52 protein-coding genes and 1 tRNA gene (1 of these 53 only partly in view) are annotated in these 57,671 nt (G+C 46.2%); 12 read left to right on the top strand and 41 right to left on the bottom strand.

What is annotated here, in order from left to right; all coding sequences use genetic code 11:
- From H3H32_RS32170 to H3H32_RS32110, 13 genes are all read right to left on the bottom strand, one after another.
- Window positions 1-840, bottom strand: the 5' portion of a protein-coding gene (locus H3H32_RS32170) for a COX15/CtaA family protein (protein WP_182459820.1). It extends 174 nt beyond the left edge of the window; only the first 840 of its 1,014 coding nucleotides appear in the window; its start codon is at window positions 838-840; its stop codon lies beyond the left edge, outside the window.
- Window positions 815-2,698 (bottom strand): cytochrome c oxidase subunit I, encoded by a 1,884-nt coding sequence (locus H3H32_RS32165; RefSeq protein WP_182459819.1) that lies wholly within the window; start codon window positions 2,696-2,698, stop codon window positions 815-817. The genes H3H32_RS32170 and H3H32_RS32165 overlap by 26 nt, the downstream gene beginning before the upstream one ends.
- 28 nt (window positions 2,699-2,726) lie before the next feature.
- Complete coding sequence (locus H3H32_RS32160) at window positions 2,727-3,842, bottom strand: cytochrome c oxidase subunit II (RefSeq protein WP_182459818.1); 1,116 nt, start codon at window positions 3,840-3,842, stop codon at window positions 2,727-2,729.
- 19 nt (window positions 3,843-3,861) lie between these two features.
- Entirely contained in the window at window positions 3,862-5,172 is a 1,311-nt protein-coding gene (locus tag H3H32_RS32155; protein ID WP_182459817.1) for a quinol:cytochrome C oxidoreductase, read from the bottom strand.
- Window positions 5,173-5,265: 93 nt separating this feature from the next.
- A complete protein-coding gene (locus H3H32_RS32150; protein ID WP_182459816.1) occupies window positions 5,266-5,871 on the bottom strand; it encodes a c-type cytochrome in 606 nt (201 codons plus the stop codon).
- 14 nt (window positions 5,872-5,885) lie between these two features.
- On the bottom strand, window positions 5,886-6,419 hold the full coding sequence (locus tag H3H32_RS32145; protein ID WP_182459815.1) for a DUF3341 domain-containing protein: 534 nt from the start codon (window positions 6,417-6,419) through the stop codon (window positions 5,886-5,888).
- A 68-nt stretch (window positions 6,420-6,487) separates the two neighbouring features.
- A complete protein-coding gene (gene nrfD / locus H3H32_RS32140) occupies window positions 6,488-7,918 on the bottom strand; it encodes an NrfD/PsrC family molybdoenzyme membrane anchor subunit (protein WP_182459814.1) in 1,431 nt (476 codons plus the stop codon).
- An 84-nt stretch (window positions 7,919-8,002) separates the two neighbouring features.
- A complete protein-coding gene (locus tag H3H32_RS32135; protein ID WP_182459813.1) occupies window positions 8,003-11,110 on the bottom strand; it encodes a TAT-variant-translocated molybdopterin oxidoreductase in 3,108 nt (1,035 codons plus the stop codon).
- A gap of 60 nt (window positions 11,111-11,170) precedes the next feature.
- Window positions 11,171-12,451: a c-type cytochrome gene (locus H3H32_RS32130; RefSeq protein WP_182459812.1), complete on the bottom strand. Its 1,281-nt coding sequence runs from the start codon at window positions 12,449-12,451 to the stop codon at window positions 11,171-11,173.
- 717 nt (window positions 12,452-13,168) lie between these two features.
- Window positions 13,169-13,465 (bottom strand): hypothetical protein, encoded by a 297-nt coding sequence (locus H3H32_RS32125; protein WP_182459811.1) that lies wholly within the window; start codon window positions 13,463-13,465, stop codon window positions 13,169-13,171.
- A 13-nt stretch (window positions 13,466-13,478) separates the two neighbouring features.
- Complete coding sequence (locus tag H3H32_RS32120) at window positions 13,479-13,661, bottom strand: hypothetical protein (RefSeq protein WP_182459810.1); 183 nt, start codon at window positions 13,659-13,661, stop codon at window positions 13,479-13,481.
- 451 nt (window positions 13,662-14,112) lie between these two features.
- Entirely contained in the window at window positions 14,113-14,538 is a 426-nt protein-coding gene (locus tag H3H32_RS32115; RefSeq protein ID WP_182459809.1) for a hypothetical protein, read from the bottom strand.
- Window positions 14,539-14,599: 61 nt separating this feature from the next.
- Window positions 14,600-15,025 carry an NUMOD4 domain-containing protein gene (locus tag H3H32_RS32110; RefSeq protein WP_182459808.1) on the bottom strand — a complete coding sequence of 142 codons (426 nt, stop codon included), beginning with the start codon at window positions 15,023-15,025 and terminating at the stop codon, window positions 14,600-14,602.
- Between the two features lie 286 nt (window positions 15,026-15,311).
- Here H3H32_RS32110 and H3H32_RS37210 point away from each other — a divergent pair, with 286 nt between their 5' ends.
- Both H3H32_RS37210 and yidD read left to right on the top strand, forming a co-directional pair.
- Complete coding sequence (locus tag H3H32_RS37210; protein ID WP_220472576.1) at window positions 15,312-15,632, top strand: hypothetical protein; 321 nt, start codon at window positions 15,312-15,314, stop codon at window positions 15,630-15,632.
- A gap of 72 nt (window positions 15,633-15,704) precedes the next feature.
- Window positions 15,705-16,061 carry a membrane protein insertion efficiency factor YidD gene (gene yidD, locus H3H32_RS32105; protein WP_182459807.1) on the top strand — a complete coding sequence of 119 codons (357 nt, stop codon included), beginning with the start codon at window positions 15,705-15,707 and terminating at the stop codon, window positions 16,059-16,061.
- Window positions 16,062-16,569: 508 nt separating this feature from the next.
- Here the strand turns inward: yidD and H3H32_RS32100 are convergent.
- Window positions 16,570-17,019 (bottom strand): hypothetical protein, encoded by a 450-nt coding sequence (locus tag H3H32_RS32100; protein ID WP_182459806.1) that lies wholly within the window; start codon window positions 17,017-17,019, stop codon window positions 16,570-16,572.
- A gap of 13 nt (window positions 17,020-17,032) precedes the next feature.
- A complete protein-coding gene (locus H3H32_RS32095; protein ID WP_182459805.1) occupies window positions 17,033-17,866 on the bottom strand; it encodes a helix-turn-helix domain-containing protein in 834 nt (277 codons plus the stop codon).
- A 271-nt stretch (window positions 17,867-18,137) separates the two neighbouring features.
- Between H3H32_RS32095 and H3H32_RS37945 the strand changes: the two genes are divergently transcribed.
- From H3H32_RS37945 to H3H32_RS32080, 3 genes are all read left to right on the top strand, one after another.
- Entirely contained in the window at window positions 18,138-18,962 is an 825-nt protein-coding gene (locus H3H32_RS37945) for a serine hydrolase domain-containing protein (protein WP_182459804.1), read from the top strand.
- Window positions 18,925-19,845, top strand: a complete 921-nt coding sequence (locus H3H32_RS37940) for a serine hydrolase domain-containing protein (RefSeq protein WP_309547121.1) — start codon at window positions 18,925-18,927, stop codon at window positions 19,843-19,845. The genes H3H32_RS37945 and H3H32_RS37940 overlap by 38 nt, the downstream gene beginning before the upstream one ends.
- A gap of 288 nt (window positions 19,846-20,133) precedes the next feature.
- Window positions 20,134-20,880, top strand: a complete 747-nt coding sequence (locus H3H32_RS32080; protein WP_182459802.1) for a helix-turn-helix domain-containing protein — start codon at window positions 20,134-20,136, stop codon at window positions 20,878-20,880.
- Window positions 20,881-20,889: 9 nt separating this feature from the next.
- On the opposite strand, the gene H3H32_RS32075 is transcribed toward H3H32_RS32080, so the two are convergent.
- The 7 genes from H3H32_RS32075 to H3H32_RS32045 all read right to left on the bottom strand — a co-directional run bounded on the left by H3H32_RS32075 (window position 20,890) and on the right by H3H32_RS32045 (window position 27,287).
- A complete protein-coding gene (locus H3H32_RS32075) occupies window positions 20,890-21,264 on the bottom strand; it encodes a VOC family protein (RefSeq protein ID WP_182459801.1) in 375 nt (124 codons plus the stop codon).
- A gap of 427 nt (window positions 21,265-21,691) precedes the next feature.
- The gene (locus tag H3H32_RS32070) at window positions 21,692-22,960 is read right to left on the bottom strand and encodes a S41 family peptidase (protein WP_182459800.1); all 1,269 of its coding nucleotides are present in this window, start codon (window positions 22,958-22,960) and stop codon (window positions 21,692-21,694) included.
- A gap of 83 nt (window positions 22,961-23,043) precedes the next feature.
- A complete protein-coding gene (locus H3H32_RS32065) occupies window positions 23,044-23,835 on the bottom strand; it encodes a penicillin-binding transpeptidase domain-containing protein (protein WP_182459799.1) in 792 nt (263 codons plus the stop codon).
- Between the two features lie 72 nt (window positions 23,836-23,907).
- Window positions 23,908-24,126, bottom strand: coding sequence for a hypothetical protein (locus tag H3H32_RS32060; protein WP_182459798.1), 219 nt, complete (start codon window positions 24,124-24,126; stop codon window positions 23,908-23,910).
- Window positions 24,127-24,245: 119 nt separating this feature from the next.
- Window positions 24,246-25,226 (bottom strand): alpha/beta fold hydrolase, encoded by a 981-nt coding sequence (locus H3H32_RS32055; RefSeq protein WP_182459797.1) that lies wholly within the window; start codon window positions 25,224-25,226, stop codon window positions 24,246-24,248.
- A 309-nt stretch (window positions 25,227-25,535) separates the two neighbouring features.
- The gene (locus tag H3H32_RS32050) at window positions 25,536-26,516 is read right to left on the bottom strand and encodes a serine hydrolase domain-containing protein (RefSeq protein WP_182459796.1); all 981 of its coding nucleotides are present in this window, start codon (window positions 26,514-26,516) and stop codon (window positions 25,536-25,538) included.
- Between the two features lie 69 nt (window positions 26,517-26,585).
- On the bottom strand, window positions 26,586-27,287 hold the full coding sequence (locus H3H32_RS32045; RefSeq protein ID WP_182459795.1) for a helix-turn-helix domain-containing protein: 702 nt from the start codon (window positions 27,285-27,287) through the stop codon (window positions 26,586-26,588).
- Window positions 27,288-27,941: 654 nt separating this feature from the next.
- On the opposite strand from H3H32_RS32045, the gene H3H32_RS32040 reads away from it, so the two are divergent.
- Window positions 27,942-28,370 (top strand): response regulator, encoded by a 429-nt coding sequence (locus tag H3H32_RS32040; RefSeq protein WP_182459794.1) that lies wholly within the window; start codon window positions 27,942-27,944, stop codon window positions 28,368-28,370.
- Between the two features lie 71 nt (window positions 28,371-28,441).
- Here H3H32_RS32040 and H3H32_RS32035 read toward each other — a convergent pair whose 3' ends face one another.
- On the bottom strand, window positions 28,442-28,990 hold the full coding sequence (locus H3H32_RS32035) for an RNA polymerase sigma factor (RefSeq protein WP_182459793.1): 549 nt from the start codon (window positions 28,988-28,990) through the stop codon (window positions 28,442-28,444).
- A gap of 297 nt (window positions 28,991-29,287) precedes the next feature.
- Here H3H32_RS32035 and H3H32_RS32030 point away from each other — a divergent pair, with 297 nt between their 5' ends.
- Both H3H32_RS32030 and H3H32_RS32025 read left to right on the top strand, forming a co-directional pair.
- On the top strand, window positions 29,288-29,836 hold the full coding sequence (locus H3H32_RS32030; protein ID WP_182459792.1) for a DoxX family membrane protein: 549 nt from the start codon (window positions 29,288-29,290) through the stop codon (window positions 29,834-29,836).
- Between the two features lie 169 nt (window positions 29,837-30,005).
- Entirely contained in the window at window positions 30,006-30,254 is a 249-nt protein-coding gene (locus H3H32_RS32025; protein ID WP_182459791.1) for a hypothetical protein, read from the top strand.
- 252 nt (window positions 30,255-30,506) lie between these two features.
- Here the strand turns inward: H3H32_RS32025 and H3H32_RS32020 are convergent, their stop codons facing one another.
- Both H3H32_RS32020 and H3H32_RS32015 read right to left on the bottom strand, forming a co-directional pair.
- Window positions 30,507-31,418, bottom strand: coding sequence for an alpha/beta fold hydrolase (locus H3H32_RS32020; RefSeq protein WP_182459790.1), 912 nt, complete (start codon window positions 31,416-31,418; stop codon window positions 30,507-30,509).
- 322 nt (window positions 31,419-31,740) lie between these two features.
- On the bottom strand, window positions 31,741-32,886 hold the full coding sequence (locus H3H32_RS32015; protein WP_240543558.1) for a hypothetical protein: 1,146 nt from the start codon (window positions 32,884-32,886) through the stop codon (window positions 31,741-31,743).
- Here H3H32_RS32015 and H3H32_RS37665 point away from each other — a divergent pair.
- Window positions 32,876-33,226, top strand: coding sequence for a hypothetical protein (locus tag H3H32_RS37665; protein WP_240543557.1), 351 nt, complete (start codon window positions 32,876-32,878; stop codon window positions 33,224-33,226). The genes H3H32_RS32015 and H3H32_RS37665 overlap by 11 nt on opposite strands.
- 833 nt (window positions 33,227-34,059) lie before the next feature.
- Here H3H32_RS37665 and H3H32_RS32010 read toward each other — a convergent pair.
- Both H3H32_RS32010 and H3H32_RS32005 read right to left on the bottom strand, forming a co-directional pair.
- Window positions 34,060-36,519, bottom strand: a complete 2,460-nt coding sequence (locus tag H3H32_RS32010; RefSeq protein WP_182459789.1) for a PAS domain-containing sensor histidine kinase — start codon at window positions 36,517-36,519, stop codon at window positions 34,060-34,062.
- A 347-nt stretch (window positions 36,520-36,866) separates the two neighbouring features.
- Window positions 36,867-38,000 carry an amidohydrolase family protein gene (locus tag H3H32_RS32005; protein ID WP_182459788.1) on the bottom strand — a complete coding sequence of 378 codons (1,134 nt, stop codon included), beginning with the start codon at window positions 37,998-38,000 and terminating at the stop codon, window positions 36,867-36,869.
- A 551-nt stretch (window positions 38,001-38,551) separates the two neighbouring features.
- Here H3H32_RS32005 and H3H32_RS32000 point away from each other — a divergent pair.
- Window positions 38,552-39,085 carry an SHOCT domain-containing protein gene (locus H3H32_RS32000; RefSeq protein ID WP_220472575.1) on the top strand — a complete coding sequence of 178 codons (534 nt, stop codon included), beginning with the start codon at window positions 38,552-38,554 and terminating at the stop codon, window positions 39,083-39,085.
- Window positions 39,086-39,600: 515 nt separating this feature from the next.
- On the opposite strand, the gene H3H32_RS31995 is transcribed toward H3H32_RS32000, so the two are convergent.
- Both H3H32_RS31995 and H3H32_RS31990 read right to left on the bottom strand, forming a co-directional pair.
- Window positions 39,601-43,077: a tape measure protein gene (locus tag H3H32_RS31995; protein WP_182459787.1), complete on the bottom strand. Its 3,477-nt coding sequence runs from the start codon at window positions 43,075-43,077 to the stop codon at window positions 39,601-39,603.
- A gap of 391 nt (window positions 43,078-43,468) precedes the next feature.
- The gene (locus tag H3H32_RS31990; protein ID WP_182459786.1) at window positions 43,469-44,086 is read right to left on the bottom strand and encodes a hypothetical protein; all 618 of its coding nucleotides are present in this window, start codon (window positions 44,084-44,086) and stop codon (window positions 43,469-43,471) included.
- A 106-nt stretch (window positions 44,087-44,192) separates the two neighbouring features.
- Here H3H32_RS31990 and H3H32_RS31985 point away from each other — a divergent pair, with 106 nt between their 5' ends.
- Together H3H32_RS31985 and H3H32_RS31980 are read left to right on the top strand one after the other, a co-directional pair.
- Window positions 44,193-44,447: a hypothetical protein gene (locus H3H32_RS31985; protein ID WP_182459785.1), complete on the top strand. Its 255-nt coding sequence runs from the start codon at window positions 44,193-44,195 to the stop codon at window positions 44,445-44,447.
- 373 nt (window positions 44,448-44,820) lie between these two features.
- Entirely contained in the window at window positions 44,821-45,231 is a 411-nt protein-coding gene (locus H3H32_RS31980) for a DUF5681 domain-containing protein (protein ID WP_182459784.1), read from the top strand.
- Here H3H32_RS31980 and H3H32_RS31975 read toward each other — a convergent pair.
- The 12 genes from H3H32_RS31975 to H3H32_RS31920 all read right to left on the bottom strand — a co-directional run bounded on the left by H3H32_RS31975 (window position 45,188) and on the right by H3H32_RS31920 (window position 57,607).
- The gene (locus H3H32_RS31975) at window positions 45,188-46,321 is read right to left on the bottom strand and encodes a DUF6371 domain-containing protein (protein ID WP_182459783.1); all 1,134 of its coding nucleotides are present in this window, start codon (window positions 46,319-46,321) and stop codon (window positions 45,188-45,190) included. The genes H3H32_RS31980 and H3H32_RS31975 overlap by 44 nt on opposite strands.
- 310 nt (window positions 46,322-46,631) lie before the next feature.
- A complete protein-coding gene (locus H3H32_RS31970; protein ID WP_182459782.1) occupies window positions 46,632-47,861 on the bottom strand; it encodes an AAA family ATPase in 1,230 nt (409 codons plus the stop codon).
- Window positions 47,858-48,313: a hypothetical protein gene (locus H3H32_RS31965; protein ID WP_182459781.1), complete on the bottom strand. Its 456-nt coding sequence runs from the start codon at window positions 48,311-48,313 to the stop codon at window positions 47,858-47,860. The genes H3H32_RS31970 and H3H32_RS31965 overlap by 4 nt, the downstream gene beginning before the upstream one ends.
- Before the next feature lie 83 nt (window positions 48,314-48,396).
- A complete protein-coding gene (locus tag H3H32_RS31960) occupies window positions 48,397-48,717 on the bottom strand; it encodes a helix-turn-helix transcriptional regulator (RefSeq protein ID WP_182459780.1) in 321 nt (106 codons plus the stop codon).
- Window positions 48,718-48,940: 223 nt separating this feature from the next.
- Window positions 48,941-50,248 (bottom strand): site-specific integrase, encoded by a 1,308-nt coding sequence (locus tag H3H32_RS31955; RefSeq protein ID WP_182459779.1) that lies wholly within the window; start codon window positions 50,246-50,248, stop codon window positions 48,941-48,943.
- Window positions 50,249-50,429: 181 nt separating this feature from the next.
- Window positions 50,430-50,500 (bottom strand) — tRNA-Cys (locus H3H32_RS31950).
- A 143-nt stretch (window positions 50,501-50,643) separates the two neighbouring features.
- Window positions 50,644-52,428: a 30S ribosomal protein S1 gene (gene rpsA / locus H3H32_RS31945; RefSeq protein WP_182459778.1), complete on the bottom strand. Its 1,785-nt coding sequence runs from the start codon at window positions 52,426-52,428 to the stop codon at window positions 50,644-50,646.
- Between the two features lie 258 nt (window positions 52,429-52,686).
- Window positions 52,687-53,202: an HNH endonuclease gene (locus H3H32_RS31940; RefSeq protein WP_182459777.1), complete on the bottom strand. Its 516-nt coding sequence runs from the start codon at window positions 53,200-53,202 to the stop codon at window positions 52,687-52,689.
- 157 nt (window positions 53,203-53,359) lie between these two features.
- Window positions 53,360-53,821 (bottom strand): SsrA-binding protein SmpB, encoded by a 462-nt coding sequence (gene smpB / locus H3H32_RS31935; RefSeq protein WP_182459776.1) that lies wholly within the window; start codon window positions 53,819-53,821, stop codon window positions 53,360-53,362.
- A 258-nt stretch (window positions 53,822-54,079) separates the two neighbouring features.
- On the bottom strand, window positions 54,080-54,679 hold the full coding sequence (locus H3H32_RS31930; RefSeq protein WP_182459775.1) for an OmpH/Skp family outer membrane protein: 600 nt from the start codon (window positions 54,677-54,679) through the stop codon (window positions 54,080-54,082).
- 56 nt (window positions 54,680-54,735) lie between these two features.
- The gene (locus H3H32_RS31925) at window positions 54,736-55,098 is read right to left on the bottom strand and encodes a hypothetical protein (protein WP_182459774.1); all 363 of its coding nucleotides are present in this window, start codon (window positions 55,096-55,098) and stop codon (window positions 54,736-54,738) included.
- An 82-nt stretch (window positions 55,099-55,180) separates the two neighbouring features.
- Window positions 55,181-57,607, bottom strand: a complete 2,427-nt coding sequence (locus tag H3H32_RS31920; RefSeq protein WP_182459773.1) for a penicillin acylase family protein — start codon at window positions 57,605-57,607, stop codon at window positions 55,181-55,183.
- Window positions 57,608-57,671: the final 64 nt, after the last annotated feature.

The following is a 57,671-nucleotide window of genomic DNA, read 5'->3' as shown; positions in this document are numbered from 1 at the left end:
TTCTATCGTAATAACAGCAATTAGCGCTGTAGTTAACGTAGATACTAAACCACCTTTGACTGTTTTACGTAGTTGGTAAACAACAATTACGTGAAAGATTAACAGAGCTAATGAAAACGAGCGATGAACATAAAAACGCCAATCTAAGCTACCAATCCAGTTATCTTGTTGTGAATATCCTAATCGCTTAACCACTTCATCTAAGGCATCTCTTACCTGCGTTCCCAATATAATCTGCCCCAGTGTCACGATTAAGGCTGTAAACAATAACCAGCTTAACGAGGAAGACTTAGGAGAATCAATTTGCAATCGACCAACGTTAGAACGAACCAGGATAAAAAGTAATGCAAAGACCACTACTAACGCTAAAAGCATGTGTATGGTAACCATGTAATGAGCTAATTCCGTAGCAACTACACGGGAACCTAACCATCCATTAACACCAATTAAAAGAAATGCGACCAGACTTCCCCAGAAGATTGCTTTATCTTTCCGAAGATAGGTTATAGACGATAGTAACGTGGCAAAAACAAAAAAACCGGATAAAACACCTACTAATCGATTGGCGTATTCTATCCAGGTCTTTGTAGCGTTAAACTCAATTTCTCCTTTCAGTTTAGCACCATAAATCTCCTGATAGTTTGCCGGAAGTTGCGAAATTTCAGTAGGTGGTACCCAACGCCCAAAACACTTTGGCCAATCAGGACAGCCCATTCCGGAGCCTGTTCCTCTGACAATTCCACCGGCCAATATAACCAGATAGATAGCAATTACTGTCAGTAGAGCCAGGCTCCGAAAACGCTGTTCTTTTTTATTAATGAGGCTGATTGAACTGGTCATTCAGATTTTGTGCCTCAATCTCTTTTTCCAAACCAATCAGCTCATTTTCATGGGGCAGATTAGATTCAGGAGTTTGTGAATATGGCACGTTTTGAGGAATGAAGTCATCCTTGGCACCTGGCTTGCTATAATCATATGGCCAACGGTACACGGCAGGAATTTCACCAGGCCAGTTACCATGTCCAGGATTGATTGGAGCCGTCCATTCCAGGGTATTTGACCGCCATGGATTTTGAGGAGCTTTCTTTCCTTTGATTAAGCTATAAACAAAGTTATAGATGAATATCCACTGAGCTGCGAAGGTGAAAATAGCAGCCAAGCTGATGAATGCATTCATATCAGCGAAGATGTTCTTCGTGAAATCGTAGCTCGTAAATGCATAGTACCGACGAGGGAAACCTGCGATACCAATGTAGTGCATTGGGAAGAATACGAGATAGATACCGATAAACGTCAACCAGAAGTGAACATAACCGAGCTTCTCGTTCATCATTTTGCCGAACATTTTTGGGAACCAGTGATAAACACCAGCCAATAAGCCAAAGGCCGACGCAGCTCCCATTACTAAGTGGAAGTGAGCTACTACGAAATACGTGTCGTGCAATTGGATATCAAGCGCTGAGTTACCCAGAATAATACCTGTCAGACCACCCGAGATAAAGAACGATACCAGACCGATAGAGAACAGCATGGCCGGTGTGAACCGGATGTTACCCCGCCACAGCGTCGTAATGTAGTTGAATGCTTTAACGGCCGATGGAACAGCGATGATCAACGTTAGGAACATGAAAATTGATCCCAGGAATGGGTTCATCCCCGTTACGAACATATGGTGAGCCCATACAATAAAGGCAAGGAAAGCGATACCCATCATAGATGCAATCATGGCACGGTATCCGAAAATTGGCTTCCGTGAATTGGTTGCAATGATTTCAGAAGTCATACCAAGTGCAGGAAGCAATACGATATATACTTCAGGGTGACCCAGGAACCAGAATAAGTGCTGGAATAAAATCGGGCTACCACCTACATTTGGTAGTGCTTCTCCTTTGATATAAATTTCAGAGAGATAGAAGCTCGTACCAAAACTACGGTCAAAAATAAGCAACAGAGCAGCCGAAAGTAATACAGGGAAAGAGATTAAACCCAATATAGCCGTCAGCAAGAAAGCCCAGATTGTTAATGGCAGTTTGCTGAACGACATACCCCGTGTCCGCAGGTTAATGACAGTTGTGATGTAGTTGATACCACCAAGTAACTGCGATACGATAAACAGGGCCATACTTACCAACCACAAAGTCATACCCAGCTCCGATCCTTTATGGGCTTGTGGCAAAGCACTTAATGGCGGATAAATCACCCAACCGCCTGATGCTGGGCCTGTCTCGATGAATAGCGAGCCAAACATGATAAGACTGGCTAAAAAGAAGAACCAGTACGATAACATGTTCAGGAAGCCTGAAGCCATATCCCGAGCACCTACTTGAAGTGGAATAAGAAAGTTCGAAAACGTACCACTTAAACCGGCAGTCAATACGAAGAATACCATGATTGTACCGTGCATCGTTACCAATGCCAGGTAAAAATCAGGATCAAGCTTACCAGTATCATTAATCCAGGTGCCAAGAATTGGACGCAGGAAATCTAACTTCATGCCAGGAAAGCCCAATTGAAGACGGAACATTACCGACAGGCTAATTCCAATAATTGACCAGAAGATACCTGATATCAGGTACTGTTTGGCAATTGTTTTATGGTCTTCCGAGAAAATATACGTGCGCCAAAAACTTTGCGGCTCGTGATGGTCATGCTCTGCTGCATGTGCCACGGTTGCCGAGTTAGCTGATACAGTCGCCATAGTATTTGGTTGAATGTAAGTTTAGAAATTAATGGGTGGCACTAGCTACAATTACACCCTTTGGTAATATTGATGCGGTTACACTGTCTGCTGGTGCAGCTGTTGCGTCAGCAGGCAAATACTTGGCAGCTTTCGCTTTCAGATTAGCAGGAATACGACTTGCCAGCTCAGGTGTTGATGTTAATAAAGGCTTTTGCTCTTTGCACCAGGCTTGCCAAGACGCTTCGTCTTCAACTACTAAACGTATCCGCATAGAGAAGTGACCTTGACCACATACTTCTGTACACGCAATCTCGTACGTAAAGTTAGGATTGCCTGTAATGTTTTTCATTTCGTCTGTTGTTTTATCAGCAGTGAACTGAAAACGGGTTGGCATACCTGGCACAGCATCCATTTTCACGCGTAGGTGAGGAATAAATACGCTGTGCAGTACATCACGAGCACGAATCTTCAATAAAATTGGCTTATTAACAGGAATGTGTAATTCCGAAGTAGAGACAAAATCATCAAACGATGCTTCATCTGTATAGTCAATTCCTGTTTCGTTATTGTTGTCAATCAACTTGTAGTTGAACGAACCCAATTTGTTGTTATCAACACCAGGGTAACGTGCGATCCAGTTGAATTGCTTACCAACGATTTCAAACACTTGTGCATTTTCAGGAGCTTCGGCCATAATATCACGCCATGCTTTCCATCCTGTAAATACTAATAACGCCATCACTACTGCCGGAATTACCGTCCAGATTAATTCCAGTTTGTGGTTTTCTGGATAATAAGCAGCTTTATAGCCATCCCGATGCTGGTAACGCCAGGCGAAGAAAAACAACAAGGCATTCGTAACAACAAAAGCAATTGTGATGATACTCATCCCCAACCAAAACAGAAAATCTGTATGCCGACCGTGTGGGGACGATGCTTCAGGTAAAAAGAATTGCTTTGCGTAGATGAATGACCAGGCAGCGCCAATCATACCCAATACAAAAAAAACAATCATTAGCATACCGTTAATACGGTTACTCAATCCAATATGCCCTTCTTCAACTGGGCCACTTGCGTTCTTCACAACGGCCGCCATCCGGGAAACAACAACAGCTGCTAGTCCCAAAAAGATTACCGTCAACAAAGCGACTATATAAACCATGCTTTCTAGAGGTTAATGTTTAAATATCGTGATGCAGGGTTTCCTCTAACATCGGGTGATTCTTAGGAATCAGATTAGCTTTCGTCAATTGTGAAAACAGACTATAAGCAAATCCACAGGCAAAAATTAAAATCATACCGAATTCAACTGGACCAAAACCACCATGCGCACCTACCGTTCCTGGCATAATGTTCGTATAGAAGTCAAAGTAGTGCCCAATGATGATACCCCACGCAGCCACTTTCAAGATGATGAATGTTCGCTTTGCATCGCGAGTCATTAAAACGAGGAAGGGGAATACAAAGTTTAGGAGGATGTTTATAAAGAATGGAGCTTTATAGATACCACCAAAACCACTAAAACGCTCACGATAGTAAATGGTTTCTTCAGGTAAGTTAGCGTAGTAGATCAGCATAAATTGTGCAAACCACACATAAGTCCAGAAAATACTGAATGCAAACATGAATTTACCCAGATCATGCAGATGGCTTTCATTAACCCACTGCATATAACCCTTCTCTTTCAACGTCACTACTGTCAGCGTAATGATAGCCAAGCCGGTTACGTGCCAGCTTGCTAGTGTATACCAACCGAACATCGTACTGAACCAGTGCGTATCGATCGACATGACAAAATCCCAAGCTGAGGTAGAAGACGTTACGCCGAAAACCAGTAAGAAGGCAACTCCGAATTTGATGCTCTTTTCATAGTATGTAGTCCCGCCATACAGATCTTCCTGAAGCGAGAAACTACGTAACCGTTGCCATAAGAAATACCATAGACCAAAGTAGGCGATAATACGTCCCAGGTAGAAGGGGGTATTTAAAAAGCCTTTTTTGCCATTGATAATTGGATCAAAATCTGGACTGGCTTTGTCATACAAACCTGGGTTTGTCCAGTGGAACATGTCGTGACCAGCAATAAAGAATGTAGCCAGTACAGCGACTAACATAAATGGCAAATAGGCAGGCATGGCCTCTGGAATGCGTTTGAACGCAACAGACCAGCCGGCTTGAGCCAAGTAGTTGTACGACATGAAAAACATCCCTACAACAGACGCTCCAGTGAAATAAACAGCGTTCACCCAGACGTTTGCCCATAGGCGAGTAGTCCATTTGTACTCATGGTGCCCTCCACCATGGGCTTCATGTGCTCCTGCAGCGTGAGCAGCTCCATGAGCTTCATGCGAACCAGCACCTGATGCCAGTAAGTACGCGCCAATTGCTACCAACGCGACTCCGGCTCCGATGCCGATCAGTAATCGACGTTTGGATTCCGCAGTAAATTCAAATTCTTCGTCTAAGGACGGTATTGCGTGAGCCGATGCCATTCTTATTTGGTTGTCAATTAATAAAAAAACGGTAGACGTCTGTTATAGAAACTGCCGATTGTCAGTGTCTTTCACTGCACGTCTGGCGTTGAATTAACCTTGTTGGAGTTTATGTACGTATTGCACAATTTTCCATCTGTCCTCTGGTGTAATCTGGGAACCATGAGGCCACATGCGACCTTTTCCGTGCGTAATCACATGGAAAATATGGCCGTCGTTTAATGACTTGTACGCATCGGTTGTGTAGTTAGGGACGCCCTTATATTGAGCGGCTACTAATCCATCTCCTTTGCCTGTTTCGCCATGACAATGACTGCAGTAACGTGTGTACAAAATTTGACCTTCTGCCAGCGACTTTTCAGTCTGAGGAATTGGGTTTGTTAATACACGCTCTGCAATTCCGATGCTATCTGCCGGAATATTATACATCATCAGGTCAGTTTTAGCTTCGCTACCTTCACCGAATGTTGTATGATAGTTAGGCCGGGCAACTGTTCCACGCGCCGGAAGGCGCATGTTCAACCCTTGTGGGTTTATAGTATTTGGTTTGATCTGGCGATAGGGTTCATAACCGACAGCATCATACATCTGAGGGGCATATTCAACACCAGTATTGTCGTGTCCTCTTTTGCAGGATGTGCCTGCAACCAGTAGTCCAATGACAGCTAGTGCTGTTATGCTCGTATGTTTAGTAATCATTCCCATCCTGAACATTAGAACTGCTTAACATTAACTTCAGCAGCACCTGACTTTTTCAGGATCTGCTCAATATCACTTTCACCAATATTGTTTTTGCTCAGGTCAATAGCCATTGCAAATTTGTTATCGGTTGTTCTGAGATCGTACATCAGCGGCTTAACCGTAGGACCCATGCCATTGGATACAATGAATGTACCGACCATACCTAGGGCGCAAAACAGTACTGTTAATTCGAAAATAACAGGTACATAAATGACTGGTGAGTAAGAATCTTTACCACCAACAATCATTGGCCAGTCGAAACCTTCCGTATAGAAGGTAAGTGCTAGAGCCGTAAGTGTTCCAGATAGGCCAAACAAGAAAGCTGCGATTCCCAAGCGACTGCGTGGGTGACCAAGCGCAATATCTAATCCGTGAATTGGAAACGGGGAGTAAACCTCCTGAATCCGTACTCCAGAATTTCTTACTTCTTTAACGGCCTTCAGTACCACATCGTCATCATCAAAAATGCCGACCAGGAATTTACTGCTACCATGTACGTCTGACATACCTTTCTTTTGTTTCAGATTTCAGTTTGTAGCCTCCAGACGTATTCCACCTGGAAGCTAAACCAATTTTATTCTACGTCTTTATTAAATGTTGGGTTGGTAACGCGTTCGCCTTTGGCAACGCCTGATACCGAAGCGGGTAATATTTCAGACGACGATTTAATGATCGTTTTAACTTCGGCCATGTTCACAACTGGGAGGAATTTCGAGAACAGCAGGAACAGGGTAAAGAAGAATCCGAATGAGAAAATATAATCGCTAATATCAAACAGCGTTGGGTGGAACATTGCCCAGCTTGATGGCAGGTAATCGCGGTGTAAAGAGGTTACGATAATTACGAAACGCTCAAACCACATCCCAATATTTACAATAACCGACAACACAAAAGTCCAAACAATACTCCGGCGGATTGCCCGTGACCAGAAAAGCTGTGGAGTAATTACGTTACAGGTCATCATAGCCCAGTAAGCCCACCAGTATGGACCAGTAGCACGGTTAATAAAGGCGTAGCCTTCAAATTCAACACCAGAGTACCATGCAATGAAGAACTCGGTTAAATAAGCAACCCCTACAATCGAACCGGTCAGTGTGATGACCTTATTCATTGACTCGATGTGCTCAAGCGTGATATAATCTTCTAGTTTGAATACGACCCGGATAATTAAGACCAGGTTCTGTACCATTGCGAAACCAGAGAAGATAGCACCGGCAACGAAGTAAGGAGGGAAGATGGTTGTGTGCCAACCTGGAATAACCGAGGTAGCAAAGTCCATACTTACAATAGTGTGTACCGAAAGTACAAGTGGTGTTGAAAGACCGGCCAGAATCAAGCTCATGTATTCATAGCGAGCCCAGGTTTTTGCCGAACCATTCCATCCTAATGAGAAAGCACCGTAGATGTAACGAGATACTTTGCTTTTCGCCCGGTCACGAATCGTAGCTAAGTCAGGGATAAGACCCATGTACCAGAATACCAACGATACGGTAAAGTATGTGCTAATGGCAAATACGTCCCAAACAAGTGGCGATTTGAAGTTTACCCAAAGCGAACCGAGTGTATTAGGTAATGGCAAACACCAGTAAGCTACCCATGGACGACCTGCGTGCATCATGATAAAGCTGGCAGCACACAATACGGCAAAGATGGTCATGGCCTCAGCTGCCCGGTTAACAGCCGTCCGCCATTTTTGGCGGAATAACAACAGAATAGCCGAAATCAGTGTACCGGCGTGACCGATACCAACCCACCATACGAAGTTGGTGATGTCCCACGCCCAGCCGACAGTTTTATTAAGTCCCCAAACGCCCAATCCTTCCCACCAGGTCCAGAACACGCAGGCGGCTCCGTAAATGAGCACAACCACCGCAATGGTAAAGGCGATTGTCCACTCGCGGGTTGGGTTGCCTTCAACCTGTTTGCTGATATCCTCCGTCACGTCGGCGTAGGTTTTGCCACCGGTAACGAGGGGAGTTCTTACGGCTGCTGTAACATGCGACATATACTTATTGTATTTACGATTGACGATGTCCGATTTACGAATTACGACATTGTTAACATCGCAATTCGTAAATCGTAATTGATTTTATGCGTGTGATTCTTTAGTAGCTTCTTTCTTTGGTTCTTCGTCCTTGTTCCGGATTTTGGTCAAGTAAGAAATTTGTGGTCTTACATTGATTTCTTCCAATACATGGAATGCACGTGCTTCTGACTCAACCGCAAGAACTTTAGAGATCGTGCTCTCAGGGTTGTTCATATCACCAAAGATAATAGCCCCGGTAGAACAAGCCTGCGAACAAGCGGTTTGAACTTCATCGGCACCCAGTTTACGACGCTCTTTCTTAGCGGTCAATTTGCTTTCCTGAATCCGTTGAACACAGAATGAGCATTTTTCAATTACCCCACGTGAACGAACCGTTACATCTGGATTGATGACCATTTTGCCCAGGTCATTGTTGAAATGATAATCGAAGTTATCATTGTCAAAATACTTGAACCAGTTGAAGCGACGAACTTTATAGGGGCAGTTGTTAGCGCAATAACGTGTTCCGATACAACGGTTATAGGTCATTTGGTTCAGACCTTCCGTGCTGTGGGTTGTTGCAAGAACTGGACAAACCGTTTCGCAAGGAGCGTTACTGCAATGCTGGCAAAGCATTGGTTGGAACGTTACCTCTGGGTTAGCAGAAGCAATTTCCAGTGCCGAGTAATCTTCAGGCTCGGCATCGCTGCTGTAGTAGCGGTCAATCCGAAGCCAGTGCATTTCACGGCGATTAATAACCTCCTTACGGCCAACTACCTGAATATTGTTTTCAGCGTTACAAGCAACAATACACGTACCGCAACCTAAGCAGGAGTTCAGGTCGATGACCATACCCCATGAGTGGTTCGGCTTACCATAACCGTTCCAGAGGGTAATATCGTTTGAATCGGTTGGGCCTACTGATGTTTGTACTTTCGGTTCGTAACGACCTGCTTTCGGATTTTTTACGTATTCAGACAGAACACTTTCCTGTAAAACCGCCCGACGTCCCATTACGGTTTCGTGCGTCTGGGTTTGAGCGATTACATGCGAACCACTTGCTTTTTCTACTTTAGCTGAGGTAGACGAGTAAGTAGCATAACCACCTGCCAGGCTAACAAATGGGAACACATTTTTACCAACACCATTGGCTACTTTACCGCCTTTCTCACGACCATAACCAATCGCAATGGATACCGTATCGTCGGCCTGACCAGGTTGGATCAATACAGGAAGTTCAACTGACTTACCATTTACTGAAACAGTTACCAGATCATTTTGGGCAACACCCATCGCTTTGGCCGTTTTTTGCGAAATGGCCGCGTAGTTGTCCCAGCAAGCTTTTGAAATTGAATCAGGTAACTCTTGCAACCATGGGTTATTAGCCATAGCGCCTGTACCGACACCCACTTTTTCGTACAAAGACAACTCCATTCCTGTTGTTGGTTTGTAACGTTGGGCGATTCCAGCAGCGGCTTGTGCAACATTTCCGGTGAACGAAGCGCCACCTGCCGTCACAGCACCGTTATTGGGTTCAAATACACCGTCGTTCAGACATTTTACCCAGAATGCTTCAAACGAGCTAAAGCCAGATGCCTTTGGATACTGGTTAGCACGCCAGTAATTCTTCAGATAAGCCTGGTAATCGTTCGGCTTACCAACCCAGGTCAACAGACTAGACTGGAATTGACGTGTTTTGAAAATAAGCGTGATCGCTGGCTGCGTAAGGCTGTAAAAACCTTGCTTTGGCTCAGCGTCATCCCAGCATTCCAGGAAGTGAGGAGCTGGTGTAATATATTTCGATAGAGAAGCGGTTTCATCTGCCCGATCAGCAAATGAAACAGATAAAGCAATTTTAGGTAGTGCTTCAGCAAGTTCAGCACCATTTGGGTGGTCATATACAGGATTTGATCCATAGAACAATACTGCACCAACCTGACCAGCTTTAGCTTCACTAATGAAGGCGCTCATTTGCTGATCGTTACCCTGCCGATAATTAACGGGGGTGTTAATATCGATTGTTGTACCGTAGCTACCTAGTAGGTTATTAAGCGCATTAACAACGATCTGAACATTCGGGTCATTCGAGCCAGATACGACCAGTGCTTTACCTTTAGAATTAGCTAGGTCTGTAGCTGCCTTATCTAAATGAGCAACGTCAACCGATGCTGTGCTAATAGCTGTTCCGCCCAATTTAGCTGCTACTTTGTTATACAGAGCCGCAACAACCAAACCTTCCTGCGAAGGTTTGATAGCAGTACGATAATCAGCATTCGCACCCGTCATAGAAAGACCGGTCTCGAATTGATAGTGGCGCGACATGGTTTTCTTACCATCACCTACAGCACCAATTTTACGGCCTTTGGCATAAGGCCCCATGTATTCGATAGGGCCAACCCAGGTACCCAGGAAATCGGCGCCAACGCTAACAATTGTCTGCGCTTTGCCAAAATCATAGGATGGGATTACCGCTTTACCAAACGAAGCCTGGTTAGCCTGTACAATACCAAATACAGAATGGGCATCGTACGTAATGTGGCGGGTTGTTGGGTATTTCGCAGCGAAATCAGCAATAACAGCTTTGGTCGCTGGGCTAAGAATCGTAGAGGTTACAATACGAATTGCTCCACTTTTTGCAGCAATTGAATTTAACTGGCTAATGATCTCTTTATCGGCAGTTGCCCAATCGAGGTCAGCATCCCCACGCTTTGGTCCTTTCAATTTATCGATATCGTAAAGCGACAGAACTGCAGCCTGCGAGCGGGGTGTTGTACCACCTTTCGATACGCTTGACGATGTATTACCTTCTATTTTAATGGGTCGACCTTCGCGGGTTTCTACTAAAATAGCTGCATAATCTCCGCCTTCACTAAACGTAGACGCGTAATAGTCAGATATTGATGGGAATGTAAATTCCGGCTTGTTGATGTACGGAATGGCTTTATGGACTGGCGTTTCACAAGCAGCCAATGATACGGCTGCCATGCCAAAGCCCATTACTTTGAGGAAGTCACGGCGTTGGGTGTTAGAACCCCCGAGCAAACCATCCAGGTCGTTCGACGATTCGCTCAGGTCAGGATTCGCAAATTCGCTGTTGGCGTTCTTAACAAACGTCTCATCATTGCGTAACTCCTCAACCCCTTTCCAATACCGTTTAGATGTATTTTCCATGCGTGTTGTATGCGGTAAGTACCCTACTATTGGTGAGCTGGCCAGATTAGGCCCCGTGGATTAATAGTGACATTTAGAACATTCCAGACCGCCAATGTTAGCTACCTTGAGCGGTTCTTTACTTTCTTTCCGGTGAAGAGCAACGAGTTTGTCATAGTACGCGTTGTCTTTGGTATTCACCTCGGTCCGACGGTGACAGTCGATACACCAGCCCATCGTCAACGATGAACGAGCTTCTACTACTTCCATCTTCTCAATTTCTCCGTGGCAAGTCTGACAGGCAACATTACCAACGTTTACGTGTTGTGAGTGGTTGAAGTAAGCCAAGTCAGGCAGATTGTGAACCCGAACCCATTCGATAGGGCGATTCTCTTCAATAGCCGTGTAAATCTTTTGAATCTCTGGTGACTCTTTCTTGATGACACCGTGACAGTTCATACAGATGTTAGCCGCAGGGATCGTAGCATTCTTCCCCTTCTGAGCACCCGTATGGCAGTAGTTACAGTCAATTTTGTATTGACCCGCGTGCAGTTTATGCGAGTAAGCAATAGGTTGCTTTGGGGCATAACCTTGCTGAATACCGACACTATATGCACCATCGATCGTTTCTTTTGCCGCAACTAAAAGAAACAGCCAAATAACAATCGAACGAAGCGTTGGGTTGTTGAAAGCGTCCGACAAGCCTGTTTTAAGGCGTTGGCCAAATGTAGACGTAACTTGTGTTCCGTCGGCAACAGGTGATACGGCTTTCGACAGAATTGATACAATTGCTAACAGAACGCCCAGAACCAGCAACATTACTAGTAACAAAGCGATCAATACAAATGTAAAAAGTTCTGATGGGCCAGAAGTTGCCGTTGCAGGAGCAGGACCGGCATTACCACCACCTGTTGGAGCAGTTGTAGCTGCTGCGGGCTTGTTGGCCGCATCGATATAGGCTAAGATACCATCGATGTCTGCATCTGTCAAGCTTGGGAAGCTTGACATTTGAATTTTACCATTGGCATTGAACACCTGGTTAGCATAAGCATCACCGCTGGCAATAACCGCCGATGAGTTCCGAATCCATTTGTGCAACCAATCTTTACTTGGAGCACGGCTTTCAATTCCTTTCAGACCAGGACCTACTACTTTCTCGCCAGTCACCGCGTGACATTGGGCGCAGTTGTTAGTAAACAGGGTCTTTCCTTTTTCAGCATCACCACCGCCTGCTGGAGCAGCTGCATCCTGTGCCTTCACTTGGCCACCAGAAATCAGCAGCATAAGTGATAGAACTACGACTCCGCAAAGCTTGTATAAACAACTCATTTTATGAACTATATTAATTGAGTGAATCAACATAAATCACCACTAATTTTTTATTAGCGCCCAAAAGTACGACACGATTACTGTATAGGCAAAAATTGATGTTTAGTTATTTGAGCCACCGTTTTTATTTATATCGTTTCTAATTAACAAGGAAAATAAAGACGTATTTTTAGCGAACGGCAACTTATCAATACTGTTTATACTAAAAAAAATACCATTCAGCAGGGATATAATCCGTGTGTTTATAAAAGATGGCACACATTAAAAATTTAGTGTATAGATTAAAATTACTAATGTGTAATCAAGTTACAGCGATTAAATAAGTAGTAAGCCGTCTAAAACTAGATCACAGGCTGACTAATGACAAGCCGCATTCACTTCTATATATGGTTTATAGATTAGCGTTAAGTAGTTTAAACAGGACATTTATTGAGGTGGCAGGAATAGCAATACATAAACCACTTGTGAATGCAACTATGGGTAGTATACGATACTCCTCGAAGACGCCTATCCATTCAAAGCCTAATTGCAGACTGATACCGAATAAACAAAAAAGGCTAATCCGTTTAGTTTGAGTTTTACTACTCTATAACGGGTTAGCCTTTTTATGTAAGGAGAGGTTCCGAGCGAACTTGAACCTAGAGACACAAATTATTGATTATCAGAGATATAAACAGACGATACAAATTAAGGTGACGGAATAGGTGTCGAAAGCGAAAATTTGTATCTCCGTTTCAGCCACGCCTTAAATCATCTATCCACGCTCCCTATACGTTTGATTAGCTTGCGAATACGGCTACATATTGCTGCACTCTTGGCATATGTAGACTCCTGATCCCGTTGAGGTGTTAGAAACTTATCGACCAATGCATTGAATTGCTTAGGGTTGACCTGGGATAGGTTATGTAGCGTCCTTGTAGTAGCTAATCGACAATCGGCACGCTGATGGGTAATATCAATCTGGGTGAGTGGGCAAATCCGGCCCCTTCGCTTAGACGCCAGTGCAGCCGAACTGCTAATATCCGATTTCGATAGATGAGGCTTCATATCCATTCATTTGTTAATTATTCATCACTTTGAGTTCTGCTTTGAGTCGTTCAACCTGACGCTCACAATACCTAATCTGATCTATAGGGGCCTGTTGGTCCTCAAAGTCTGTCAGTAGGTTTTGCCAGTCGGCAAGTTGGCGATTCAATAAGGTAAGGGTCGAAATGTATGCGGGCTGCTGTTTTGATGATTCCATGATTTTTGAGCGTTGAAGGCCCCGACCGCTTCCGGCTGTCGACCTGGTACCTTGCCCACTGGACACTACAGGCGGCCAGTACAAACCACAATGCGGCTACCGCAAAGGGTCGGAGCGTTTGAAAATTCATTATTGATTGGTTGATTAGTTGAGTTCTGTACTCACAATAGCATATATTTTATCGAGGTGGCCGTAGTGCTCTGCAACATCTAGCCAACTTTCTCGCTTGGAGCGTCCATAATTCTGGATACTTATATGGTAGAGCTGATACAGGCGACTATAAACGGTACGCCAGGCCTGCCGTTGCCTTACCTTATTTATCCGGCAATAACTATTGACCATCCGCACTATCTTCATTCTGATGGTCTCCTCGGGCGGCTGAGTAACGCTTCCCGACACATCACATGGCGATCGGGAAGCGTGTTGAGGCTTGATCTGTCGGCTACTCATATCAATACAGACGACAAACACCCGTTTGTGAATCGAAAGGCGATTCAGCAAACGGTTCTGCATGATCACCATAATAAGAGTAAACCCCCGTCTCTGATAGTCTTAGGTTATCGACTAGCTTAATATCAGCCTCCAGAAGCACGTGATATTGGCGCTCAACTTCATTTGAGAATTCTTCAGCATAGGGATATTCAGAGGTGGAGCGCACCCAGGTACCTATTATTACTCCAGTGATTTCCTCATTATGACGTACGTAGCGAATTACTGAGCTCAGATTGACCGTCGGATTGTGCCCCCGTAGGCTATGTAGCCGCTCAACATGAACTACCCGTTGTTGCTTTAGATAGCAGACGTAGGCATCATGGCCAGGCTTATTATTTGCCTTGTGAATAGTAAACAGTAAAGCGGCCTGAAAGGGAGACTGCATGGCAGGCAACCGTAGTTGAAGATGCCAATCGCAGCTGGAGGGCTTGGAGACGAGGCTTAAATTATCCACGGCACACCTCCTTTCCCTTTTTGCTGCCTTTGGGAATCCACTCAAGATTAGTAACTACGTTGTGGCGTTTATCGCCATCCTTGCGACTTACCCATGAGTAACTGTTGGGGTTAGGTAGAAAGGCAGTAGCAACGGCCCGATGAATTTGCAGACTCACATACTTACCCGTAACAGGATGATACAGGCTCATAAACTGACCATCACGAGTAGTAATCAGAGGAACGGAAGTACCCGTTTTGCAGTGGCGAACCGTAGCCAGATTGGATACTTCAAAGAAGTTCTCTAAGCCCGGAAAGGGTTTCCAGATAATTTCCTGCCGATCATCCGGCGTAGGAGGAGCTTGGGGACCATTTTTGGCCGTTGGTGGAGTATAGGGTGCATTATTCCCCTTACCCGTGTACATTTGTACCGTGTTCATTTGATTTTAGTCAGTTAAATGTTGCACACCGCCCCCTCGTTGCTCCGTCAGAAAGATCAAACGAGGGGGTTTTGCATTTTAAATAGGCACTTTTCCAACTCATACTGTCCAGCGGGCAACCTCATCAGTACTATATCGCCTTTTCTGAGCTACAAGATCATACCAAAAGTACAATACTTTTAACCAATTTGCAAGCTTTTTAACTTATTATTGTATTTAACATTTAACTTATTGCGCTAAAGAGTTAAATACTTTAACTTTGACTATTCCAACTAACGGACTAATCATGCTACCTCTTTCCGAACGAGTCAAGACTATTTTTGATGCTTTAGATACTTCAGCTCATAAGTTTGCGAAAGACCATGATTTCAGCCGAACTTCTCTATTTAATATACTGAGTGGACGAAATCAGCCCATATTCGGACTTATAGAACGAATGTGTGCAGCTGAACCCCGTATTTCTGCTGAGTATCTACTACGAGGAGAAGGAGAGCCTTTGAGAGACAAGCGCCAATCTGTTGACCTAACGACTGTTGAACAGTTAAGGGAGTTCAAAAATGAGATGATCCAAGCGCTTGATAAGCGAATACAGGAACTAGGGGGTTAGTGATATCGCACAATTTGAGTAGTGGTACCGAACATTGGCCTTTGCCTAAAAGTCCACATCCCATACCACCCCATGAAAGAAGTCAGTCGAACCGTAAAAGTCAACGGTATTGAGGCCCATCTAAATCTAGACCCTGCATTACAGGCTACCGTTTTACGTGCACTTACTGGTACTACTCCACTGGATATCGAAGTAGATGCACTTAGTCTGCCCATCAAACCTTATTGGCTCAAGTTGTGCATTCGACTGTTAAAGTGGTATCGGCTAAAGCTTTCCCCCAAACTTGGGCAGCGATGTGTCTATGAGCCAAGCTGCTCACGCTACTCAGAATTGGCTTTCAGAAAGCACGGATTCTTGAAAGGAGTAGCTTTTACCACAAAGCGATTACATCGATGTCGGCCCAGTAATGGTGGCATCGATCTGCCCTAATCCCCGTTCAACCATTTTAACCTTCTATATCAAATGACAGTGTATCATGTTGAGCCGATAGGCTCACAATTCAAGAATAGTGACCTACCTCGACTAACTGAACTATTTAACAGCCGTGCTAAAGAAGGCTTTAAATTTCATTCTGTTTTTCATGTAACACAGCCTGGCTGTCTTGGCATCGGAACTCCAACTACTACCTATTTAGCTATTTATCAGAAGGAGATAGAGGAGGTCTAGAGCTAATAGGAGTATTAATAGAATTCGTACTTATCAAAGTAGAGGTCTGGCTATTAGCTGGGCTTTTACTTTGGCTCTACACCCAACCATATTACTAGATAACCAAACCTTTGAGTTTGCTTTTATGGATTCCCAAAACACGATGCACTGGCATTACCAATTGTCGAAAGTAATAACCATGGCGGCTGTCCGGCAAAAATGTAGATAGCTAGTCATTTGCCTAAAGCAGTATAAATAGCCATCGCACGAATAGAGCCTTTTGCGAGACCACTTAAAATCCGAATGATGGCAACGGATAATTTTTAGCCGCGTAAGCACAGGGTAAGCCGATAGCCAGAATCAGTATGACAATATTAACGAGAGCCATTAAGGGCACAAACGGTCTAGGTTCAGCCTTGGACAGCGGTAGCACTATCAAGTTCATAATCACCCAGACAAATAGTCCATAGGCTACGGCATGGGTCAGGACCCCGCCACAAGGAAGCAGGCGTGGGATAACGACAAAATAGAATACGGTCCAACACAAGGCGATGGCGTAATGGAAGATCAGACCCAGTAGGGCCATCACCGAGCCTCCCCTGAATGCCCTAGATCCTAACGCGGCACTGGTTATTGATCTCAATAAGAGGGTAGGACTTTTATTAGTCTGGGAAATAAATAGCGTAAAGGCTGCCACTAAATCGAGTGTACCGGCCACTAGCCAGGTAATTACTACAGTCATATCCTTTTTTAGCTCAAAAGTATTGCCCATCGGATAATCCCGTTTTGTAAAAATTCGACAATTCGGAAGGAAGTAAACCCGAATATTTTTTGAATTCTTTCGTAAGATGAGCATGGTCATAGTAGCCCAGTTCAAAGGCGGTCTGTAAAAGACTTTCTTTGGCCACCGACGCGTGGTTTTCGCCTTTTTTGTTTCGCAACCGTTTCAACAATTCCTGGAAACGGATGATCCGTAAAAATTCCTTGGGGGGGATGCCCACATTTTTTTTGAAAATACGCTCCAGTGTTTTTTGACTGACATGCATTTCATCGGCCAGCGTTTCTACCGATATTAACCCTGCGGATTGGTACATGCGTTTTCGCAGATAGACAAAATCATATACACCTGCTTTTGGTAGCATCCCATGGGTTGATCGATCATCAAACCAACGGTTGAGTCGGATGGCCAAATTTTCGGGCTGGCCCATCAGTGTGCCCAGCTGGTCGAGAGGAAATTCAATCGTCGAATCGAGGGCTGGCTCCATGGGTTGGGCAAAGAGGGCATAAAACCCACCTGGCCAAAAGCGGATACCGGTCAATAGCGTGCCCACCTCGCCTTTTAGCACGCCATAAGCTGTCATGGTACCGCCTAGGTACAATCGTCGCGGGTAAAGTGGAATAGCCTGCTGCGCGCCTGCCATTGGAAAAAAGTAGGCTATACTTTCACCGGCATTATAAATTAGATCCGCGCACCCATCGGCATAGATTCGCATACCGGCTGGTTCTCTACCCGCATCGATAGTCAGCATCCAAAAGGCCGCAATATGCTTTTGCCAATCCGGGCCAGGTACGAATTCATAATGTCTCATGGCGGAAAAATAAAGATTATTGGGCTATTGTTTAATTAGCCTTTCGTCTCAGGAGGGAGCGTTTGCTGAGATTATAAGACTTGCAATCGCGAGATGGCTTTACTAGGTAGGAGTCTTGCTCAACTAAGTAATTAACGCTTCATGCTGGCACTTTCATCAAACCCTTGTTATTTTATGCTTATAAACAGGATTCAACTCGAGTCTTGGGAATATGTTGAAGGAGTTATCCAGAACATAGGCCCACTCATAAAAAAGAAAATAGGTTCTGGGCATGGACACAAAAACAAGTTTTATCTGGTTTCTGCTTACCCTTTCGCTAACCACTCTACAACATACACTTGGCCAAGCTGGCAAGTCGGTTTTTAACCAGTTAAGTGCATCCGACCGTACACTGATCATCAAAAAAATGGATAGTTTGGTGGTGAAAAAAATGCAACAATACAAGGTTATAGGAGCTTCCATTGCGCTTGTAGATGACCAGTCAATAATCTGGACCAAAGGCTTCGGCTTTACCGATCCAGCAAAATCCCGTCGCGTCGATGAACAAACCTTGTTCAGCACTCAGTCCATCTCAAAAACCTATACGACGACCGCCTTTTTAATGGAAGTTCAAAAAGGAACGTATGCCCTGGATGATAAGGTCATCCGGTATCATCCTGACTTAAGCGTTAAATCCAGATATGGGAAGGCCGAAGAGAAGAAGATAACTTTCCGACACTTACTAAGTCACCGAGCTGGTTTCTGTCAGGAAGCTCCAATAGGTAATAATTATGATACAGTGCATTGCAGCTTCGATCAACATATCGCTAGTATCAATGGGTCATGGCAACGGTTTGGGGTGAATCAGTTTTACAGCTACTCGAATATTGGCCCCGATCTAGCAGGCTACGTTCTGGCTAAGAAAGCAGCAATACCCGTTGCCGATTACCTAAAAAAAAATCTTCTAATCCCGCTTGGGATGATCAATAGTACCTACAATCAACAAGAGGCTTACCAATTTACCAACATCGCTCAGGGATGTTATGGCGACAACGTTCTAAAAAGAACCTACATTGGTGATGTTGCTGCGGGGGGGGCTTTACGCCAATGCGGCTGAAATGGCAAAGTTTCTTACATTTCAATTTAACGGTTGTAGAGTAGGCAACAAAGTCCTTATATCACCAACGTTACTTAAGCAGATGCAAACCGTCCAGTTTAGGCAGGATGGTCAGGTCGCCGGGTACGGTTTAGGGGTTATGGTAAAACCCTACCACGGAACTACCCTTGTCCATCATTCAGGTGGGGGCTACGGCTACCGAGCTGAGCAAGCGTGGATTCCGGAAGCTAAAATTGGCATCATTATCTTAACCAATGATGGACTTGGCTCATCCTTTACCAGTGATGTTTACGAGTATGCTATGCAAGCTATGTTAAAGGCTAAAGTAGGCAGCTTACCGGCAACCCAGCTACAACCCGTTAACAAAGTGATTGTCCACCTAGATAAAGCTTATTTACGAACGTTAACTGGTAGTTATAAAACAAATCGACGGCTCATTACGCTGATTGAGCATAAGGGTAAACTTGCTACCGTTTCAGGAACGGACACTGTTTGGCTCAAGGCTCATAGCCGGGCCGAATTTTCAGCAACGAATGGTGATCGGTTTTTCTTTTTCTTTTCAAAAGCGGGTAAACCCACCCATTATCTGAATATCAATCAACATGATGCAGATTTTTATATCTACAATGATTCGCCTACAGAAAAAGCTGGTGTTATCAAATCGTCTTGGCGTGGATTAGTAGGCATTTATAAGGGATATAACAATCGTCAACCAGAGACGCTCCGCTTATTCATCAAGAATGGCTACCTGTATTGTTCAAGTGGAGGGGATACCAAAGTAAACGAATATCAATCCGGCATTTTTTTTACCACTGATGGCGAGTCGATTATAAAAAAAGGCAACATAATTTATTGGGGGAATCGAGCTTTTAGAAAACAATAAATAAAGCTTATAGAATAGAGTATTTAACTACTTGTGAACCCAGTAGCGATAACCTTTCCGTAATAAATACTATCAGGTAATGCCGTGACTAGTATAACGAAAAGCTTACGAGTTCACCATCTTTTTAAACGCCCTATTTATGGACATAGAATTTCTGCCTGTCGCACTTAGGAGCATTTATTGAGACGAGGCCAAACGGAGATAAAAAAACTAAGAACGCCCTTTGATATTTATTGTGTTCGCTCAGTTATTTATGCTTATTCTCGTGAATCCTCATGACCATCATTGATGACTATCAATTATTTCGATCAACTACCCACTGAACCCCTGAACGATTTCGTCTTTACTTTTTGGAAGACCCACAACAACACGGACTCAGATTACCAGTATACAATACTGCCCGATGCGGGTATCGAACTCATTATCTCACTTCAGCCGGAGCGACCTAACCAAATGGACCTCTTTGGTCTATCCACTCATAGTCTTGACATCACTATCCCAAAGGGGGGTGTCTTATTCGGAGTTCGCTTTAAACTCTTAGCGGTTGAATACTTGTTAAAAACTACTTTACCAACCAATTCCATTCAAAAACCGTCGACGAATTTTTGGGATGTGGAGGTGCAGGCTCAAACGCCGTTGGATAGGTTTGTCAATTTAATGAGTGCGCTGCTAGAGCAACAACTCAAGTTGTCAATCATAGACCCAAGAAAACGGAAGCTTTCAGAGTTTGTGTATAATTCTAAAGGAGCCGTTTCGGTCCATGACTTAGCGCTTGAAACCGGTTGGTCCACTCGCCAAATCAATCGGTATTTCAGGGCTACGGTTGGCTTACCATTAAAGAGATATTTAGAACAACTCCAGTTTTTTTCGTCCTTATCGCAAATCGGTCAGGGTGAGTTTTACCCCCTAGCGTATTATTATGATCAGTCCCATTTTATTCGACAAACCAAAAAGCATACGGGTAGTACACCCAAACAACTCTACCAGCAGCGAGCTGTTCGATTTGTTCAAGTAGGCCAGTACACCGAGGAATAATTGAGTTGACTACTCAAATGAGGCAGGAATGACACTAATTTCGATGAGTAAACTATCGAAATAGAAATAAAAACCAAACGTCTTTCGTATGTTTTTAGGCTCACTCTCAAAAACAACTTTTTCGGCCATTAGCCCCTCATAAATAGCCATAACCGTTTCTTTATCGGGCTGATAAAAGCCAATATGGAAATTTTCAGGATAGTGCACAGTAGGCTCCTGGTTAAGCTTTGAGGACCAAAGCACCAAGGCAAATTCATCGGTATTGGTTAAGACTGCAATGGCATCTTTTCGATTCTGAATGCAGTTAAACCCTAAGTGCTTTTCAAACAGGTTAATGGCCGCAGGAATATCCTGTACGACGATGTTAATATGATTGAGTTTCATGTAATTTGTCTGTAAATGATGGCACAAAGTTGGGCTTTGGACATCCTTACAAATTGGACAAATCGGACATTTTGAAGAGGTCATCAATACCCCCTATTACTGATGCATATTGATGCAGACTAGTAATATGTCATAAATAGGAGCCTTTATTAAGAATTTATAGCTTAGGGGTAGCGAACTAGGAACGACTATTGCTGGTTCGCTACCCCTAAGCTGGTTGATTGCGTTTCGCCAACTGAGTGCCGTATAGCTGCGGACCCGCTCGCAAATCACCCGTCGCACGATTGTACGACTAAGTTGGCTTAACGATCAAGTAAAGACTGGACCCATTACTAGTATTCGATGTTAATACCGGATGGTTTCGGAAATAGATTCGGTTGGGCGGAGGTTGTAGTTGGCTGACGAGCAAACGAGAATATACCTCCCTTTACTCGACCCGGTTGCTTTTGCGTTCCATCCCGTTGTCATATACCCTGATTAGCGTGCTTACCCGGTTATTTTCCTTGATGAACTTTAGCCGTAAATAGGGCATACCTTCTACCAGGAAGGTTTCGCTGTTGATCGGCGTTAGACGGTAAATCATTTGTTTGCCTTTTTGAAAGGTTAACCGACCCTCGTTAATCCTGATTTTCATGTCGGCGTAGTCGCCGGCATATGAATCCAGGAGGGTTACGGGTAGACTAACGGCAGTTGCCTTGGCGTTGGCATTCTCAAGATACCATTGGTAGTTCACCGTCGAGCCGGAGCTGGTCTTTGACAAATTGGACAGGGCTAGCTGATAGGCCGTATCGAAAGCATCATTGGCTGGAACACTTATATCCGGAATGACGCCAACACCTTCCCAATCCGTTTCCTTAGTGGGATCGCCGATGGAGCGGCCGAAGGGTACAAACACACAAAACCGGTCTGTGGCCACCCGCTGCTCCGTAATATGCGCTCCGCCACCGCTTTTTTCGCCGATGGTAATGGCCCTCTTCAATACTTTCAATCGCTGAGCGATGGCCTCTGCTGCTGAAAACGTAAAATTACTAGTCAGGATATACACGGGTGTATCGGGCATCCGCTTGCCCGGCACGTGGGCTAATGTCCACTCCTGGATGATCTTGTTGCCTTCCCGCAGGTGGAGTTCGGCGAGTTGAACCGGCTCTCCATCAAACAGGTAACTGGCAATGAGTGATCCCATGTTGGAGCCACCATGGTTTTCACGCAGGTCGATAATCAGCGCGTCAACGTTGGATAGGTAATTCATGGCCGCCACCCCCGTTTCTCCGCCAAATTTGACGTCCATCATGGCATCGAGCTTCAGATAGCCGATGTTACCCGGCAGGACGTTAATCGCTTTGAAGCCAAAGTTATCTTTTTTCCAACTGGCCAGGTCACGGTATAAAACAGCAAGGCTGTCTTGTTTGGTAACTGCCGTTTTGGCAGCCTTCACCCATTCCGGATCAAAAAACACCCGGATATGCTTATCGTGGCTTACGGATACCAGATCGTCAGTCAGCCGCGCGGCAAACGCTACCGGATCGTCAAGTTTGCGGTAAAGCTTATTGGTCAGGTTGGCGGTCAGCTGAGTGGCCATTCGCTGACCCACGTTAGGAAACACATAAGCCTGCTGCATGATCTTGCTTACGGATTGAATTACCGCTATTTTTTCTTGCTCAGAAAGGCTGGGTTGTGCGATCAGAGAGGTACGCATAACCGTGAGGAAAAGGGCAAGGATTGATGTTTTAGTCATTGTCGATTGGCCTTCTTATTGGTAAAAACAGGTGTTGACTAATGTTACAGGATTCCCAATTGTTGGAGCACTGCTTTTGTAATGCGCTTACGACAAGTCCCAAAGTCAGGATTGAGCACCGAGCGGGGTTTAGTAACCCGCGTTGCGAAGAAGAACGTATTCTTACCTTGTTCAATGTAGCCTACCCACCAGCCCAGATCCAGGCCATCCACTCGGGTCCAACCGGTTTTAGCCCGGAGTGTATACGTTCCCATCTGCGGGTTAATCATCACCTTCTTGAGAATCTCGACATTCCGTTTTGAAAAGGGCGTTTTCCCCTCAAACACTTCAATAAGAAACAACACCTGATTGTGAGGAGAAATACCAAAAGGACCAAAATTCCAGAAGTCCTCCCCGTTTTCGGCGAGATTGCCGTTGCCGTACTTGGCTAGGGTTAGGTAATGCTTGTATTTTTCCCGCCCTATTTTCTTGGCCAGTTCAATAAACGCCCAGCCCGCTGATACCTCAAAGGCTTCCTTAACGGAGAGGTCCTTATAGATGTCTGGCCGGTAGCCATAAAGGGTAGTATCCGTTGACCCCGGCCATTTAACAAGGGTATGTTCATCGGTAATGACACCGGTCTCCAAAGCAATCAGCAGATTGATAATCTTAAAGGTAGAGGCGGGTAGGGTTGGTCGCCGGTCGTCGGTCTGATCACTGATAATCCATTTTTTGTGTCTGTAATCATAAATCGTTATACTACCCGTTAGATTACAGTCTTTAAAGGGAGTACGAAAATCTTGTGCCAGGGCAGATGGGGACAACAGAAGAAGTAAGACAATCAGGTAGATATTCATCGGATGTGAGAAATGAGAAGATGGCTTCCCTGGTGACTGCGGAGGATACACAGTAGGTTCAGATTGAGGCTCTTAGGATAAATAAACGAAAAGTATTGTTGAATCGATTTGATGAATATTGATAGCGATGCCCGTCAACAGACTGGTGACTGATTTGAAAGCTGAGCGCGTCTCGAATAAACAATCACGGGTGTAGCCATTGGCATACTGCGCATACCCGGTCACCCCATTGTGGCTGTTCAGAACGGCCTGAATAGCCGGGTAGGCACGGGTGGGAAGCTGGTGGGTCATACTTTCCAACAAGGGGCGATGCCGGCCCCAGCAACAGCGATTAATTAGCCCAAGGGCAAGTACGTATGGCATGGCTGTAGATGAGCATGAATCAATGAATTGGTTAACGCGCCGGGCCATCAGCGCGTTGTTCGTGGAGCTTTACAAAGCCAGTGGGTCAGCGCCCTACTAAAAATCCGTTGCTGGTCTATGTACAGATAATGTGCCGCACAGTCCAGGTACAGCAGGTGCTGGGTGCCGATCAGGTGCCGCAGCTGCCTGAGTTGCGCCCGGGAATACAAGCCGTCATCCTTACCATAGATGCCGTAGAGGTGGATGCCTTTGCGCCTTAGCTGTTGCACAAGCGGGAGAATACTCAGGGTGGAATAGTGCTCGTGTTCCCAGAACATCCGACTAGCCCGGTTGGTAGTGTCCGTGGGTAGCCGGGTGAGCAGTGTGTCCTTTTGACTACGGGCATATAGAACCTGGGCCAGCCCATTCGGGTGCGAGGTAGTGAAGAACCCGTTTTTGGAAGCTTCTTTAAAACACGCCGAGCGAAACGCATATGAACGTCGGTCCAAAGAACCCAGGTTGTCCAGTGCGGCCAGACTGGTTCGATCCCCGTTTACTTGGTAAATCGTTCGACTACGGTCCAGGATGGTCTGATAGGTTTCTGGCAGCGACAGCAGTGCACTCGTCAATACCAGGGCCCTGACCCGGTCAGGATGCTGCTGGGCGTATAGGGTGGCCACGATCCCACCGAAGCTAAAGGCGATCAGGTTGCAGGTGTTGAGTCGGTACTTTTTATAAATCCCATCCAGGTCATCCATCGTTTGACGGAAGCTGTAACGGGCGGCCGAGTCCACCGAGCGGCCTTCGCCCCGGCGGTCGTACCAGATTACGTAAAAGCCCCGGGCCGCCAGGGGGCGAGCGGTTGTGGCTTCAAATAGCGCCGAGCTACTGCCGGGGCCACCGTGGATGAACAGCAGCGGCTCCCCCTGGGGATTGCCGATCGCTTTACTGTAGAGTGATTGCGCCTGCACACTCGACAGCCCCAAAAGCAGTCCTGCCAGCAAGCTAGCTTTTCTAAGATCGCCGAGAAGCCGGCTATATAAAATCATACGTATGGGCATACCAGATGAGTAAGGCTTAGCTAGTTCCCGCAACGCCTGGCGGGAGTCTTCAGGTTACGGATTACAAGCGAGCGAGTGTTGATTCATTAGGATGGTATCTGACCGGTTCCCGCTCCGGGCCAACGCTTTGGCGCAGCTATTGACAGCATTGTCGCTGAGCGGAAACAACAGGCCGGCTACGTTCTCTGCTTCACGGCGGCCAGGGGTCTGCCCTGCAACAGCCGGAGTAGGTTCAGGGCGCTTTTGTAGCGGCCTTCGCTGCCGGTATTATCCAGCGGGATGACGGTTCGCTGGTGGTCAATATTCAGCAACAGGATCGTCACCGCTCCCAGCATACCCCCCCGTGTGCTGAGTGGTTTTGCCCGCGTCCTGGAAGATAAACCAGCATAACTGATCAAACGAGTGGCCCATTCCACCGCCATTGTGCCACCCCGCATTGGACTTCCCGTAGCATAGCGTATCCAGGGAAAAGGCCAGCTGGCGGGTCTTTTGGGTAAGTAATTGATCTCTGTAAAGCGCCTGATCCACTCGGAGCAAATCCCCCACGGTACTGAAGACATTAGTCGGCCCGTAGGTTTTCTCCACGTAGTCGGTTTTTTTCAACTCAACCCGGCTTTTAGAGGGTGAATACCCAAACGCATAGTCATAATTATTAGCCTTATCGGGTAGTGGTAGGGGCGGGGTGTCGAGCGTGAGCAACACTGTCAGCGTCATACCAGCCGGGGCGAGTATCCGTTTAGCTACGTACTGGTGAACCGGCTGGGCGGCAACCGGTTCGACCAACGTTACCAGGAGTTCATACCCCATAACCGGTACCAGGTTTTCCTTGTGCAGCCAGTGCCCCTGCTTTTTCTCCGCGCTGGTCAGCGCTGCAGGCAGGTACTGATCGGACCAGGCCGACGGATGAGGAAGTAGTTGTCGAATGGGGATGGCTGGATCGGGGAAAGCCGGAAAATAGCGGCTGAATGCATCGTTTAGGCGCGTTTTCCCCATCTCATAGAGTTGTAAAATAACCCCGCTAGTCCATACTTTGGCCAACGCAGCCAGCTGAAACCGGGGAGCGAGTTGATTGAGGCATTTTCGCTCGACGTAACCATAGCCAAAGTCCTGTTGGTAAACCGACTGGCCTCGTTGGGCCACCAGCCTCGTACCGTTCAACATCGTCGGGGTCAGCGCGCCCCTGAACAGGCTGTCCAGCCGGGACGTGAGGGGTTGAGCCGGAGCCATTGTCAGCGCGAATAAGCTACGTATCGCAACTAGAGTCCACTTACGTGTCATCGTCCTTCGTAATTTTGGGCAAAGAAACAGCGAAGTCAGCCTAAAAAATAGAACAGGATTAGCCGGCCCTTAAAAGCGCTTGAACGAGGAGGGGGGCATGCCGGTTTGCTCTTTGAAGCAGCGAATAAAATGGCTCTGGTCGGCAAAGCCGCAGCGATAGGCAATCTCGGACAGACTATATCGACTCGCACTGACCAGGGGCAGGGCCTGCTGCACTTTCAAACGACGCATGTACTGACTCAGTGAATAGCCGAAATATTGGGGGAAATATTTCGACAGGGTCACCGGGTGCAGGCCCGCAACAGCAGCCAGCTCGGCGAGCGTGGGCCAGGTATACCAGTTATCGTGCAACCATTCCCGAGCCCGTAACAGGCCGACCGGTCGCCCAGGACCCTTGGTCTTTTGCAGGTATCCCAGCAGCAACAGATGCAGGCTATCGGCCGCGGATGGGTCGGGGTGCAGGGCTTCGTAGAACAGGCGGGTAACTTCCAGCCCCGTCAACCTACCCGTTTTGACGGCCTGGTCAACCTGGTGTTCAGTCAGATGATAGGTCTGAAAAAAAATGGGCTCGATTTCCAGATTCAGGTTGCGGGAAGGGAAAAGCGTGTGGTCGTTGCGATGCAGTTCCCGACTGTGGTAAAAAACGAGTTGACCGGCCCCTAACTGTTGCTCGGTCTTGGTGCGTCGCTCGCGGTTGCCCCCTCTCAGCATAAACGTTACATGGGCCTGCTCATGGGAGTGCCACTCTTCTGATACTTTAGCTGGATACATCGTGTCGATAAAGCCGAGTGCTTTTGGCGGATACAGCGCTGGTTAATACCTAAGTAATGCCCTTCCCGAAGTGGCAGCGTTGGGTTCATCAGTAAATACGTTCAGTAATCGTTTAGTTTTAGGTAACTGTTGATCTGGCTGAAAAGTAGACAATCCGGTGGGTCTATCGAAAAAGGCGAACGCTAACGTTGGAATACTAGTATGGGACAAAAATAAAGGCATATGGTTAATGTTTTTCAGAACGGGTCAGAAAGGTTTTTCGTCTCTAATGGGAGCATTTTATGATATTATATTAAACCGCCATCCACTATTATAGGCACCATCCAATTTTCGTACTTTACTTCCCAAAGTACGAAACGACAGCCTTCGCCCAGCTACTAATATTACTTAACCAAATGACACCCAAATGGGGCAACTCAAGGTCAATTTTGGTCGCTGCATTTGGGTTGACAACAAACTGACGCAATAATTAATCAGGATTATTCTGTAACTGACTTAATGAAGATTAGATAAGCTCGCTATCCTGCGACATTGTTGTGTCTCATTGATCTTCTTGGCCGTTCGTCAAACGTATGATCAATCTAGACTATATAATTTTTCGTACTTTAGGCTTACAATAAAATTGAGATAAGTTACCTACCGTACTTTGCTTAAATGAAAACGACGTTTAACGTGCTGATTGTTGACGACGATCAGATGCTCATAAAAGCCGCTTTTGAGAAGGATTCCGCTAAATTTAATCTGCAATTTGCCACGGACGGAACCGACGTATTAGAGAACATTGAAAGCCCCCAATTCTTGCCCGATTTGGTATTACTGGATCTGAACATGCCCAGAATTCACGGGTTTGAGGTGTTGAAACATCTGAAATCCTCGGCTTTTTATCGTCATATACCGATCGTCATTCTGACCACATCAGGTGCCGAAGAAGATATTAATCGTACCTATGAGCTGGGGGCTAATTCGTTTTTGACGAAACCCATTAGTCAGCAGGCATTGGTCAATATAGCAGAGCAAATTCGCTTGTACTGGTTTGAATTAGCCAAAACGCCAACACGTCGAACCAACCGCGATATTCCCTAATAGATCATCTGTTTAATTATTATCCTCTGTCATAAAATGACTTGTTGGACAGGCAAAATAGAGCGGATCTGTCAATAGGCGTGATAGTGATAAATATCTTGGTGGAAAATATCATTCAGTTTTTGGAGGGCTTTCCGAAAACGGGTTTTCACCGTGCCTAGCGGCAGGTTGAATTGAGTGGCTATTTCTTCTTTCGTATAGCCTTGATAGGTTAATTCCAGCACCTGCCCATACTGAGCGGGTAAAATGGCAAAAACCGACTGGTTAGGCATTGCTTCGAGGGGTGAGCTGGTTGAAGCAGTCATCCGATCAGCTAAATACGCCTGGAGTGGAGCTTGGTCTTTGCGAGCTCTCAGCCAGTCCATCGCTACGTTACGGGTCACGGTTAACAACCAGGTAAAAAGCCGTCCTTGCTGGGCATCATAACGATGGAAGTTAGTCCAGATTTTAATAAATGCATCTTGAAGCAAATCTTCGGCTTGTTGCTCGTCTTTCACTAGTCGTAATAAAGCCCCAAACAAAGCCGGTGAATAAGCATCGTACAACGTCGCAAATGCTGCGGAATGGCCAGCCTGAAGATCGCGGACTAATTGAGTTTCATTCAACGGGGTTGATTTCATAGAGGAGGAAGGACAACTAATCACCAATAGGATGTAGGAGTTTGGCAAGCGATTAGGTATTTACGTCAGAAAAACCATGCCACATTCATCAAATCGATTCTATTCGCAGCATTGCAGGTAATTGATAAACAAATGCTAGTAAAAGTGGGGTCTTCTTTGCCCAATAGTGTGGATTTTAGATAAAGATTAACTGTGTAGTCTATTAATTTCTATCCATACTACTTGTTAAATATTTTCATACTTAAATCTGTTCGTCATTCTTTTGTCGTAAGTAGGGTTGTACGGATACTCTACGTTATGAAAACATTAGCTAATCTTTTTGACCGATTTGACCGATTGGATACCAGTATCAATCGCTGGTTGGTGGCCCATAGCATTGCCCTGCTTCGAATCGGCATGGGGCTGGTTTTTTTGGGATTTGGGGTGTTAAAGTTTTTCCCCGGTATCAGTCCCATTGAGGACTTGGCAACTCGAACGACGACCATCCTAACCTTGGGTATGTTGTCAGGACACAATGCCATGAATTTTGTCGCGGGTCTGGAAACGATTATTGGTGTTTGCTTTATTTCGGGCCGATTTCTGCGGGTAGGCGTCTGGCTAATGGCTGCTCAGATGGTAGGCGCTATGTCTCCTTTACTTATCTTTCCGAGTGAGCTCTTCCCAGGTCCGCTTCATGCTCCTACCTTAGCGGCCCAATACATTGTCAAAGACATTATTTTGGTGGCTGCTGGGATGGTGGTAGCCTCCACTTGGACTGGAGCTCGTATCGTGGCTAAACCGCAGAGTCTACGCAGTACCCTGTCTCGGCGAGTGCCTAAGGTAGAGCGTAGTTTACAAACGGCATAGGGGCTTTACCGTTCAACACTTATCGAGCTTTTTAGGTCATTCGCTCTCTTTTCGGCTTAGTATACTCAGGCTGTTTTGATTGTAAGACAGCCTGTTTTAGTTTGGGCTACCTCACTCGATCAGGAAACTTTTCGATGACTGCTTTTTAGTTAAAAATAACTAACAGCCTATGTCAAACCTGCTTTCTCCACTGGTTATCCAAGTGGGTAAACTAAAAGGACCCTTTCGAGGCTTTCGAATGATCAATACCCACTTTACATTCGATAACGGCAAGGTGTGGCTACAGCATGAAGAGAAGTATCTTTATTTTTACGCGCATAATCCCCGCGCTAGAGTGGTCTATCAGCAGGATGGATCTTATGTTCTAGAAGTCGATGGGACGGATGAGACGGTACAGGTCATTCCAGGAGATAAATAGCCTAACGTGTCGTACTGTAAACAACTATCTGTACTATAATACCATCAAGATAAGGTTTCGTACTTTCTTACTTAACGTGCGAAAATCGGCAAGCGTTAAGGCTTTCAAACCTCCTAGAAACGTACTATTTGGGCGTTTTACAAGGGATTTATTTTCGTACTATTCTAGGAAGTACGAAAGGTATGTTGTGTCGCATATATCGCCCGTTAACCGTAACAGACATCTACAATGTCTGCTTGATCCAATACGACCTTATCTTTGCTTACCAAAGGTGAGAAATAAGCCCACCAACAGCACCCCAACCCCCAACCCAATCAAGACATTTTCTGTAACCGCTGACGCTTTTGTTGTAGCAGGGAGTTGGGATTGCGGTTCATAGCGGCCATCCGTTACGGCTAGAATCAGCGCAATCGTTTCAGCAGGCACATCCAATTGCGGAACGTGACCACAATTCGAAAACCAGTGTAGCTGAGCGTCAGGAAACAACTTTAGGGCCAGCCTTGACTGACTGGGGGGACAAATCCGGTCCTGACAACCCCACCCAATGACCAGATTCGGGATAGAGCCAATAGGTGCCCCCTGCTGCGGGGGGCCATGGGCCAGGCTATCCAGCAGCTTGGTAAAGCTGGGAGTTGGTAAAAACTCCCGGAATTCATTCAGGGCTACCTCGGCCGGGATCGTCCAGGGATGGGCCGAAAATTGAGCGAACAGCAACGTTCGGCTCACGGGATTGCTGACCAAGGGTGGTAAGATGGGTTGGATGAGCTTGGATAGCTGTGCCGATAGTCGAACCGACTGGTAGAAATAGGCGACCTGCCAACCTTGCCAGAATCCACCCGGATCCAGCGATACAACCGCACCGACCACATTACCCCGCCGGGCGAGTTCGAGCACCAGCCGGGCACCCATCGAATTACCCACCGCATCGATGCCCAGCAGTTGGTGCTGGATTAAAAAGTCGATTACCGCATCGGCCAGGGTAGGAATGGATACCTCTCCCAGTAGAGCCGGTGATTGACCGAAACCCGGCAAATCCAGGGCAATCACATCCCGCTGGGTGGCCAACTCATCGATAATGAGATCCCAAACCTTTAGGGAACTCCCCAGGCCATGGAGCAATAACAGAGGTTTACCGGTCCCACGCCGGACATAGTTCATGGTCATACGTATGAGTCAGTAGGTCTACAGGTTGCGCTGAGCCACTCAACATACGATGAACGGCTACCGGTGCATATAGTTTAGGGTAGGCGAAGTAGCAATTGGGTACCGGGACTCACTACCTTGAGCATACGCTTACTGTCCGGTTTACTATCGCAAATCCAATGCCTGGCTACTCGGTGTAGTGGTCAGGCAATGGACCATCCAAAGCTTTACCGAGACACGACCTGCGTCTACGGTCCTGGGCTTTGGTACTTGGCATAACACACCCATCTAGCGCCATAAAGTCTAGGCCGGATGGGTGTTGAGCAACGACTAAGCCTTCAGCCTACTGGCTGTCGGTATCCAGGCTCTTCAGGTAAGCGATCATCTCACTGCGCTGGGCAGGCCTGACCACGTAGAAGGGGTGAGGGGCCGTTTTGCCGCGCTTCGGGTTGAGCAGTTCATCCAGGCTTTTCACTGAATCGTCGTGCAGAAACACCGGCTTGCGGGCCAGGTCCAACAGCAAAGGCAGGGCGTTGCCCCGAATGCCACCACCCGGACTGGCGTCCACCACCACCATCTTGTCGTCAAACGTACCGGGGGCATTCTGAATAGGGGAAAGGGGGGCCTGACGCTGGGCCAGCACCTTGGGCGCATAACCCGGCCAGATGGTTTTCATCGGGATGAGTTTAGTGGACACGGGCACCCCCTGATTGGTATTGTGGCAGGACGTGCAATTTTGGGCAATAAATACAGCGCGCCCACTGGCTACCTGGGTGGCGTTGGTGACTACACCCTTAGGCGCTTGCAGACTGCGGACGTAGGCCTCCAGATCGCGCAGCTTCTGCTCGTCCACGCGCTTACCGGTTGGCGTAGGCGGATCGCCGGGCTTGCCTTTCTGGGGAGCCGTTACGTAGGGGTAGCCCGTCACGCCAGTTGTGGCCAGTACCTTGGCATAACCAGCCATGATCGAGTCACCGCCTGCCGCCCCTAGCAGGTGAATAAACTGTTTGCCGCCGGGTGAGAGCAGGTTACTCTGGTCAAATAAGGCGGTGTAGACCGTGTTGTTAAAATCATTCAACTTGTCATTCTGGCCCGATGAGCCAAAGGGCGCGGCCAAATCCTGCCGAAAAAAGGGCGTGATGTGGATGGAGTTGCCATTGCCGTCAGGCGAATCGTCAAATGTACCAATCGGGTAATAGTTCGGATTACTCAAGTACGCGTCAACTTCCGCTTCGGAGGAGTTAGCCGTCAGGCCCTTGGGTGCCCGACCAATGGTCGTTCCGTCGGGCTGCTGCAACTGTAAGGTAGGAAAGAGCGCGCGGGAGTTAGCCGCGGTGGCCAGCAACTTGCCTACGTTGAGACCGTGCGGGGTGGGGCCGTCGATCCGCTTGCCAATGCTCCCCTTGCCCGGAAGCGCAAACATCGACTGATCAGTGATGGCGTGGCAAAGCGCACAAGTCACGCCCACTTTGCCCCCTTTGGGTACCATACCGATCACGGCGTTGTTCGTCAACAACGCGTCGAGCGTGGCGGGGTCATTGAGCTTGGGCGCTTTAGCAGGCGAGTGGTCGGTCTTAAGCTCCTTGACAAAGGCAGCTTTCAGGTCGGTGGGCAGGGCGTCCACATCGAAACTGACACCGGCTTTCAGCGCGTCGAGCACGGTAAGCTTGGCGGCCTTCATACCCTGGGGCATGCGCACCGCGTCGGTCCAGAAGCCCTCGTCGCCAAATGTTTCATTGCGGTATATTTCCCGGCCCGCTTCAATGCGGCCAGCACCCACCGAGTCGGTAGCCGTTTGGGCGGTGGTCTTAGCTGAGCGTTCATTTTGACAGCCAGCCGTTGCGATAACCGCCAAGCCTGAAAGCAGGAGAGCTGGTATACGCCAGGAAAAGGAGTTAGTCATTTTCATTGAGTAAAGTTGTTTTGAACTAGTTATCCACAGCGTTAGTGTGAACGCGGAAACCGAAAGCAGGGATTGCTGGATTAACCGGAAGCTGCTGGTTTAGTTAAGACTGGTAGCCAGTTTACGCTTAACGTTGCCTTTTAATTATATACCGGTCTCTATCGACCAGCTCCGGCAGCATGACAACGTCAACTTTGGTGTTGATCAGGGTAAGAAGGGTCTAAAACCAGTCAAGGTATACCTGGCCTGAATAAGTCAGCCAGTCGGTTCAGAACAGGCTGAAAGGTCTGTTCTATGGTTTAGTTTCTGGTGTATCGAGCCAGCCGGGTTTTACATGGCGAAAAAGACTCGTTCACGACTATTAACAGGGGCTTCTCTTTACAACGTTTTAAAACACGCCAGCTATACGTTTATCCCACCTATTTAGCTTAAAGAATAGCATTCTACCGGTATAGAAACATTTACGATACTTTACAAATACCCTCTTCGTATTTTGTATTTTTCATAGATTTAGTACAGATAAAGTAATTCTTCCATAAAAAACAATTAGAGGCTAATCGCCTAGAGCAAGCTATTGAGCTGAGCAACGAATATCGTCCATTTGACCAAGGGTTTTATGGAACGATTATTTTTTAATTACTGTCAAGTGGCCAGCAGCGGCTGACCGTCGCCACCGCGGTCCACTTAATAGCCTATGGTACTTGTCCTACTTTGACTTCCATGAATTCCCTTATAAAAGATTTAGGAATGATTGGACAACTATTCGACGGGAAAATAGACACTAAATGTGGCACCCTGACCGGGCTGGCTAGAGGCCGTAATGGCTCCCCCATGATTGGTTACCACCTTCTCGCAAATGGCCAATCCAATACCTGTGCCAGCAAACTCGCTCTTACTATGTAGCCGCTGGAAAACCTGAAAGATGCGATCCAGATACTTCTCATCAAAACCGACGCCATTATCGATTACGTCGATACAATAGTATTCAGGAGCCAGGCGTCCAGGTTTAATCCCAGTGGGTAGATCTGTAACAGCGACTCGTTGCGCCTTTATCTCGATTACCGGACTGATCGCTGGTAGACGAAATTTGAGTGCGTTGGAGAGCAAATTCTGAAAGAGCTGAGACAATTGGATAGCATCTCCCGAAATAATGGGTAAGAGCCCTACATGAATGTGAGCCCCCGTTTCTTGGATAACTAGCTCCAGGGTTTGAAGTACACTGGCCACGATGGGTTGGAGTAACACAGGGGCACTGGCATCGCGCCGGGTTGAAATCCGGGAAAAACTCAGCAGATCCCGAATCAGCATGGACATCCGGCTTGCCGCCGATTGCATCCGCTCTACATAGGTCAACGCTTCTTCAGGTGAGCGGGCATAACCGGTTTTCAGTAGATCGCCAAACTGTTGGATTTTGCGCAACGGTTCTTGTAAATCATGACTGGCGATATAGGCGAATTTTTGTAGATTTTCATTCGAACGCACCAGTAAGGCCGTCGATTCGAGCAACTCTTCGTTGATGGCGGTTAGATCTTGGTTAGTAGTCGCTAATTCTTCCGTCCGCGTTTGTACTTCATTTTCTAAAGCCAGTTGCAATTCTTGCTGGATAGTCACGTCCTGAGCTGTGCCGGCGATAGAGCGGGGGGTACCGTCGGCATCAAACAATGTCTGACCATTCGCATGGATAACTCGATCCTGCCCGGTAACCGTGTTGAGGATGGTATACACCTCATCAAAATAACCAGAGCTGCCTTTTTCTAACGCCTTTCCTAAGGCCAATCGTATCCGCTCGCGATCTTTGGGATGAATTCGGGGCGAGGCTTCGGCTTCCAACTCGGCGGTTTGAATACCCAACCACGCTTGCAGCCGCTCAGAAAAAGTAATCGTACCGGTCACCAAATCAATTTGCCAAGTACCCAATTCGGCCAACTCTATGGCTCCCTGTAGCGAAGCCTCACTATCCCGCAAATCCACTTCGGCTTGCTTGGTCTGCGTAATGTCAGCCGCGTGGACAATTAAACCAAGTACAGATCCCTCCGTCGTTTTGTGGGGAGTATAGGTAATATCCAGCCACTTTCCTTTGCCCATCTTGGCAGGGCTCCATAGCTCGTATCGCTCCTGCTGGCCTGCATAGGCAATGGCTAAATGGGGTAACACCTTCTGATAAGCCGCATCGCCCAGAAACTCCCGCACGGTTTTTCCAAGTACCTCCGTGGGGCCGACGTTAAACCACTGCATGAAGGTTTCATTGTAAGACTGATAGCGCTGTTGCAAATCCAAGTAAAAGATCATGGCGGGCACGGTGTTGCTCAGCAAGTCCAGATGCGCCTTACTTTCCTCAATTTTTTTTCGGGTAACAACCTGCTGCGTAACGTCGGTGGCGACTACCAATACCCCCGAAATAGCCTTATCGACTTCACGCCGGGGCTGATAGGTGAGATTAACGTAAATGGTTTCTAGTTGGTTATTTCGGACAAGCTCAACGGCTACTTCATTGGCAGAGTAAGGCGTACCGGTAGCGATCACGTCTTCGAGCAACCGATCAAACCCTTGCCCGGCTAATTCCGGTAGGGCTTCTAAGAGCGGTTTATCGACAAGTTCGTCCGGTGTACGGCCAACTAATTGACCGTAGAACGGATTAGCCATCCGAAACGTCAGCTTCTCTTTACTAACAACCGCAATGGCCACCGGCGCTTCTTTAAAGGAAGTAAGCAACTGCTGCTGGTTTTGCTCTAATTGTTGACGGGCCCGTACTGCCTGGGTGGTTTCCAGGCAGGTGGCCAGAATACCCCCGATACGCCCGTCATCGGTCACGATGGCACTGTAGCAAAATGTCCAAAAGACCTCCTCGGTGTCACCGTGGCGATAAAATAGCATTGGTACATCCTGAAAGGTCACCGGTTCCCCATTTTTCAGGACACCTTCTAACAGGGGGCCAACAACCGGCCAGGCCTGTGGCCATATCTGGGCTGATGGCTTACCAATAGCCGGATGCTGGGTAGTGGGATCTAGACTGGGAATGACGTAATCATTGTAGAGGCAAATCAGCTCTGATCCCCAGAGGACTAACATAGGTAGCCCCGTATGTAGCATATTGCTGACCGAGGTGCGCAGGCTGGAAGGCCATTGACTGGGTGATCCTAGGGGAGATGCGGCCCAATCATAGGCACGGATAAGTGCCCCCATCTGGCCCCCCCCCCCGTAAAAAAGGATATGAATCAAAACGAGCTGTTGGTATCAAAGTCAGTTACGTACGGGTATATCCAGGCTCGCTTAGTTAGCATAAGAGGGCAGAACCTGTTGAGCCTAACTAGTTACTGTACCGCAAGTTACTAAACTACGTCGACTAAATTAAATTCTGTTCGTTATCACTGCAACAGGCAGTATTTCCATCTTATAAAATGCCCGAAATATAGATACCTTCTCGTCTCACTTTGGAGCGTATTTAGAGAATAAATTAAAGAACCAATTTTGCACTTTTCTTAGTGTGGTTGCATATTCTCGATCATGTTAGGTGGTTTTTACAATATTCTATAATCATGCTTAAGAAGAGACTATCTGCAATGCTGCTACTTCTTAGTTTTTTGGTGTACTAATTTGCCTTTATGAAATACCGCTTCAACATCGAATAAGGACTTCTCAAAGTTTGTCTCTAAATCACCGCTGAATACAACCAAGTTCGCTTGCATCCCCTTTTTAACAATGCCGATGCTATCGGAACGATGCAGGGCTTTAGCGGCATTGATCGTAGCAAAACTGAGTACCTCCGGTACCGATAAACCTGCTTCTCGATAGCCTACTAGCACATCAACTGAACTCGGACCCCACTTCAGACCGTTGACATCATTATAAAAATCGCATCCGGAGACAATCATCACCCCCTTCTTTACCGCTCTTCTTAATCGCTCATGGAAAGCATCCAAACTTTGCAGGGCCAGTTGAGCGGTCTTACCCATCATACCCAGGCCGGCAACTAATATCTTTCCCCTTCGTCGCGAAACATCAGTGGGGACTAAATACACATGTCGAGCTGCCATTAAGGCTAACGTACTGTCGGATACACTATACCCATGTTCGATGCCATCAACACCTCCTAAGACTGCATTTCGGATAGGTTCATCATACGTGGCATGAGCCGTAACCGGAATATTTCTAGCGTGAGCCGTCTCGACAATAGCTTTGATTTCGTCCACTGAAAGGAGCTTGTCATAGGTATTTGCACAAATTTTGATGACATCAACTCCGTGCTTAATATGCTCTAATACCGCTGCTTTAGCTTGGTCAACGCCCTTAATTTCGGTATATTCCTGAGGGATTAAAAGGCTATCCGCCGGAGCAAGTTTACCGAATTGTCCCCCTGGAGGGCTTATAATGGGCCCCGAAGCAAACAGATCGGGGCCAAGTTTGGCATCCCTAGCCAAGAGTTCTTTTAACCGAACATTCAGGTAGCGGCCCGAATTGCCGACATCCCGCACAGTAGTAATTCCTGCGTTCAGATCCTGTTTGGCAAATCCAAGCCCCCGTTTAACTCGCTCTTCAGCTGGAGGCCTTGCCCCATCCTCAAAGCCAGTCGGGGTTTGTTTCTGGAAGAACAGCAGATGCGTATGCATATCGATCAGCCCAGGCGTTAGCGTATGCTGACTCAGATTAATAATTGTTGTTCCTTTTGGATAGGCCAGCCGTTTACCAACGGCGCTGATCAAGCCATCTTCGATGAGTATTCTTGGTTCTTGATGAATTCACGTTTTTCGCTATCATAGAGCTTACCCACCCGCACTAAAATGGGATTTGATGAGTTGCCTTGCGCGTTAGCGACGGTTGCTGCCCACGCTATAATCAGAATTGTCGTAAGAAACTTTGCTGCGGCTGATGTCATTTTAACTCTGTTGCAAAAGTGAACGATATACTCGCTAAAGGATAAAGATTCGAGTTAAATACTGAATCAGCAAACGCCCTATTCTTGAGATAAATCCAGCTATCATCCAGATAAATTCTTACTACATTAGATAAAGTCTCAAAATGTCGTCTCACTAATCAAACTCGAAATCTCACATTTAAGCTGAGTTTGTGAGACTGATTTTTCTTTTAAACGACGAATTATTTCCCTTTCCGCTGACCTACCCAACAACCATTTAGTTAATTGTCCAATTAGCTATATAATTAACTGTTTGTTTATTTGTTGTTTTGCCTGACAAATTAATTATCTCTGTTAGTAGTTGCATTAATTACCACCCTTTGTGACAAAACGCATTTTATGAAAACACACCTCTACTTAATCTTGCTGATGCTTCTATGCTACAAAGCCTCTTACAGTCAAATTCCTGGAAAACGATTTGACAAAACGATTTCCGTAGGTAACTATGAGATATCTCCAGGAGACACGCTCTATCTGGGTAAGGGATCAATGAATGGTGGCCTTTTTGCTTACATAGAGCAGCCGGCCAATTATATCGTTGGCCTCAGGGCAATGAGCCTTGATAGTCGTTATGCTGGCAAATTTGTGATCGTTAAATTCTTTAAAGTACAGAAGGATAAAAACACGGGTGAAAAGGTATTTGCTGTAATAAATCCTACTGGAGCCTACAACTATTCTGTTGACATACAATCGGCTATTGATGTAGGTGAAATTGTAGCAATCAACCATACCATGGTAGGGGCTCGACCACAAGCAACCTCCTCAACCGTTTCTGTAGCGGATGAGCTGTTAAAGCTAAAACAGCTTTTAGATGCAGGGGCATTGACTCAAGCTGAGTACGATCAACAGAAAAAGAAACTACTCAACAATTAGGATGCCTTTCCTAGTGATAGCTGATGCCCAGATTAGTATCTGGGCATTTTCATTTGGGATAATCAGTAAACGTAACTCCATATTTATAGCTCCAAAACTCAACTTGAAAAGTTTTCACCCCCGATTGATCTATCTCTATCCCCTCCTGGTTTGGTACTCTTTTCCTCACTAGAAAGTGACACGTCCGCCTGAGAACAGGCGAATAACAGGCGCGCTCTTTCCCGCGCGCAAGAAAATGACTCCGAAAAAATCTTCAGTTGCTTCCTATCCCAGTTAGGCAACATCCTCAGAACAGGGAATTAACAGGGAAATTTAGAATCTAATTACACCCTACCCAATCGAGGAAGGTTTTTTTGACATCAAATGCTATGCGCGCGAAAAGACTCACCTAATTTTCAGGGTTATCCCTGGTGATAGACTTCGCTCCGTTTTTTGTTATTAATCGAAATAAAGAAGGCCAGCCACTTCTACAAGTATTGGCTGGCCATGAATAAGGTTAATAGTAACCTAAAGGATCACCTCCCCGGCTTATTGCCTAACCGGTGCTTATTCTGCTGAATGAGCCGACGGCTGTTTGCCTCCTGAATATAGGTAGCAACTCCATGGGCATCAAACGTAGTGTGATTGAAAGGAAGATTTTTGTTGGCTTCCCCGATTGCCTTGGCTAATACCGAAATAGAATTACGATCTAATGAAATCGCCCTGGCAAACTGGCGACCCTGATGTTGATCCCGAGCCTCGACGAGCCGACTACCTATCTGGGCCTGCGCTCCTGACCGGCTAACAATTGCGTTTGATTGCAAGATGTGTTCCGTCATATAGTTGGGCAGAATTACATCATTACGCCCAACGTTGATCAACGATGGTTTATCGACCAGATCAATACGGCCATCATGTTGCCATAGCTCACGACCGCGCTCCCCCGCAATAGCTGGGCCCGCATAGCTGTCATTCGTAATCCCATCAATATTTTTCCCTGCGAAATATTGTGGGAGTTGTCGGCTCATCACTAGACCCAGCTGAACGGCACCTAGAGCACCCACTAAAGCTGCCAATATTGGATTGGCAATAACTTTGGAAACAGCAACGGCCGTATTGATGACTATATCGAAAATGGCTTTATTCCTATTAGCGACATCCTGCTGGTGCATCAATTGATTTTTTTGCGCTGTATACTTAGCCTCAATTGCTGCTTTAGCCGCTTCATTATCTTGAACCGCGGCCAATTCACTCGCTTTCTGGCGATCAAGTTGAGTTAACTTGTTTTGGGTTTCCTGTTGCTGGTTGTCAAATAAACCATCAACTAAAGTTCGGCCAATCTCAATAGCTGTATCAGTAAGCTGCTGTCTCCTAGCCTTCTGTTTCTTAGTATTCTCTTCATCATTGGCATCTGCCCTATTTGATTGAGCAATAGTATTGTCAGCCTTCTTCTTATTTAATGCAATTGTATCATTAACTGCATCCTGCTCTCTTGCCTTTTTGAGGGCTGCAATCTGCTCATCATAGGCAGCAACCTCTTTAGCATTTCCAGCAGCAGCAGCTTTGTATTTTTCCAGCTGTTTAATTTTCGACTCAGTCAATATATTACTGTTAAACTGATCTTTGTCATAGGCAACCTGAGCCGCCTTGATTTGGTCTTGCAACTCCTGAATATCCAATCTACCTAAGAGTTGACCTCCTTCAATATCAGAGATTTTCCCCGCATCGATGTCACGTCTAACCAGTTTACGCTTTTCGTTATAGAACTGATTGATTTTGACTAAGGCCTCATCATACTCAGAAGCAGCATTCTCATTAATCGCCTTGAGTTCTTCTCGGGTAAGGTCTAATTCCTCCTTCCAGCCAGTTTTTAGTAGCTTCAACTTATCCCGGAAGTAGTCCCGATCAACCTCCAATAACTGTTGATCAATGTCCTTAGCTAATTGACTTTGTCCCTGGCCAGCCTGCTGCAAGATCTGCTTTTGTTCATTCAGAGAAGCAACCAAAATACCACGTTTAGCTTCGATGTAAGCAAGATCCGTTATTGTCCCATCTTCTCGATCCCGACCCAAACCGGCAATGGCTTTGGAGGCATCGGATTTACTATCGGCTAAGTTCAGCTTCAATAGATCCCGTTTGTATTGGGTCTGGGCATCCAATCGTTCAGTATTCAGCTTTTTATAGTCGTCTGTCTCCTTTTTGCCTGCTTTGGTCAAAATAGCCTGGCGTTCATTTATCCCATCGATGGTAATTTTCTGGCGCTGTTTAATAAAATCCCGCTCCGAAATAAGGCCATCCTGTTGAGCCGCTTCATTACTGGCCAATAACTGATCATTAGCAGCCTTACTATTAGATAGCTTCTCGTTTAGAATCTTATCGGCATCCTTTTTAGCCTTTTCCTCAGCTTCGGCCTGCTTGCGATTGGCATCGTTGATTTTATTCTGAGCTTCCTGCTGTTTACGTAACTTGTCAAGTTCAGGGGTTTGGTTGGGATCAGCAGCCTTGGGCGCACGTGCTCGTGCCTGGTAAGCTTCAGTTGTTGCGGCAAGTGGACTGGCAACAAACTTGAAAATTGTCGTTAATATGCCCTGCTCCTGGGCCATTTGCTTTAGTCCCTTGACGAATCCACCGACGATACCGATACCCCAATTCAACGCACCAAGAACTCCATTTAGAGCAGGCAGGAAAGTTTGATAGAGGTCACTGGCAATTCCTTTGGTTGTATCCTTTAGGGTTGACCACCGGCCCGAAAATGTCTGAGCTAGTTTTTCAGTCGCGCCCATGGTTCCCTGAACCTTACCCAAACCGATCAGGTAATCGGAAATTGCCTTACTGTTGTTGGCGACTTCAGTACGAACGCCCTTATAGGTAAATATTACCTTGTCGCCCGATTTTGTAGCATTGATTGAGAATTCAGCCAATCGGTCGAACTGGCCTTGTTGAGCATCAGCAATCAGTTCGACGTAGTCGGTAATGTCCTTATTCTTAGAAATCGCCATGTCCGATATCTCGGTCAATTGCTCTTTCGTTGGAATAATCCCGATGTCAACGAGCCGATTAAAGGCCTCGGTAACTTTGTCCATTTCCAGTGGACTATGATCAGCAAAATCCCGAATAATAGCATTGGCTTCGACGGCCGCTTTCTTGTTGTTGTTTAGGGCGTTTTCAGTTAACAGATTGAGCTTCTCATACTGCTGTCCAATTTCCAGTACTGCCCCCCCCGCCGACGCGATCACAGCGCCGATCCCAGCGGCTGACGCCATACCACCAAGGCCGGTTAGATCCCCCAAGGCATTTAGCGCACCGCTCCCTTTCGGGTAATTTCCGACATTGCGATTATGGATCTGCTGACCTTTTTCGATTTTACCCAACAGAGTTACCTGCTCTTGATATTGAGCATTAAGTTTTACAGCTGCTTTGTTCTGTTCGTTGATTTCTCCGGTGCCTTTTTTGTAGGCATCTGGCATCGCATTCAACTCGTTTTTTAGGGCAGCTACTGACTGTTTTAGGGCATTATTCGAACCTTCGGCGGCCTTCACCGTTCGGGCCGCACTGTTGGTCGCTGAGGCCAGCGCATTAATGGCACGGGTATTTTGGACTAACTCCCGTTCAATTTCTTTCTTTCGTTGAATGTCCTGCTTTTGCGACAAATCTAGTTTGTCATACTCCTTTTGGAGCGCCGAAAGTCGGGACTGCATTTGATCAATTACCCGATTGTTGCTGTCGACCGCGGTCTTATGTTGCGCAAGAAGGGTATTATTAGCACGGATGGCCGTTGCCGTTTCTACAAAACCGGCTACCATTTTGGGCGCTTCAGACGAATCCCGCAGCGTCTGCAATTGGGCTTGATACTTACCCATTACGCCCATTAAGGTCGTTAATGCCTTTTTTATGCCGTCAATGGTAGCCTCAGAATTTTCCCCAAGTTTTTGGCTTGCAGTGCTGAGGTTGGCCAGCGATTTCATGATACCATCATAATCGGCCAGGTCTTTGAATCCTATGGGTTGTTCCATAATAAACTTTTGTGATTAGTGAGGTGGTGTCCCAGCCTGAAAAGTGGTAACTAATAGTAAGTCGGAATAGCCGTTTAGAACTTACCGCTATTGCTATTCCCTGTTAGCCGCCCGTCAGAGTGTGCTACTTATGGTAAACGGCAATGAAGGCCACACTCCCGGCTGAACTTAATCTTTCCCGGCCCTTTGCTTTCCAAACTGAGACACTACCATCAATGAGAAAATAACAGTTTATATAGTCTATTCTTGATCACTCGCTTTTTGCTGGCGATATCTTCGCTCTAAAGCCTCAATGTAGCCCCAGAATGAAAATGACGAGGTAGACTCACTTACTGGCAGGCCTTCCAACTGGAGGGCAATTAAATTACCTCGATAGCACTCCCGAATCAGATCAGGACGATTGCCTGAGCCTACCATGAGGGGGGGGCTTAATCGCTTCTACATTTTCGAGTTCAATATCCTTTCGACGAAAATCTAAGGTCGGATCATCGGGCTGGAGTAGCTCATCAGCCTCAAACAACAGCGCCTTGTGTAAGCGTAGATCGGCTTCATGCTGCGTATTGGGGAAATGATTCGGGTATTGACGCTGAAGAGGCTTGAGTATGTTTTCGTAAAGAGCGCTGATACCTACGGTATGCTCCTGGCAGACACCCAACTCACTTAGCCGTCCAGCCAACTGTTCTACTCCTTCCGGAGAATAATCGTCCCAGGTAGTACCATTGACCGACTCAACCAAACAGCATAGGGCTAAAATGTTGGGGGCGATTTGCTTGCCCAGCAGATTGGCTAGCAGATAACGTAAATTATTAATAGCCATTAATTGATCTTCTGGCTCGGCTACTACTAACCCCGCCATTAACTCGAAGTGCCGATCAATATCCTCAATACCTGATCCAATAGCCGAGTGAATCAGGCTGTAATAATCGTATTCTACGCGCTGACTTTCGGGTAGTTTATAGGGAGAATCATAGAGCGAAACAGATCCGCTTGGTAATGTTAAGATGTACATATTGTGCTGGTAAAAAGTGATAACTAAACCTCACTTTTGATAGTGAAGTGGTACTATGAAAATACGAAAAATTTACCTAACTTATTCAGGATCAACTATATCAAATATGAATTCAAATTCAGATCTAATCAATCCGGAATTTGCCCAGAATGCGGCCCTACAACTTGAATTACTTAAGGAAATCGACCAGGTGCTTAACACCACGGATGAAGAGCGTTGGCATACAATGGACTTGGTATTGCAAAATCATATTCGTTACTATGAAGCCAATGAGATTACTCAGGACGAATTGCAGTTTGCTACTAATCTCTGGCTCGATGGTTATCCACTGCGTGCTGAGGCAGAACACTATCAAGGTTAAAAAGTAGGGCTTGGTAGGGTTTTGCCCTCCTCGCTTGGCAGTATTTGTCGATGGGAACCTCAGAAAACCTCAGATTTTGGGGTTCGAGTTTGCCAAATTCGATGTTGACGGGAAGAGAATTTTCGGCTGAGTCAGTCTAAAATGTCAACATTTATCAACAACCCTAAGCCCTATTCTCCTAACGGTTGAGCAATTGCTAGATTTGACTCCAAATTGTACAGGCAGGCTCGGTTTGCGCGGAATAACAGTGTAAAGTATTTCAGTAGAAGGTTCATTATTGTAATTTTCCTTTTCCTGGCTATGGATCATTACCACGATAGGCAGCCTCATATTCCGCAAATCCAAATGAACTAGCGAACCAACTAAACAAATAATGGATCGAAAAGGCCGAAATGGGGGAATACTTCATAGTTATGAAAAAGGGCAATCCGGGAACCCAAAGGGACGGCCGCCCAAAAACCGTAATCTTATCTCGCAAATACTCCAGGAGTTGGGTAACGATTGGGAAGACTTGGAAATAACAATCATTGGCCGCTCAGAAGGTAATCGGCCATTTTTCTATCAAAGTCTTTACTCAACCCAAGGCGAACAAACATTTAATGCGGTTATCGCGGCTCAATTAATGGTGCGCTGTATGGCTGGCGATATCGATGCCATTAAAATTGTGCTCGATCGCACGGAAGGACGGGTACGTCCACCCATGAAGTTAGACAGTGGCGAATCATCAAAACCTATCATTGTTATTGAGCACTCCCCGTCGACTGATCTACCCCTTTCTCAGTAGTATCCCAGTCAGGCGGGTAGCCTTTCCATTGCTCTAATAGATAATCTGCCAGATCCAAGCCAGCTAACTTCTCCTCATCGGTGGCTAGCTTCTCCAGGTAATCCGACACGGTTACACTAAAGCCCTGTCCGCGTAGCTGCTCGGCTCGATTCCACCACTGCTCAAACGCCCGGCCCTCGGCTGAGGCATCAGGAAAGAGGACGAGTTTACGAGCTCTCAATGGTGATAACCTTTCACTGTTCAGATAGGAAAGGCCACCAATGGCCATCCAGATAAATTCCGGGAAGTAAGGCGTACAAATGATAGCCGTTTTTGGACTCTCGACGATTGCTACTGCCTGACCCTTTTCAGCCATCAGGAGTTGATTCAACCCAAAGGGGATTGGAAACTTATTGGCGTTATCGATGTAGTCGGTTAACCACGCCGGGCGTGGCAGCTTATTCTGATCGTAACGAGTGGCCAATGCGGTATGAACCCAACTCGTACAGCGCTTACTTTTACCATCCGGTCCTGTCCGCTTTGCTGTGTGGCCAGTAGAATCGAACAGAACTACCTGACCTCCTCGTATGCGCCCCCGCTCATCCTTCAGCCAGAATACGCAGGCGCCAGGCCAATAGGCCGACGTGCCGATCTGGAACCGGCTTAGTAATTCCTGGGATACTTTCGCGCCGAAATGTTCCTGCAGAAGTATGGCCAGTTGATTGCGTTCATAAAGACCAACGGTCGAGGCAAATACATCATTAGGAATACAGTGAATAGGGGCTACTTTAGGCTGAGGGTTATTCATAGAATGTGCTCGATACTTACTAATTGAGGAGCCTACTGGACGTAGGTCTGTTGAGTTATCCACTTTCCACTGCTCATAAACATGATCGGCATAACTAATGCCGGATGCCCCTTTGTAATAGGGGGAAAGGTGATAGCCACAATTGCTTTCCCGATCGCAACGGCCATAGGGTTCAGGTAGCGGCTCATTGGTTCGGGTATCAACGTACCGGCTGAGCGTCCGCCGGTGCTTTGGTCCGCAATCCGGGCAATCCGATTTGACTGCTTTCTTAGGCAGCTGATAGCGTAATGCGGAGGTTACCATAGTATTCAATCACCCTGACTGTCTTAGAAGGCTACTCCTCATTTTAGACAGTCAAAATGTAGTGTTTTAAGATTTATAGGCTGTTTTCGTAGACATCGAATCGTTGAACTGGGGCATTGATTTTATCAACTACCCTAATCACCCTAATCAGGGGTATTGATAGCGAAGAGTAGAGGCTTGAATTTCATATAATCTTCAACTGTCCTAACTGTCCTAACTGTCCTAACTTAACTATCTTAGTACACTGTACTAATTGTACTAATAAGCCCCTATATAAATAGGGCTTATAGTACAGTACTTTTTAGTACAGTTAAAGTGGTAGGTTTTGAAGGTTGACTTTATAGACATCATATCGATGGGATGGGGCTCGGAGTTTGTTTATGTAGCCAAGAGTTTCGACCCGACGGATAAATTCCTCAGATCTCGACTTTGCCAGAGGAATACCAATAAATTCCGACGCTTCAACGATGTTGGTTCTCAACTGGGCATATCTTAAGTATTCATCATTTGAAAAAGCTCGCCTGACGATAGCAGCTACGTCCTGAGGTTTCATAGTATCTACCGTCGGCTTTTTGGCTCTTGACGGTATACTTGCCGCCGTTATCGCACCATCGACCAGATAAGGCAAGCCGGTCTCGTCGATCGAGAAGGCGAACGGCTCAAACTTTCTCTCTCGGGTGTCCTCAGCGGTAACTACAGATAAGCTTTTGTCATTTGGATCAACGACGATTGTAATTATTGATTCGGCCTTATTTTGAAGCTCAGTGCCAATTGTTCCCCTGGCGTGGTCATTGCCCTTGTTCATATGCAATACCGTGATGATATGCACGCCGAGTTCCGCCGACCATCGCATTAGGTCATCCGTTCGCTCAGTAGCTTCAGCATTATCATTGATATCGACTATCGTGTCCCGAATACCATCAATTACCACCAAGCCTACATTGTCCGTATTGTAGATATGCCACCTAATAAAACCTAATCGTTGTTGCGTTGATAAGGAGCGTAGCGGATAGACGAAGAGGTTAGTGGGCGAAGGCTGTTCAGCCAGTCGGCAAATTCGCTTGACCACCTTAAGAGCATGGTAGCGGCCCTGCTCAGTATCGAAATAGAGGACATTCCGTTTATCCTCGTCGAATGAGCTCATAAATCGGCCTAAGGTTAAATCACGACGTAGAGCTGCAGCAACTGCAATGCTAACAGCAAATGTTTTTCGACTTTTAGTCTTACCAATAATAAGCGAGAAGTTGCCCAGCGTTGCCCAGGTATCCGTTCGATCATCCTGCTGTATGGAAAGGCAGACTTGTGGTTTGACAATTTCCTCATCCGGAAAAATTCGCAACGATTCGCCTAGCGCTCTATAATCTATGGGCCCAGACTTATCAATGGCGGGATCTGGCATTTTGTTGACCTCATCGCCAAGCGCAACCATGTGTTGTTTAAGGCACTCAACCTCAACTTGTGGTGACTTAGGCTTATCCGTAACTTCGGGCGGCTGAATTCCATTTAGGGAGGTGTTCGGGTTTAGCTTTTTCTGGCTCATACTGGTTCACCTCCTATTTTTCTGATCAGATCCGGAGCATATTCATTAAACCAACTCCAGAAGGTATCATAGTCCTTTACCACCAAATACAATCCACCGGCAGCATTGACTTGATCCGCCGTTTTTTGCTGGGCAGCACTCAGCTTGTCTTTACCCCATTTAATCTCAATCGAAACGTGTCGACCCTCGACGACGGCGTGTAAATCGGCCGTACCTTTAGTAGTGGTTGACCGAGTGAATCGGCCGAGTGACTGGTTCCACTGGCCTTGTGATTGTACCCTAGTTACGTAGCAGTCATGCAACTCCAGGCAGCGTTTTACGGCCTGGGTAAGATTGTTAGCGTCTTTTACGACGAATTTTGATTGCACCCGGAAGCGATCAGGTACGTTTGGGTGCTTACGTCGCTTTTCAGCCATTTCCAGGCTGGCTAAGTAGGTTAATGCCGTGCTCATTCCGCTGGAGTTATGGTCGATTTGGGTTAGATAGTGTGGTTTTCTACTGTATCAGAAATGATACATATCCTTTCACTGATCCTCTATTCCTTAAATCGACGATACTCTTTGCCTGCCTTAAGCACGTCCTGCCTTCTGTAACGCACAGCTCGACCAAACCGAAGGGGTACTAGTTTAGCAGGACCTTCGTTGGAATCTTTCGACCAGATGGCAAGTGTCTGGCGCGTTAGCTTTAGGTATTCGCAAACCTGTTTAGGTGTGGCCATTTCTGGCAGATCAGACTCTTTCAGGTCTGACGCAAATTCTGAAAAATACTTACTGAGGGCCTTATCCAGCCGATCATCCAGTATTTGCTCGAATTGTTCTGGAGTAACCTGTATAAAAATTTGGGGCGTTCCTACCATAGCAACAAAAGCTAATGTTTTAGTATTGTTGTAAAGTAAGGCTAAATAATTGTTTTTTACGCTATTTAGGTACGAATTATTTGCAATTTTATTGTAAATAATTGTTTAATAAGGCTAAATGAGGCTTAAATACAACAAAATTGAATATATGCATCACTCCAGCTTTATGCCATCCTATCGAAATTGAGGCTGATTCACACAAAAAAGGAAGGGTAAAATAGTGCTATTGGAAATGGGTATGCCCTAACATGAGTAGCGCATTTTGCTCAGATGAGATTTTGATGTACTTCAGGAATACGGATTCCGATTTGTGGCCGGTTATCTTCATGATGGATACAGTAGGCACACCAGCCAAATAAGCATTAGTAGCAAATGAGCGCCGGGCGGTATGGGTTGTTACTAACTCCCATTTTTCAAGTACTCTAGTTTGCCGCAAACCGCCTTTTGTTCGCCCCACCTCAACCCGCTCTGTAAAGCCAGCCAGCTGACAAAGCTCTTTCAGATAGTTATTCATACGCTGGTTAGTGATAGTTCGTGGAGGCACACCATCGTATTTCTTGAGAATAGAGAGTATAACGGGGTTCAGGGGTATAGAAACACGCTCACCCGTTTTAAGCGTCTTACGTGTCAATATTTGGCCATTGTGGGTAATATTCTCGGGCCTTAACTCAGAGAAATCAGAAAAACGTAGACCAGTGTAGCAGCCAATGAGAAATAGATCCCGAATTCGATCAAGTCGATTGTTATTAGCCAGGTCGTATTTACTGAGTAAGGCAAGCTCCTGGCTCGATAGGTATACGTTATCTACCTCCTCTACTAATCGCCTGAAATCCCGGTGCTGAAAAACTGTATTTGTATGTAGGCCTTCGTAATGGGACTGCTTAAGCAATAATTTGAACTCCTTCAACAAAGCGCCGATGTAGTTTAATGTCAGGCCTCGATCGGTTAGCCAGGCTTTGAGTTTGTGATAATAGTCAATGGTGAAATCATCATAGTTGACGCCTTGGGCTGTGGCCTTATTATAGCGCTCTAGTGTACGCTTGAGTTTAGAGAAGCCCTTGATTGTGATTGGTGCGTACCGGTGCGATTTACTGTTGAGCCGCTTGCCACTTGTGGCATCCTCAACGAACTGATCAATGTACCCCAAAAAGGTAATTGGCTTAGCCTGTTCCTCCGATGCCTTTTTCTTTCGCCCTAGTGCATTATCTAGGTGCTGCATGATTACCTCATTACTCAAGGAGACTTGAGCCAACTGAAGGGAATTGAGGACCTTTAGTAAAGCCGATCGGTGACGCTCGAGGTGAGCATTAATAGTTTCATTCGACTCACGTTCCCGCTTATTCTTGATAAGCCTAGCATCGACGATGGCTCTTTGCCGCTGGGCGTCCCATTGATAGGGCTCGATAGTTTGCCCTGTTGATGAAATAAATCGCTTATTGTCGTAGCGGAAAACCAGATAAATCAAGGTTGGCCGGTCGGCTTTATTGTCCTTGAGTAGGAATTTGATCGATTTATCGGTTATAGTCTTCATATCTGTTGTGGTCTGTTCAAACCAAAACTACAATAAAAACTAAGCCGGTGTCGGATTAGGTGACGGATTTACCTTACAATATGTTACAAATATTTGTAAGGTTATGTCAACAAAAAAGGAGTTAACAAGCTGTTTAGCAGTTATTTGCTATTAAACTTGTCAACTCCGGTAAGCTAGGGTGAGGTTCCGAGCGGATTCGAACCGCTGTACGAGGTTTTGCAGACCACTGCCTAGCCACTCGGCCACGGAACCTTATAAAATCCAAATTCAGGACAGGTCCTGGATTCGGGAGTGCAAACATACGATTTTATCTGTAATGTAGAATAGCCAATCACAAAAAAATGCCCCTAAACTAAAAAGTCCAGGGGCATTTTATCTTTTAGAGCCTATTTGGCTTAGTTACGACCTTCCAGTTGCTCTTTCAATGCAGCTAATGCATCAAGATCACCTAAGGTAGCACCACGCTCAGCCTGCGCCGGTGCCGAAGCAGTTTTTGCTGCGGCTTTCGGTGCTTTCTGTTCTTTAACTGGCTCATTTTTCTCCTGCCACGTTTTCGTGTGCGAGAGCATAATCCGTTTTTCTTCTTTCGAGAACTCCGTTACTTTAAAGTCGAGCGTTTCGCCAACTTCGGCAAACGTACCGTCTTCTTTACCCAGGTTCTTCAGCGACGAGAAGCCTTCGATGCCATAAGGCAGTTCGAGCGTGGCCATCTTATCGTTTTTGCTCAGGATCGTGCAACGGTGAACGGTACCAACGGCAAATACGCTTTCAAACGTATCCCATGGGTTCTCTTCCAGTTGTTTGTGACCCAGGGCCAGACGACGGTTGTCAACGTCAAGCTCCAGAACAACAACTTCGAGGTCTTCACCAACTTTGATGAAATCCGAAGGATGTTTGATTTTCTTGGTCCAAGACAAATCAGACACGTGTACCAGACCATCGATACCTTCTTCCAGTTCAAGGAACAGGCCGAAGTTGGTTAGGTTACGAACAACACCTTTATGTTTCGTACCAACAGCGTATTTCGTACGCAGTTCTGGACGAGTCCAAGGATCTTCGGTCAGTTGTTTGATACCTAACGACATTTTGCGATCGGCACGATCAAGTGTCAGCACAACGGCTTCTACTTCATCGCCAACTTTCAGGAATTCCTGTGGGTTACGCAGGTGCTGCGACCACGACATTTCTGAAACGTGGATCAAGCCTTCTACGCCTGGTTGGATTTCGAGGAATGCACCGTAATCGGCAACGTTTACAATTTTGCCTTTCACTTTCGAACCAACCTGAATGTCTTCGGCCAGAGCATCCCAAGGATGAGCCTGAAGTTGCTTCATGCCCAAAGAGATACGCTTCTTGTCTTCATCAAAGTCAAGAACAACTACGTTAACTTTCTGGTCGAGGTGCAGAACTTCAGATGGGTGGCTGATACGACCCCACGAAATATCCGTGATGTGCAACAGACCATCTACACCACCAAGATCGATGAATACACCGAAGTTGGTCATGTTTTTAATAACACCTTCCAATACCTGACCTTTTTCAAGGTTGTTCAGGATTTGAGCACGTTGCGCTTCGAGGTCTTTCTCGATCAGGACTTTGTGCGAAACGACTACGTTATCGTTAGCATAATTGATCTTGACGACTTTAACCTCCATTTTCTTACCAACAAAGATGTCGAAGTCACGAATTGGCTTCACATCGATTTGCGAACCTGGCAAGAAAGCCTCAATGCTGAAAATATCAACAATAAGACCACCTTTCGTCCGGCGTTTCACAAAGCCATCGATAACGAGGTCTTCATCAAGCGCACGTTGAATTTTCTGCCATGCGGTAATCACTTTCGCTTTCTTACGCGAAAGAACCAGCTGGCCGTTCGGGTCTTCCTGATTTTCTACGTAAACTTCAATTTCATCACCCATCTTCAGGTCCGGCATATCCCGGAACTCAGAAGCTGGAACCAAACCATCCGATTTGAAACCGATGTTGAGTAATACTTCCCGATCCGTTATCCCAACGACGGTTCCCATTACTACTTCTTTCTCTTTAACCTCCGACAACGTGTTGTCGTACATTTCCAACATCCGGTTATGTTCTTCAACCGAATAGCCACTACCAAACCCTTTGTTGTCTGCCCGGTCCCAATCAAATGCCGGCAGTTCGCGTTGCTGCGTTTTGCTCATAAAAAATGTTTCCCTGACCCGCTCGGTACATCAGTTCGTGGGTCAATGGCGAACTGACTTTTAGTTATAAAATTTTGCCCTCAAAAAAGGACTGCAAAGATAGCAATTGCTTTCTGAAAAAAGTTTCGAAATCAGTAAAAGTCTTTGAATTAGAGGGAGAAAAGGGAGTAAGGGGACGAGCGGGAGAAAGGATTTGCTTATAGCAGACCCTTTTTCTCGCTCGTCCCCTTACTCCCTTTTCTCCTTTATTAGCGGATATTATCGGAATGCCTTTTCTTTCTTCGCTAAAAAGGGCATCCAGCTTTGCTCAATAGACCCTGAGAACTCACGCAAAAAAACCAAAAATGTGGGCTTGAACGGCGTTTGACGAAGTTTCAGATTGGCCTCTTCAGGCGTAAAGTCGCCTTTGCGTGAGTTACATCGTTTGCAGGCTGTGGCCAGGTTATCCCAACTTGTCTTACCACCCCGCGATTTTGGCAGTACGTGGTCGAGTGTCAGGTCTTCGGTGGTTCCACAATACTGACAATGATGACCGTCGCGCTTGAAGATGTTCTGCCGGGTAAGCATGACGCCTTTGTAAGGCAGATTCACGTACCGATGAAGCCGAATAACGGTCGGCATTGGGAACTCGGCGGAGACGGTTCGGAGCATAAACTGTTCCGATTCGGCAACGAGTTCAGCTTTATCTAAGAAAACCAGCAGGAATGCTTTGGGAACGGAGCAAATGCTGAGAGCACTGTAATCTTGATTTAAGACTAATACTTTCCTACCCATATCGCGTTTAGATGCCTCTGTACGGTAGCAAGTTACAGACTTATCCACATATCAACAATAGTTCTGGAAAATTTAGTCTGATTAGTCGATAGTCCTTAGTCAGCAGTTGTTAGGGGGCAATAAATAACGCCTGTCGACTAACGCCCATCGATTAAAATCAATAGCGCTCCCGTTGCAGATCCCGCTCTACTTCGCGCTCTTTAATGCTATCACGTTTGTCGTACAGTTTTTTACCTTTTGCCAACGCAATTTCCACTTTAGCAAAGCCTCGTTCGTTGGTAAAAAGTCGGATGGGCACAATAGTCAAGCCCTGATCCTTCAATTTCTCTGTAAGACGCTTAATCTCCCGTTTGGTAAGCAGGAGTTTTCGATCGCGTAGAGGCTCATGATTGTAGTGAGTACCTTCGGTATAAACGGCAATACTCATTTGACGGATAAACATTTCGTCGTCATGAATCAGGCAGTACGCGTCTTGTAAATTCACTTTTCCTTGCCGAACGGATTTAATCTCCGTACCGGTAAGTACAATGCCTGCCGTATAGTTATCCAGAAACGCGTACTCAAAAGAAGCACGACGATTCCGAATATCAACTTGTTTAACAATAGAAGCAGAAGCCATATTTCTGATATAGGATGTAGGATATATGCTGTATTTTTTTCTGATTGACAGCTACATTGACATGGAAAAGGAATACAGCAGAATAAATTTCGAGTCGTAAAAGTAACCGGGTAAGTTCAAGAACACGGGAAACTCAAAGGAGGTTTATGTCTGGAAAAGAATTTTGTAATATGGTTTATAAACAAACCCGGCTCGTTGAACGCTTTGTTCAGCAAGCCGGGTTTCAATTAAGCAACAGTCTAAAATAGAGTAGAAAGCCTATTTTTTTGTTTGCTTAGCCGCATATTCTTTGTTCAGGCCATCCAGAACCGCTTTTGTCTGATCGACCGACGAATCGGCGAACAATATGCCACCACCTTTGGTATAGCCAAGTACAAATTCGTATTTATTTTGGCCGTTTATCTTTTTCAGATAATCGTAAATCTGATCGTACAGTTGCTTGTTTTTAGCTTGTTCTTCACCAGCCAGACTTTGGGCAGCCCGCTCACGGTAAGCCAGAATATCCTGTTGCTCTTTCTGAAGCGCAGCTTCCGTTGCCCGGCCTTGTTCCTGCGTCATGGTAGCCGCCCGTTGTTGAAAGAACGTTACTTTATTCTGTAGGTTCCGGCCCTTGCTAGCCAAATCGTTTTCTAACTGGAACCGTTTGCTTTCCAGTACTTTCTGCGTGTCTTTAAAGTATTCGTATTTAGTTAACAGTGAATCGACATTCACATAGACAATGGATTTGCCCTTCGCATCGGCAGGCGTTGTTGCAACGGGGGCTGCCGATTCAGGCTGAGCGCCTTTAAAATGTAGGTAATAGAGTACAGCTACGGCAATCGTCAGGACGACGTTTAGAATCAACGAGGCATTCTTCACAGGAAATGAATCAGTTAGTTATCAGTTTATTCTACAAAGGTATTGGGATTTACGATTTACGAGGTACGATTTGCGATTTCATTTCCAATAGCCTGCCTGACAAAGTAACCCGACAGTCCGGCGAGGCCACCAACCAGCCCACCAACAATAGCGGTTACCAGTCCCGGCAGAATAGCGCTATTCGTTTTAAAGAGTAATTCACTCATGCGACCTGTAAAAACGCCATCGGTACGCGTATGGAGAATTACGGCATAAATTAACCACACCAACGCCACACCATAAAAGCCGGCGAAAAACGCCTGACCTGCACTGGAACTACGCCATACACAAACCAGAAATGCGACAACGGCCAAGCTCCACCAGGGAAGCACCAATTGAGCCAGTAGGCTTAAAACAGCTATGAGAATAATTTGAATCATCGTGTACTGCGGCTGGAAAGCCGCCTTTAATAAGTTGAATTTCGAGAGGTAGCGCTTTCTATCAGAGCGCCGATTGGCCGTGTTACTTGATAACCATCTTCCGTTTAATTCTCGGATTTGCATCCTGAGCGGTTTGCAGAAACAGTAATTCATTAAGCTGACCCGTACGCCAGGTTTCGAGCATATTCAGGTAATTTGGGCTACCAGGATTACCAGACTGCCCACCTGGATATACGCCGTAAGCTTTCGGCGTTGGCCCTAAAGCGACGACCATTCTCCAGGACGGCCCATGTCGTTCACTCGTAGCATTGACCACACTTCTGCCACCACCAATTTGTACGTTCAGTGCACTAAGCGCATCCAGACGGGCTAAGTGAGTGATTCGTGTGGCTTTATGCGGTCCCCATTGCCAGGCTGTTCCAACAGCACCATGCTGTTTAGTCAGCGAATCAACGGCCATCTGAAAGCTTTGTGTTAGCACACTACCAATCGTCTCTTTAGCCGGAGTTGTTATATCATCGAACCAATGGGCGGTCGGTTCTTTTTCGGCCATATGCAGCGTACGGTCAAAGCTTGGATAACGCATCGGTATGGTATCATTGCTAGGGAAATCATCTTTCCAAACACCATCCAGATATTGACGCATCCATTCGGTAAAAACGGTCGGGCCTATTTCAGCAATGTCATTGTTATACTGCCACTTCTTAATGATATCAAGGACTTTTTTCTGCTCACCCGATAACGATTTATCCTGCACATAAGGCAAAAATACGGGCAATGCATTGGCCGCCTGAAGGTTGAAGTTATCATTTTGCAAAGAGCGCAGACTATCGGGCGTAGCCTGTTTCATCGCGGTTAAGCGTTGATTGATTCGCGTACCCCGCTCAGATGGTGCAAACTGCCAGTTGATATAATAAGGATAGGTCGGGTCGGTTGAGGATTGGTTGGCCGAGCTAACAAAACCACGTGGTGGGTTTTTCACATGTGGATTCTGGTTCGCCGGAATCCAACCCTGCCAGTCGTGAGCAGGATTAGTCCCATCTAACAAAAACTTGCCCTGATCTTTCCATTTAAGCGGAAAACGCCCATTGGGTGAAATGGCAATATCTTTAGCGGTATCGGCAAAAACAAAATTCTGTGCTGGTGCGCCATAATAACTAAGTGCCTTTCGATAGTCGTCGTGATTTTGGGCACGGTCCAGTAAATAATAGGTCAGGAAATCGTTAGAGGCTTCGTGCGCTATCCAACGAGCAGCATACCCCACCGGAACATTTTTGGCGAAAGGTTTTTGCCCCACTTCGTACATAACAGGGCCGTGGTGGGTATAGAGAACGGTATCGATCACATCGGGCATACCTTTCACCTTAATCACTTCTAGTCGCCGGGTAACGGGTTTCCATTTGTTATCATGCCAGTATTCTTTCCGCGAAGCATCTTTGAATCGAATCTGGTAAAAATCCAGCACATCGGCACCTACATTCGTAACACCCCAGGCTACTTGCTTATTAAAGCCAATAATCACCCCCGGCGAACCCGGCATGGTGGCCCCGTATACATTCATGGTTGGCGTTACCAATTGCATCTGATACCAGATTGACGGCAAACTCAGCGATAAGTGGGGGTCGTTGGCCAGAATTGGATAACCCGACGCTGATTTTTGCGGTCCAACTGCCCAGTTGTTGCTGCCGATAGTTGGGTCCTGTTCGGGCCAATTCAGGGCTACTGACTTCCCATCTGGCGATGTATTAGCAGGAACGGCAGGGATTTTGACAGGCGTAAAATCCCACTTCGTTCCAACCGGGATAATGGGGTCTTCCCGAAACGGGTAATCCGGGAAAAGATCAGTTGTTACAACCGTACCATATTTTTTCAGGACATTGCTCATGTTCAGGTCATCAGCACCGAGGGCCAGCACACCCGACATATATTTCAGGAAGTAAGCGCACTTAATCGGTTGCCAGGGTTCTGGCGCATAGCCTAATAATTTGTACTCAAGCGGATAATGGGCTGGGCTTAGCTCTTTGATGTAGGCATTTACGCCCGCCGTATACGCTTCTACTGATTCTCGGGAGCGCGGGTCAGCCATCATTGCTTTTACCGCTTTTTCAGCTCCGAAACCCATACCAAGGTGTCGATTAAACCGATCCAGTTCTAAAGCTTTGTCGCCTACCAGTTCGGCAACCCGCCCAGCTGCAGCATGGGTTTGAAATTCCATCTGCCAAAGCCGGTCACGGGCTGTTAAATAACCCTGTGCGAAATAAGCATCATGATCGTTCTGAGCGAAAACGTGCGGAATGGCTAAGTCGTCAAAAATAACAGTTACGGGGGCTTTGGTACCGTTCAGCGTGATTTCTTCGTCCGCACTAGTTGCCGATTCGGCGTTTTGCCAGAAACCAACAAATGGACTCAGAAGAGGCCCGAAGGCAGGAATACTTCCCCAGGATCGGCTCAAGGCCCAAATCAGTACTAGTGTAAATAGAGAGCTGGCTACAGCCTTTGTATAACGCATGATAGAGTGAAGGTGAACGAAAGTAGTATTATCGCAAGTTTACTATTGTACTTAGCAAATAAAA

The organism is Spirosoma foliorum (genome assembly GCF_014117325.1).
Lineage (GTDB): Bacteria > Bacteroidota > Bacteroidia > Cytophagales > Spirosomataceae > Spirosoma > Spirosoma foliorum.
Note: the sequence above shows the minus strand (reverse complement) of the source record. Positions and strands in the feature narration are given on the sequence as shown.

What these genes read in the sequence shown, in the direction of transcription:
- H3H32_RS37210 (WP_220472576.1), top strand. Translation starts at nt 15,312, where the DNA reads ATGCTACCTCTTTCCGAACGAGTCAAGACTATTTTTGATGCTTTAGAT.
- H3H32_RS32070 (WP_182459800.1), bottom strand. Translation starts at nt 22,960, where the DNA reads ATGCGTACCTCTCTGATCGCACAACCCAGCCTTTCTGAGCAAGAAAAA.
- rpsA (WP_182459778.1), bottom strand. Translation starts at nt 52,428, where the DNA reads ATGAGCAAAACGCAGCAACGCGAACTGCCGGCATTTGATTGGGACCGG.
- H3H32_RS32080 (WP_182459802.1), top strand. Translation starts at nt 20,134, where the DNA reads ATGACTATCAATTATTTCGATCAACTACCCACTGAACCCCTGAACGAT.
- H3H32_RS32060 (WP_182459798.1), bottom strand. Translation starts at nt 24,126, where the DNA reads ATGACCCACCAGCTTCCCACCCGTGCCTACCCGGCTATTCAGGCCGTT.
- H3H32_RS32095 (WP_182459805.1), bottom strand. Translation starts at nt 17,866, where the DNA reads ATGAGACATTATGAATTCGTACCTGGCCCGGATTGGCAAAAGCATATT.
- H3H32_RS32075 (WP_182459801.1), bottom strand. Translation starts at nt 21,264, where the DNA reads ATGAAACTCAATCATATTAACATCGTCGTACAGGATATTCCTGCGGCC.
- H3H32_RS32155 (WP_182459817.1), bottom strand. Translation starts at nt 5,172, where the DNA reads ATGGCATCGGCTCACGCAATACCGTCCTTAGACGAAGAATTTGAATTT.
- H3H32_RS31940 (WP_182459777.1), bottom strand. Translation starts at nt 53,202, where the DNA reads ATGGGTAGGAAAGTATTAGTCTTAAATCAAGATTACAGTGCTCTCAGC.
- H3H32_RS37940 (WP_309547121.1), top strand. Translation starts at nt 18,925, where the DNA reads ATGTTGCTGCGGGGGGGGCTTTACGCCAATGCGGCTGAAATGGCAAAG.
- H3H32_RS31980 (WP_182459784.1), top strand. Translation starts at nt 44,821, where the DNA reads ATGGATCGAAAAGGCCGAAATGGGGGAATACTTCATAGTTATGAAAAA.
- H3H32_RS31955 (WP_182459779.1), bottom strand. Translation starts at nt 50,248, where the DNA reads ATGAAGACTATAACCGATAAATCGATCAAATTCCTACTCAAGGACAAT.
- H3H32_RS32000 (WP_220472575.1), top strand. Translation starts at nt 38,552, where the DNA reads ATGAAAACACACCTCTACTTAATCTTGCTGATGCTTCTATGCTACAAA.
- H3H32_RS31965 (WP_182459781.1), bottom strand. Translation starts at nt 48,313, where the DNA reads ATGAGCACGGCATTAACCTACTTAGCCAGCCTGGAAATGGCTGAAAAG.
- H3H32_RS31990 (WP_182459786.1), bottom strand. Translation starts at nt 44,086, where the DNA reads ATGTACATCTTAACATTACCAAGCGGATCTGTTTCGCTCTATGATTCT.
- H3H32_RS32065 (WP_182459799.1), bottom strand. Translation starts at nt 23,835, where the DNA reads ATGAATATCTACCTGATTGTCTTACTTCTTCTGTTGTCCCCATCTGCC.
- yidD (WP_182459807.1), top strand. Translation starts at nt 15,705, where the DNA reads ATGAAAGAAGTCAGTCGAACCGTAAAAGTCAACGGTATTGAGGCCCAT.
- H3H32_RS32125 (WP_182459811.1), bottom strand. Translation starts at nt 13,465, where the DNA reads ATGAAGCCTCATCTATCGAAATCGGATATTAGCAGTTCGGCTGCACTG.
- H3H32_RS32160 (WP_182459818.1), bottom strand. Translation starts at nt 3,842, where the DNA reads ATGGTTTATATAGTCGCTTTGTTGACGGTAATCTTTTTGGGACTAGCA.
- H3H32_RS31970 (WP_182459782.1), bottom strand. Translation starts at nt 47,861, where the DNA reads ATGAGCCAGAAAAAGCTAAACCCGAACACCTCCCTAAATGGAATTCAG.
- H3H32_RS31925 (WP_182459774.1), bottom strand. Translation starts at nt 55,098, where the DNA reads ATGATTCAAATTATTCTCATAGCTGTTTTAAGCCTACTGGCTCAATTG.
- H3H32_RS37945 (WP_182459804.1), top strand. Translation starts at nt 18,138, where the DNA reads ATGGACACAAAAACAAGTTTTATCTGGTTTCTGCTTACCCTTTCGCTA.
- H3H32_RS31920 (WP_182459773.1), bottom strand. Translation starts at nt 57,607, where the DNA reads ATGCGTTATACAAAGGCTGTAGCCAGCTCTCTATTTACACTAGTACTG.
- H3H32_RS32110 (WP_182459808.1), bottom strand. Translation starts at nt 15,025, where the DNA reads ATGAACACGGTACAAATGTACACGGGTAAGGGGAATAATGCACCCTAT.
- H3H32_RS32120 (WP_182459810.1), bottom strand. Translation starts at nt 13,661, where the DNA reads ATGGAATCATCAAAACAGCAGCCCGCATACATTTCGACCCTTACCTTA.
- H3H32_RS32020 (WP_182459790.1), bottom strand. Translation starts at nt 31,418, where the DNA reads ATGACCATGAACTATGTCCGGCGTGGGACCGGTAAACCTCTGTTATTG.
- nrfD (WP_182459814.1), bottom strand. Translation starts at nt 7,918, where the DNA reads ATGTCGCATGTTACAGCAGCCGTAAGAACTCCCCTCGTTACCGGTGGC.
- H3H32_RS31985 (WP_182459785.1), top strand. Translation starts at nt 44,193, where the DNA reads ATGAATTCAAATTCAGATCTAATCAATCCGGAATTTGCCCAGAATGCG.
- H3H32_RS32115 (WP_182459809.1), bottom strand. Translation starts at nt 14,538, where the DNA reads ATGCAGTCTCCCTTTCAGGCCGCTTTACTGTTTACTATTCACAAGGCA.
- H3H32_RS31995 (WP_182459787.1), bottom strand. Translation starts at nt 43,077, where the DNA reads ATGGAACAACCCATAGGATTCAAAGACCTGGCCGATTATGATGGTATC.
- H3H32_RS31975 (WP_182459783.1), bottom strand. Translation starts at nt 46,321, where the DNA reads ATGGTAACCTCCGCATTACGCTATCAGCTGCCTAAGAAAGCAGTCAAA.
- H3H32_RS32055 (WP_182459797.1), bottom strand. Translation starts at nt 25,226, where the DNA reads ATGATTTTATATAGCCGGCTTCTCGGCGATCTTAGAAAAGCTAGCTTG.
- H3H32_RS32100 (WP_182459806.1), bottom strand. Translation starts at nt 17,019, where the DNA reads ATGACTGTAGTAATTACCTGGCTAGTGGCCGGTACACTCGATTTAGTG.
- H3H32_RS32150 (WP_182459816.1), bottom strand. Translation starts at nt 5,871, where the DNA reads ATGATTACTAAACATACGAGCATAACAGCACTAGCTGTCATTGGACTA.
- H3H32_RS32025 (WP_182459791.1), top strand. Translation starts at nt 30,006, where the DNA reads ATGTCAAACCTGCTTTCTCCACTGGTTATCCAAGTGGGTAAACTAAAA.
- H3H32_RS32165 (WP_182459819.1), bottom strand. Translation starts at nt 2,698, where the DNA reads ATGGCGACTGTATCAGCTAACTCGGCAACCGTGGCACATGCAGCAGAG.
- H3H32_RS32035 (WP_182459793.1), bottom strand. Translation starts at nt 28,990, where the DNA reads ATGAAATCAACCCCGTTGAATGAAACTCAATTAGTCCGCGATCTTCAG.
- smpB (WP_182459776.1), bottom strand. Translation starts at nt 53,821, where the DNA reads ATGGCTTCTGCTTCTATTGTTAAACAAGTTGATATTCGGAATCGTCGT.
- H3H32_RS32050 (WP_182459796.1), bottom strand. Translation starts at nt 26,516, where the DNA reads ATGACACGTAAGTGGACTCTAGTTGCGATACGTAGCTTATTCGCGCTG.
- H3H32_RS32135 (WP_182459813.1), bottom strand. Translation starts at nt 11,110, where the DNA reads ATGGAAAATACATCTAAACGGTATTGGAAAGGGGTTGAGGAGTTACGC.
- H3H32_RS32130 (WP_182459812.1), bottom strand. Translation starts at nt 12,451, where the DNA reads ATGTTGATTCACTCAATTAATATAGTTCATAAAATGAGTTGTTTATAC.
- H3H32_RS32045 (WP_182459795.1), bottom strand. Translation starts at nt 27,287, where the DNA reads ATGTATCCAGCTAAAGTATCAGAAGAGTGGCACTCCCATGAGCAGGCC.
- H3H32_RS32040 (WP_182459794.1), top strand. Translation starts at nt 27,942, where the DNA reads ATGAAAACGACGTTTAACGTGCTGATTGTTGACGACGATCAGATGCTC.
- H3H32_RS31960 (WP_182459780.1), bottom strand. Translation starts at nt 48,717, where the DNA reads ATGGTAGGAACGCCCCAAATTTTTATACAGGTTACTCCAGAACAATTC.
- H3H32_RS32030 (WP_182459792.1), top strand. Translation starts at nt 29,288, where the DNA reads ATGAAAACATTAGCTAATCTTTTTGACCGATTTGACCGATTGGATACC.
- H3H32_RS32145 (WP_182459815.1), bottom strand. Translation starts at nt 6,419, where the DNA reads ATGTCAGACGTACATGGTAGCAGTAAATTCCTGGTCGGCATTTTTGAT.
- H3H32_RS32015 (WP_240543558.1), bottom strand. Translation starts at nt 32,886, where the DNA reads ATGGTACCCAAAGGGGGCAAAGTGGGCGTGACTTGTGCGCTTTGCCAC.